This is a genomic window from Treponema bryantii NK4A124, from assembly GCF_000421345.1.
GTDB lineage: Bacteria > Spirochaetota > Spirochaetia > Treponematales > Treponemataceae > Treponema_D > Treponema_D bryantii_B.
This window is the reverse complement of record NZ_ATWV01000011.1, coordinates 1-57,671: the sequence shown is the minus strand read 5'-3', so window position 1 is coordinate 57,671 and position 57,671 is coordinate 1. Positions and strand designations below refer to the sequence as shown.

At 41.2% G+C, this 57,671-nt stretch carries 47 protein-coding genes, 1 tRNA gene and 1 rRNA gene (1 of these 49 running past the window's edge); 39 read left to right on the top strand and 10 right to left on the bottom strand.

Translation table 11 applies throughout. The annotated features are described in order from the left end of the window. The 24 genes from G626_RS0111490 to G626_RS0111375 all read left to right on the top strand — a co-directional run. Window positions 1–637, top strand: partial view of a tetratricopeptide repeat protein gene (locus G626_RS0111490; RefSeq protein ID WP_022932934.1) — the 3' portion only. The gene continues 269 nt to the left of window position 1, outside the view; the window shows 637 of its 906 coding nt (coding positions 270–906); its start codon lies off the left edge, out of view; it ends in the stop codon at window positions 635–637. Between the two features lie 99 nt (window positions 638–736). Continuing rightward, window positions 737–1,573 carry a YARHG domain-containing protein gene (locus tag G626_RS17640; RefSeq protein ID WP_022932933.1) on the top strand — a complete coding sequence of 279 codons (837 nt, stop codon included), beginning with the start codon at window positions 737–739 and terminating at the stop codon, window positions 1,571–1,573. A 97-nt stretch (window positions 1,574–1,670) separates the two neighbouring features. Next, complete coding sequence (locus tag G626_RS0111480; protein ID WP_022932932.1) at window positions 1,671–2,852, top strand: NADase-type glycan-binding domain-containing protein; 1,182 nt, start codon at window positions 1,671–1,673, stop codon at window positions 2,850–2,852. 109 nt (window positions 2,853–2,961) lie between these two features. Continuing rightward, window positions 2,962–3,864 carry a YARHG domain-containing protein gene (locus tag G626_RS0111475; RefSeq protein WP_022932931.1) on the top strand — a complete coding sequence of 301 codons (903 nt, stop codon included), beginning with the start codon at window positions 2,962–2,964 and terminating at the stop codon, window positions 3,862–3,864. Continuing rightward, window positions 3,851–4,315 carry a M23 family metallopeptidase gene (locus G626_RS0111470; RefSeq protein WP_022932930.1) on the top strand — a complete coding sequence of 155 codons (465 nt, stop codon included), beginning with the start codon at window positions 3,851–3,853 and terminating at the stop codon, window positions 4,313–4,315. The genes G626_RS0111475 and G626_RS0111470 overlap by 14 nt, the downstream gene beginning before the upstream one ends. Window positions 4,316–4,332: 17 nt before the next feature. Continuing rightward, window positions 4,333–5,124 carry a hypothetical protein gene (locus tag G626_RS0111465; RefSeq protein ID WP_022932929.1) on the top strand — a complete coding sequence of 264 codons (792 nt, stop codon included), beginning with the start codon at window positions 4,333–4,335 and terminating at the stop codon, window positions 5,122–5,124. Between the two features lie 239 nt (window positions 5,125–5,363). Then, window positions 5,364–6,287, top strand: a complete 924-nt coding sequence (locus G626_RS0111460) for an ABC transporter ATP-binding protein (protein WP_022932928.1) — start codon at window positions 5,364–5,366, stop codon at window positions 6,285–6,287. Beyond that, window positions 6,287–7,042 carry an ABC-2 transporter permease gene (locus G626_RS0111455; protein WP_022932927.1) on the top strand — a complete coding sequence of 252 codons (756 nt, stop codon included), beginning with the start codon at window positions 6,287–6,289 and terminating at the stop codon, window positions 7,040–7,042. The genes G626_RS0111460 and G626_RS0111455 overlap by 1 nt, the downstream gene beginning before the upstream one ends. Before the next feature lie 12 nt (window positions 7,043–7,054). Continuing rightward, window positions 7,055–9,142, top strand: a complete 2,088-nt coding sequence (locus G626_RS0111450) for a GldG family protein (protein ID WP_022932926.1) — start codon at window positions 7,055–7,057, stop codon at window positions 9,140–9,142. Between the two features lie 18 nt (window positions 9,143–9,160). Beyond that, window positions 9,161–10,093: a DUF4340 domain-containing protein gene (locus G626_RS0111445; RefSeq protein ID WP_022932925.1), complete on the top strand. Its 933-nt coding sequence runs from the start codon at window positions 9,161–9,163 to the stop codon at window positions 10,091–10,093. Next, window positions 10,090–10,746 (top strand): aminoacyl-tRNA hydrolase, encoded by a 657-nt coding sequence (gene pth / locus G626_RS0111440; protein ID WP_022932924.1) that lies wholly within the window; start codon window positions 10,090–10,092, stop codon window positions 10,744–10,746. The genes G626_RS0111445 and pth overlap by 4 nt, the downstream gene beginning before the upstream one ends. 278 nt (window positions 10,747–11,024) lie before the next feature. Next, window positions 11,025–11,876, top strand: a complete 852-nt coding sequence (locus tag G626_RS0111435) for an ABC transporter ATP-binding protein (protein ID WP_022932923.1) — start codon at window positions 11,025–11,027, stop codon at window positions 11,874–11,876. A 103-nt stretch (window positions 11,877–11,979) separates the two neighbouring features. Continuing rightward, complete coding sequence (locus tag G626_RS0111430; protein WP_022932922.1) at window positions 11,980–13,506, top strand: ABC transporter permease; 1,527 nt, start codon at window positions 11,980–11,982, stop codon at window positions 13,504–13,506. Window positions 13,507–13,518: 12 nt separating this feature from the next. Next, window positions 13,519–14,874 carry an ABC transporter permease gene (locus G626_RS0111425; RefSeq protein WP_022932921.1) on the top strand — a complete coding sequence of 452 codons (1,356 nt, stop codon included), beginning with the start codon at window positions 13,519–13,521 and terminating at the stop codon, window positions 14,872–14,874. 102 nt (window positions 14,875–14,976) lie between these two features. Continuing rightward, window positions 14,977–15,753 (top strand): outer membrane lipoprotein-sorting protein, encoded by a 777-nt coding sequence (locus tag G626_RS0111420; RefSeq protein ID WP_022932920.1) that lies wholly within the window; start codon window positions 14,977–14,979, stop codon window positions 15,751–15,753. 1 nt (window position 15,754) lies between these two features. Next, on the top strand, window positions 15,755–17,131 hold the full coding sequence (locus G626_RS0111415; protein WP_022932919.1) for a hypothetical protein: 1,377 nt from the start codon (window positions 15,755–15,757) through the stop codon (window positions 17,129–17,131). A 183-nt stretch (window positions 17,132–17,314) separates the two neighbouring features. Beyond that, entirely contained in the window at window positions 17,315–18,019 is a 705-nt protein-coding gene (locus tag G626_RS0111410; RefSeq protein WP_022932918.1) for a late competence development ComFB family protein, read from the top strand. A gap of 154 nt (window positions 18,020–18,173) precedes the next feature. After that, a complete protein-coding gene (locus tag G626_RS0111405; RefSeq protein WP_022932917.1) occupies window positions 18,174–19,655 on the top strand; it encodes an alpha-N-arabinofuranosidase in 1,482 nt (493 codons plus the stop codon). Window positions 19,656–19,712: 57 nt separating this feature from the next. Next, window positions 19,713–19,976, top strand: a complete 264-nt coding sequence (locus G626_RS16475) for a DUF6171 family protein (protein WP_196800488.1) — start codon at window positions 19,713–19,715, stop codon at window positions 19,974–19,976. 107 nt (window positions 19,977–20,083) lie between these two features. Further along, a complete protein-coding gene (locus tag G626_RS0111395; protein ID WP_022932915.1) occupies window positions 20,084–21,388 on the top strand; it encodes a glycoside hydrolase family 27 protein in 1,305 nt (434 codons plus the stop codon). Between the two features lie 168 nt (window positions 21,389–21,556). Next, entirely contained in the window at window positions 21,557–22,177 is a 621-nt protein-coding gene (locus tag G626_RS0111390; RefSeq protein ID WP_022932914.1) for an ATP-dependent Clp protease proteolytic subunit, read from the top strand. Window positions 22,178–22,228: 51 nt separating this feature from the next. Further along, complete coding sequence (locus G626_RS17635; RefSeq protein WP_022932913.1) at window positions 22,229–23,083, top strand: GNAT family N-acetyltransferase; 855 nt, start codon at window positions 22,229–22,231, stop codon at window positions 23,081–23,083. Window positions 23,084–23,087: 4 nt separating this feature from the next. Further along, window positions 23,088–23,894, top strand: coding sequence for a DbpA RNA binding domain-containing protein (locus G626_RS17630; protein WP_022932912.1), 807 nt, complete (start codon window positions 23,088–23,090; stop codon window positions 23,892–23,894). A 113-nt stretch (window positions 23,895–24,007) separates the two neighbouring features. Beyond that, window positions 24,008–24,661: an MBL fold metallo-hydrolase gene (locus G626_RS0111375; RefSeq protein ID WP_022932911.1), complete on the top strand. Its 654-nt coding sequence runs from the start codon at window positions 24,008–24,010 to the stop codon at window positions 24,659–24,661. 31 nt (window positions 24,662–24,692) lie between these two features. On the opposite strand, the gene G626_RS16460 is transcribed toward G626_RS0111375, so the two are convergent. Continuing rightward, on the bottom strand, window positions 24,693–25,349 hold the full coding sequence (locus G626_RS16460; protein ID WP_022932910.1) for a YfcE family phosphodiesterase: 657 nt from the start codon (window positions 25,347–25,349) through the stop codon (window positions 24,693–24,695). A 96-nt stretch (window positions 25,350–25,445) separates the two neighbouring features. Next, a complete protein-coding gene (locus tag G626_RS0111365) occupies window positions 25,446–26,216 on the bottom strand; it encodes a hypothetical protein (protein ID WP_022932909.1) in 771 nt (256 codons plus the stop codon). Between the two features lie 123 nt (window positions 26,217–26,339). On the opposite strand from G626_RS0111365, the gene G626_RS0111360 reads away from it, so the two are divergent. The 10 genes from G626_RS0111360 (at window position 26,340) to G626_RS0111315 (ending at window position 43,196) form a co-directional block, all read left to right on the top strand. Further along, window positions 26,340–27,986, top strand: coding sequence for a Na/Pi cotransporter family protein (locus G626_RS0111360; protein WP_022932908.1), 1,647 nt, complete (start codon window positions 26,340–26,342; stop codon window positions 27,984–27,986). Window positions 27,987–28,116: 130 nt separating this feature from the next. Further along, window positions 28,117–29,595, top strand: a complete 1,479-nt coding sequence (gene ilvC, locus G626_RS0111355) for a ketol-acid reductoisomerase (RefSeq protein WP_022932907.1) — start codon at window positions 28,117–28,119, stop codon at window positions 29,593–29,595. A gap of 264 nt (window positions 29,596–29,859) precedes the next feature. Then, the gene (locus G626_RS0111350; protein ID WP_022932906.1) at window positions 29,860–30,867 is read left to right on the top strand and encodes a LacI family DNA-binding transcriptional regulator; all 1,008 of its coding nucleotides are present in this window, start codon (window positions 29,860–29,862) and stop codon (window positions 30,865–30,867) included. Window positions 30,868–31,016: 149 nt separating this feature from the next. Beyond that, window positions 31,017–33,488, top strand: coding sequence for a CotH kinase family protein (locus tag G626_RS0111345; protein ID WP_022932905.1), 2,472 nt, complete (start codon window positions 31,017–31,019; stop codon window positions 33,486–33,488). A gap of 127 nt (window positions 33,489–33,615) precedes the next feature. Then, on the top strand, window positions 33,616–36,093 hold the full coding sequence (locus G626_RS0111340; protein WP_022932904.1) for a GH36-type glycosyl hydrolase domain-containing protein: 2,478 nt from the start codon (window positions 33,616–33,618) through the stop codon (window positions 36,091–36,093). Between the two features lie 120 nt (window positions 36,094–36,213). Continuing rightward, a complete protein-coding gene (locus tag G626_RS0111335; RefSeq protein ID WP_022932903.1) occupies window positions 36,214–37,764 on the top strand; it encodes a pallilysin-related adhesin in 1,551 nt (516 codons plus the stop codon). A gap of 23 nt (window positions 37,765–37,787) precedes the next feature. Then, on the top strand, window positions 37,788–39,611 hold the full coding sequence (locus G626_RS0111330; RefSeq protein ID WP_022932902.1) for an alanine--tRNA ligase: 1,824 nt from the start codon (window positions 37,788–37,790) through the stop codon (window positions 39,609–39,611). A 176-nt stretch (window positions 39,612–39,787) separates the two neighbouring features. Further along, the gene (locus tag G626_RS0111325) at window positions 39,788–40,873 is read left to right on the top strand and encodes an MOSP complex formation periplasmic protein, TDE1658 family (protein ID WP_022932901.1); all 1,086 of its coding nucleotides are present in this window, start codon (window positions 39,788–39,790) and stop codon (window positions 40,871–40,873) included. Beyond that, window positions 40,874–41,359, top strand: coding sequence for a transcription antitermination factor NusB (gene nusB / locus G626_RS0111320; RefSeq protein ID WP_022932900.1), 486 nt, complete (start codon window positions 40,874–40,876; stop codon window positions 41,357–41,359). Further along, a complete protein-coding gene (locus tag G626_RS0111315; RefSeq protein WP_022932899.1) occupies window positions 41,340–43,196 on the top strand; it encodes a tetratricopeptide repeat protein in 1,857 nt (618 codons plus the stop codon). The genes nusB and G626_RS0111315 overlap by 20 nt, the downstream gene beginning before the upstream one ends. Here G626_RS0111315 and G626_RS0111310 read toward each other — a convergent pair. The 4 genes from G626_RS0111310 to G626_RS0111295 all read right to left on the bottom strand — a co-directional run bounded on the left by G626_RS0111310 (window position 43,186) and on the right by G626_RS0111295 (window position 47,215). Beyond that, window positions 43,186–43,458, bottom strand: a complete 273-nt coding sequence (locus G626_RS0111310) for a co-chaperone GroES (protein WP_022932898.1) — start codon at window positions 43,456–43,458, stop codon at window positions 43,186–43,188. The two genes, G626_RS0111315 and G626_RS0111310, sit on opposite strands and share 11 nt — an antisense overlap. Before the next feature lie 35 nt (window positions 43,459–43,493). Then, window positions 43,494–45,566 carry a TRAP transporter permease gene (locus G626_RS0111305; RefSeq protein WP_022932897.1) on the bottom strand — a complete coding sequence of 691 codons (2,073 nt, stop codon included), beginning with the start codon at window positions 45,564–45,566 and terminating at the stop codon, window positions 43,494–43,496. Between the two features lie 98 nt (window positions 45,567–45,664). Beyond that, a complete protein-coding gene (locus tag G626_RS0111300) occupies window positions 45,665–46,198 on the bottom strand; it encodes a DUF1850 domain-containing protein (RefSeq protein WP_022932896.1) in 534 nt (177 codons plus the stop codon). A gap of 54 nt (window positions 46,199–46,252) precedes the next feature. Then, window positions 46,253–47,215, bottom strand: coding sequence for a TAXI family TRAP transporter solute-binding subunit (locus G626_RS0111295; protein WP_022932895.1), 963 nt, complete (start codon window positions 47,213–47,215; stop codon window positions 46,253–46,255). A gap of 85 nt (window positions 47,216–47,300) precedes the next feature. On the opposite strand from G626_RS0111295, the gene leuA reads away from it, so the two are divergent. Both leuA and G626_RS17625 read left to right on the top strand, forming a co-directional pair. Next, on the top strand, window positions 47,301–49,007 hold the full coding sequence (gene leuA, locus G626_RS0111290; protein WP_022932894.1) for a 2-isopropylmalate synthase: 1,707 nt from the start codon (window positions 47,301–47,303) through the stop codon (window positions 49,005–49,007). Window positions 49,008–49,080: 73 nt separating this feature from the next. Then, window positions 49,081–51,183, top strand: a complete 2,103-nt coding sequence (locus G626_RS17625; protein ID WP_022932893.1) for a methyl-accepting chemotaxis protein — start codon at window positions 49,081–49,083, stop codon at window positions 51,181–51,183. Window positions 51,184–51,271: 88 nt separating this feature from the next. On the opposite strand, the gene murD is transcribed toward G626_RS17625, so the two are convergent. Together murD and G626_RS0111275 are read right to left on the bottom strand one after the other, a co-directional pair. Further along, window positions 51,272–52,705 (bottom strand): UDP-N-acetylmuramoyl-L-alanine--D-glutamate ligase, encoded by a 1,434-nt coding sequence (murD, locus tag G626_RS0111280; protein ID WP_022932892.1) that lies wholly within the window; start codon window positions 52,703–52,705, stop codon window positions 51,272–51,274. A gap of 151 nt (window positions 52,706–52,856) precedes the next feature. Continuing rightward, window positions 52,857–52,942: transfer RNA gene (locus G626_RS0111275), tRNA-Leu, on the bottom strand. Between the two features lie 68 nt (window positions 52,943–53,010). Between G626_RS0111275 and G626_RS0111270 the strand changes: the two genes are divergently transcribed. Then, window positions 53,011–53,493 (top strand): COG2426 family protein, encoded by a 483-nt coding sequence (locus G626_RS0111270; RefSeq protein ID WP_027727142.1) that lies wholly within the window; start codon window positions 53,011–53,013, stop codon window positions 53,491–53,493. Window positions 53,494–53,509: 16 nt separating this feature from the next. Continuing rightward, on the top strand, window positions 53,510–54,412 hold the full coding sequence (locus tag G626_RS0111265) for an AEC family transporter (protein ID WP_196800487.1): 903 nt from the start codon (window positions 53,510–53,512) through the stop codon (window positions 54,410–54,412). A gap of 106 nt (window positions 54,413–54,518) precedes the next feature. Here the strand turns inward: G626_RS0111265 and murA are convergent, their stop codons facing one another. Both murA and pepT read right to left on the bottom strand, forming a co-directional pair. After that, window positions 54,519–55,802, bottom strand: a complete 1,284-nt coding sequence (murA, locus tag G626_RS0111260) for a UDP-N-acetylglucosamine 1-carboxyvinyltransferase (protein WP_022932889.1) — start codon at window positions 55,800–55,802, stop codon at window positions 54,519–54,521. Beyond that, window positions 55,802–57,031, bottom strand: a complete 1,230-nt coding sequence (gene pepT / locus G626_RS0111255; protein ID WP_022932888.1) for a tripeptide aminopeptidase PepT — start codon at window positions 57,029–57,031, stop codon at window positions 55,802–55,804. Before pepT ends, murA begins: the two co-directional genes overlap by 1 nt. A gap of 328 nt (window positions 57,032–57,359) precedes the next feature. Between pepT and G626_RS0111250 the strand changes: the two genes are divergently transcribed. After that, a 16S ribosomal RNA gene (locus G626_RS0111250) occupies window positions 57,360–57,671 on the top strand; the annotation flags it as partial.

Below are 57,671 nucleotides of genomic sequence, written 5' to 3'. Positions count from 1 at the left end.
ACAGAATGAAAACGGTGATAAAATATATATTTATTCTATAATCGAATATGATGATAATTTATGTTTAAAAGCATTTGAATATATAGATAAAGGCCTTTCCTACAATCCAAAACGACTCGATATGTATTTTGGAAAGGCTCATCTTTATTTTTTACGAGAAGAATTTCAAAAACAAGCTGATGTTATAAAAAATGTTCTAACGCTAAATAAGAAATATAAAGATTCATGGCTTTGGTCAAATAATGAACCTATAAAATCTGCAAATGTTGGATTCACTCAATCTATACATGAATATATACTAAAATGGTACAACACAAAAAATCCTTCTACATTTCCATTAATGAAGGAAATCTCATTATTATATGCTGAACAATATCCTGTTGATGTAATTGCATATAATGATGTAGGTATTTCGGCATTGCTTACAAACGATTTAGAAACAGCAAAAAAATATTTCCAAAAAGGATATGAACTAGATCCATCTGACATGTTAATCCTAGGAAATCTTGCTCATATTTGCTTTAATCTTGGAGAAATAGAAGCTTCATATAATTACTATAAAACAATGGCTACATCTGAAGATACAGATATAAGCGAGTATGCAAAAAATAAATTAGCAACCTACTTTAATGAATAAAACATCACATAACAAAGGTTCGTAGCCGACAGCGGTTCAAGCCGTGTGCGATACAACCAGTTGTTATGTGGTCAGCCCGCTGGGCTGCTTGGAGGAAAAATGAAAAAAGTTATTTTATTATTTATAATTTCTTTTTTTTGTGTTTTATCTTTTTCACAAGATACTTCAATCAGTAAATATTCAAAGGAAATTGACTGTGAATTGCCTGAAACATATAACGTATCACATTATTTGCAATCTGCAGCAGATAAAATTGATTTAGAAAAATATAAAACAATTATTCGAAATGGTGATATTTCTGCTATTGAAAAACCGTATCTAAATGATCTTCAATTAGGAGTATTATCAAAAACTGAGCTTAAATTGTTTAGGAATTTATTCTATGCAAAGAAAGGATATATTTTCTCAGATGATGAACTTACAAAATACTATAAACAGTTTGATTGGTACAAACCAACTACTAAAAATGTTATTTTTACTGATTTAGAACAATCTGCTATTAATAGAATTAAAAGATTTGAATCTGAATCAACTATAAAATATGATTATGTAGATAGAGATGTCTTATGGGAAGAATGGTATGGAGGAGCTGACCAAAGAGGTCCTTTGCTAAAATTAAATAAGGATAAAACTTTTGTATATAAACCGGCTGAAACTATAAATAGAATACAATATATAAAGGGAAAATGGACTATCTCGAATAATAAAATTGTTTTATCTGTTGAGTCAGAAAATGTCCTTTTTGGAGGCTATGTAGCTGATCATCCTAATACCCCATATATTGACAAAGGTACTCCTGTAGTAATTATATTTGAAAAACCAATAAAAATTACATTACCATTAAATGAAAGTGAAGCCTATGAAAAATATAATTTTACATGGAGTGAGAAATGGATAATGATCGGATCGGCCGATTGTTATATTTCAGAAGAATAAATCGCCTAACAAAGGTTCGTAGTCGACACGAGGTCAAGCCGCGTGCGGTACAACCAGTTGTTACGTGGACAGCCCACTGGGCTGCTAAGGAGAAAAAATGAAAAAAGTATTTAGTCTTTGTATAACTTTATTGCTTTTTTTAGGAACTGTTTATTCTCAAGAAATCAAACTTGCTGCTATTTCATGTCAGAATATGTTATTTGATCAGAATGATTCCTTAAGATATTCAGTGTTAAATACCATTGATAATAATTCTAGTAATGTATACGCAATTGAAAATGTCAAAATAATTAAAGGTAAAGTTTTTATTGGTTTTTATCTGGAAGAATCTGTAAAAATCGACAGTATTGTTCTGGAACATGGATACTTTGATTCCAAATACTTTGATGCAAATAACAGATTAAAAACAATTCAAGTAATCAAAAAACTTGATGGTAAAAGTGTAAGTGAAGAAAATTTTACTTTACAAGATAAGATGGAATCTCAAAAACTTACATTAAAATCAGATGCTGAATGTAATGTAATAGAAATCATTCTGCTTGATATATACAAGGGAAACAAATGGGATGATACCGTTGTCAGCGAAATATCATTTTACAATAAAGGCAAAAAACTTTCCGTAGGTTTTGTTCAGGACAGTAATTCACTATATAAAGAATATTATCACAGTTTCAGATATATACCTTCTACTCATTTCGTTAATGCCTTTCCAATTATTGAAGAACAATTTCAATATGGAAAAGCCGGAAGTGAAACATATTACTATTATGAAGATGTTTATCTTAAAAGATATGTAGCAGGCATTCATGAAGATATGGATGAAACGTATTCTCTTGTCTATCATTATAAAGACAGAAAATCAAAGGGCCCTTATGAATTATTGGAATATGATCAGACTGGAAAACTAAAACGGCAGACAACATTTGATTATGATTCAAATGGAAAACTCATAAAAGAACAAAGAGAATATTATATAAAAACATATAATTATGACAAAGATGGAAATCTAATTAAAATAGTTCAAGAGGCTACAAATAAAACTTGGGCTAAAGATCAAGTTATCGAATATACATACAAAAATAATTTAATTGCTTCTGAAAAAATTACAAAGAACAATAATCTTGATCAGATATACCAATATGTTTATGAAAAGAATAAATTAGTTCAAAAGATTTGTATTTGTGACAAATCTAACAAAATTCCTACAAATTATTATTATTCGTATGACAAGGATGGTAGACTGATTGATGAATATACCATGTATTCATTTAAATGGTAACTTAAATAAAAATCGCCTAACAAAGGTTCGTAGCCGACAGCGGGTCAAGCCCGCTGCGGTACAACCAGTTATGTGGACGCCCGCACTGGGGCGCTTTTGAAGGAGAAAAATGAATAATATTAAAAAAGTATGTTTTATCTGTTTTTTATTTCCTTTTTTTAATTTATTTGCAGTCGCAGATGAATTTGAATTAAAGAATGTCAAAGATGAATATATCGGTACATACATTCCTGTTGACTTAGAGTTACGACTTTATCAATCAAAAAAATTCTATGAATCACTACGGGCTTCAAGAAAATACGGAACAACACAACCTCATGATGTTTTATATTTACAGAAAAACATATGTTATAGTGATGCCGGATTTCATGATGGCTATGCTATACAAAATAAGGATTTTATAAATTATAAATTTATTACAGGAAATGGTGGCATTTTTTGTATCGATAATCAAGGTTATCTTTATCGAAAAATAAGTAATAACGAATATGGTTATTCAGATTATGTTGAATATGTAATGAAAATTCTACTTTCAAATTTTTTGAAATCATCAGAAATTCAAATTGATGGGAGCAATCTACAAATTAATGATAAAGAGTATAAAGTAAATTTGGATGGAATTTTTCTTGATACATCCAATGCAGCAATATGGTTATTCAGCGATATGCATTATGTTTTAGAAAAGAATGGAATTGATGGTGAATTATATACAAGTAAAAAATATGAACATAAAGAAGGAAGAACTAAAGATGTATTGATTGCCAAATTTCCTGAACTGTTTAAGATTAATGCTGATGAGATACCAGATTATTCAGAAATTCCAAAAAATCAATTACGTCTCTTTAGAAATTTAATTTATGCCCGTAACGGATATACCTTCAAGAGTAAAGATTTGCAAGAATATTTCAGTTCGTGTTCGTGGTATAAGAAGGATCCAAATTTTAATGAATCCGCGATGCGTAAGGATGAAAAAGACTTCATTGCATTAATGCAAAAATATGAAGCAAAATAATCTTATAACAAAGGTTCGTAGCCGACAGCGAGTCAAGCCAGCTACGGTACAACCAGTTGTTAGGTTGACAGGCTCATTGGCCTGCTTATTGTTAATAAGTAAAGTCTTCCAACATTTAAAAAAAATAAAATCGAAGGGAGATCCAATTTATGCAACTGCAGACGGTTATGTTCTAAGAAGTGGAATAACGGAAAATTCCGGAAGTACGAAAGTTGAAATAACTTTGCCATATACAAACGATACAGCTGTATATCAACATACTGATTTTATTGTAAAAGAAGGTGAAGCAGTTAAACGAGGGCAAATAATTGGATATATGAGTGATAATGGTACAAATGGACAAGTACACTTACATTATGAAATAAGAAAAAATGGTGAATATGCAGGTTATGGTGGAAGTGGGGAATTGGAAAATCCACGAAAACATATGCCGTCAACATATCATGATTAATATAAGGAGTAAGTTCTATGAAACTAAAGATAATGTCAATAATTTGGTTAACTATCATTCTTGTTTCTTGTAATAAAACAAGTATCTCTAAAACTGAGGCTGATAAGATAGAATTAAAGTCTAATATTGAGAACAATAACATATCCGAAGAAAAAAAAGAGATTGAGGAAGTAGTTAAAGAAGATTTTATTTTAGATACAGAACGAAATTTTATTATTGAGGGGTGGCATCCATTAAAGCAAACAGAAGCCGTTGATAAATTAAAAAAAACATTAAATGAATTAAGTAATAATAGTGTAGATGAAAATCTGTACAATGATGATTTTACTATTGAGTTTGCATTGGTTGATAATAGAAATCGCACTTTTACGTTATATCATGACATACGAAAGATAGATAATTATCCAATAGATGATTATGAAATATATAGATATTGGGGATTAGATTCTGTCTGGTGTTTTAAGGAAGAAAAAAACTTTTCAATCTTATGGAATAATAATAATGGCGCTATATTGATTATAGAAACAGATGATTCTAATTACTCAACAATAAGAGGAATTAGAGTTGGTGATTCTGTTGAAGATGTTATGATTGCTTATGGAAAAGATTCAAGTATTTCAGAATACAATTATGAAACAAAAGAATTTGAACATACTTCTGATCATGAAGCTCCTTGTATCTTTTTACTAAAATCAAATGAATGTATTTCAATTAATTGTGGAAATACAATTGACGAAGAAATGATGACAATTTCATTTTTATTAAATAACGGTGTAGTGAATAAGATAGTAATTAGAGCGGGAAATTAATTTGAAAAGAAAAGAAAATGTGATGATAGTACTGTAAAGTTTGTTTATGGCGAACAGGATAACGAGGCTTTTTTCGCCTGACCCGAACATTTTATATATGCATTATTAGATTTGTATCAGATAAAAAGGTATAAAAATAATAAAAGATAGGCATTTTAGATAATTTTATTAATATTTCCCTTTTTATTGTTTTTTTAGTATATTTTAATGTATATCACAAAAATTTGGAGGCTCCCAAAATGATAGAAGTTTCCCACGTTTCCCGTAACTTCGGGGATTTCCGTGCGGTAAATGATGTCAGCTTTTCAATTCCTACAGGTCAGATTGTAGGACTTCTTGGCCCAAACGGCGCTGGCAAAACCACAACAATGCGTATGATAACAGGCTTTCTTGCCCCAAGCTCGGGTAAGATTACTATTGATGGAATTGATGTCAATGAAAAGCCTGTTGAAGCTAAAAAGAAAATCGGCTATATGCCCGAATCTGCTCCACTTTATGGAGAAATGATTGTAGAAGATTACCTTGTCTACATAGCAAAAATGTACGGACAGAATCCGAAAGAAAAGGTGCCTGCCCTTTGTGCAGAATGCGGACTTAAAGAAGTAATGAGCAAAAATATTTCAGAGCTCTCACGCGGTAACCGCCAGCGTGTAGCACTTGCCCATGCCCTTATGAACGATCCTGAAATCCTTATTCTCGATGAACCAACTTCCGGCCTTGACCCTAATCAGGTAGAAGACGTTCGTGCAATTATCCGTGAAATTGGTAAAACACGTACCGTAATTGTTTCAACTCATATTCTTAGCGAGGTAGAAACAATCTGCAGCCGCGCAATCATTATCAGCGGTGGTAAGCTTGTTGCAGACTCTTCTATTGAAGAGCTCAAAAACAGTATTGGAACTTCATCTACTGTTTATGTTTCTGTCGGCGGTGACGGTGCAAAAGCAGCAGAGCTTGCAAAGTCTGTTACAGGCGTTTCTGCAGTTTCAACAAATGCGCTTGAAGATGGTCTTGCTGAACTGGTAGTTTCCGTAAACGGCGATGCAGAAATCAGACCTTCTCTTATCAAAAAACTTGTTGAAGGCGGATTTGATATTTACTCAGCTGCCCTCAGCCAGAACTCACTTGAAAATGTATTCCATACTTTGACGGAGGCTAAATAATGAATGACGCTAAATCATCTAAATGCCAGAATCCTGCAATCATCATTATGAAGCGTGAGCTTAGTGCTTACTTTACTTCTCCGATTGCCTATTTCGTTTCGGCCCTTTTCCTGATTGTTTCGGGAATCTTTTTCTATTTCGGCTTTGCCTATCTTTACGGCGGCTTTTTCCTTATGGACAGAGCAGAGCTCAGAGCCTACTTTTCTGCCCTGCCTTTGATTCTTTCGGCCTTTATTCCGGCCCTTACAATGAGACTTTTTGCAGAAGAAAAGCGTGCGGGTTCAATCGAAACTCTTATGACTCTTCCTGTTACAGAAGTTGATGTTGTTACAGGCAAGTATCTTTCTTCATTTATCAGCACACTGGTAATGCTGGCGCCGACTCTGCTCTTTATTCTTCCTGCAGAGATTTACGGTTCTCCGGATTATGGTCCTATTATCGGCGGCTTTGTTGGAGCAATCTTCCTCAGCGCAAGCTTTACTGCAATCGGCATTTTTACATCGGCAATCACAAAAAATCAGATTGTTGCCTTCTTTGCCGGAATTGCAATTTGTCTTGCCCTCACTCTGGTAGACTTCCTTCTGGTATTTTTGCCGTCAGGACTTTCTGCCGTCCTCGGATTCCTTTCTGCGAAAACACATTTTACTTCAATTTCGCGCGGAATTATTGATACAAGGGATTTTATTTATTTCATTTCCCTTACAGCGCTCTTCTTTGCCGGCACAGTTCGTGTGCAGCAGAAGGCAAAAAACTAAGGGGGAGGAAAGATGAAAAAGTTATTACAGTGGCTTAAAAGCCCAAAATCAGATTTTGTTTTATTTGTAATTTTTCTTGTGCTTTTGAACATTGTGGGACACAGAGCCTTTGTTCGCTTTGATCTTACAGCTCCAAAATCTTATTCGCTTTCAAAGGCAAGTAAGACTGTAGTAAAGAATCTGGACACGCCACTTTCTGTTCGTGTATTCTTCAGCGACGGACTTCCTTCTACATATGCAAATGTTTATCAGTATGTAAAAGATATTCTTGTTGAATACAAGGGTGCGGCAAACAAAAACTTTTCTGTTTCATATATGGATATGTCTAAGCCTGAGAACGAGGAGCTTGCCCGCGATCTTGGCATTCAGCAGGTACAGATTCAGGAAATTAAAAATAACGAAGTTGGTCTTAAGCAGGCTTACATGGGAGTAGCAATTGCTTACGGTGACAACATCGAAATCATGAATCCGGTTCAGACTTCAGATGGTTTTGAATTTAATCTTACATCAAAAATCTCAAAAATGATTTCCATGGCAGACAGTCTTGCCGGTCTTGGAAAGAACGAAAAAATCTCCCTTACCCTTTACCTCAGCGAAGATCTTAAAAATCTTGGAATAAGCGGGGCAGAGGAAGCAGAAGGAATTATCCGTTCTGCTTATAACGTAATCAACCGCCAGAATCTTGACCGCATAGACTACAAGGTTGTAAGCCCTTCTACAGAAGAAGCAGATGCACTTTCTGCAAAATACGGTATTCAGAATATTTCCTATACAGAGCGCGGAGTTCAGAAAAAGGCTGCGGTTGGACTTATCCTCGAGCACGGCGAAAAGTTTTATGCCCTGCCTCTTGCAGTTCAGCGTTCTTTCTTTGGTTATGCACTCAGCGGACTTGATGATGTTGAAACAACTTTGAACGAAGGCCTTCACAGCCTCTTCTCAAATACAAAAAAAATCGGCTATATCACAGGTCATGGAGAGGTAGACCACACTGCAGAAGATCAGGCTGCAAATTTTGAAAAGCTGATTTCTGCTTCTTATGAGCTCAAGGATATTGATTTGAACTCAGAAGATATTCCTGCCGGAATGAACTCTATTATCATAAATGGACCAAAGCAGGACTTTACAGAAGAAGAACTTTACAAAATCGACCAGTTCCTTTTGCGCGGCGGCGACCTTATGATTTTCATTGATGGTACAGTTGATGATGGTAAAAATCAGATGTACGGACTTGGAAACTATGTTGCAAATAATAACAACCTTGACCGCCTTCTTGCAAAATACGGAATTGAGCACAGCAAGAATATGATTATGGATAAGAACTGTATTACTGATATGAATGCACAGTACGGCGAGCTTCATTACTGGTGGGTTCCAACCCTTCACAAAAAGCAGCTTGCTAAGAAAAACATAATCACAAATAATCTGGGCTATGTTTATATGCTGCAGTCTTCTTCTCTGGACCCTGCAGATGCCCTTGAAAACAAAAATCTTAAGGTAACAGAGCTTGCTAAATCTTCGGAAGAGGCCTGGGCGATGGAAGATGGAATTACACTTCATCCTCTTTATCTTGAAGCCCCTGAAGATGCTTCAAGCCTCAAGCAGTTTGACCTTGCCCTTCTTCTCGAAGGTAAGTTTGATTCTGCCTTTGACGAAGTTCCGGAAGGAATTAACAGAGCTGCAGAAAATGCTGAAAAATCTGAAAATGCAGAAGGTCCGGAGTCTGCTTCGCTTGTAACTTCAAACTTTGTTAAATCCAGCGTACTGCCTGGCAAGCTTTTTGTTGCAGGTTCTTCAATGATTACTACAAGACAGGTAATTGATGAAAACGGAAACAGCCCTGTAGCAATCTTCCTGATGAATGTTCTTGATTATATGAACGGTAACGAAGACCTGTGTACAATGCGTACAAAGAGCCTTTCTGTAAACAATCTTACAATCAAGTCAAAAACAGGCGCAAACTTCTGGAAGCTTTTCAACTCCTTTGGTATTGCGATTTTTGTTGTAATTGCCGGTTTGATTATCTGGAGATTAAGAAGCCTCCGCCGTCATGCAATCAACAAAAAGTATAATCCGGATGATACCAGAACAATTACAAAATAGGCGGGAGGAAAAAAGATTATGAAGACAAGAAAATTAGTTTTAATAATTGCCGATGTGCTTCTGCTTGCTGTCTGCATTATTCAGCTTGCACTTGGTGCTCGCGACACAACAAAGTATTTTACTCTTAAAGATAAACCGGACTCTCTTGAAATTGTAACTCCAGGCGAAACAATCAGCCTGGTAAAAGAGGGTGACGACTGGGTAATTGGTCAGAAGAAATATCCGGCAAGCCTTTCGGTTGTTGATTCTTATATTGATGCAATTTCAAATATCCGTGCCCTTGATAAAGTTGGCAGCACATCCAGCGATGCAGTTGCAGACCGCTACGAGCTTGTTGATGGAAAGAAAACTGTTGTTACAGCAAAGCTTGGCGACAAGGTTTTGAGAACACTTGTAATTGGTAAGACCGCAGTTTCTTCTTCTCAGTGCTATGCTACTGTAGACGGCGGAAAAGATATTTATCTTATTTCCGGCGGAATCAACGATACTTTTGATACCAGTGTTTCTGCAGCCCGTACAACAATTGTTTTGAATCTTGAATCATCTGATATTACAAACGTTTCTGTAACAGACTGGCTGGAAAATAAAACCTGGTCTGTTTCAAGAATGGGCAGCGGTGATGACCTTGCCTGGAACGTAAGCGGCGATGGTGCCGGAGAAGGTTATGAGCTTGATTCCGGTAAGGCTGCAAACTGGCTTAATTCTTTTGCTTCACTTTCTACCCGCGACTGGTATGGAGAAGATGAAGTTCTTGAAGGACCAAAAGCAATTTCTGCAAAAATCACCTGTGCTTATAAAGATATAACTGTAGATTTCTATGCTCTTCCTAAAAAGAATGAACAGGATCTTCAGCAGTATTACGGAGTTTGCAGTGAAACACCTTACCGCTTTAAGGTTACCGAAAGCACAGCAAAGCAGTATCTTAAAACTCTGGAAGAGCTTGCAAAATGATTAAACTCGTAGCCTTTTTAGGAAATTACGGCAAGGAATACGAAAAGACCCGCCACAATGTAAGCTGGTATTTCGAAGATTCCCTGCCATTTGCAAACCAACTCTCATGGCAAAGCAAGTTCAAGGGGGAGATAGCTTCGCTGACTCCCCAGGAACTTTCCCAGTGGGCCTGCGACACAAAAATCTGCTCAAAAAAAGACGGCTCTCCGGTCCTTGTGCCGGAGGAGGCCCCTGCCCACATATTCTTCCTCAAGCCAATGACTTACATGAACCTGAGCGGCGACTCCATCATAGAGGTCGCAAACTTTTACAAGATTCAGCCTTCCGAGATTATGGTTGTTCACGACGAGCTGGAACTTGCTCCGGGCTTTGTAAGCCTCAAATGGAGCGGCGGCCTGGGCGGCCACAACGGCCTTCGTTCCACAAAAGCAGTCCTCGGCACCCCTGACTTCTGGCGCCTGCGCTTTGGCATAGGCCGCCCCGACAACGACAAAATCTCCGTAGCCGACTACGTCCTGAGCCGCTTCACAGCCGAACAGCAGGAACTAATGCAAAACGTCTTCAGCCAGACAAACCTCCTTTTAGTTAAAATACTCCTTTCTAAAAACCCGTCAGATTTGATACAGACTTGGGGTAAGAAGAAGCTTATTTAAAATTGCCACACGGATTCGATTTTGCTAACGCAAAATCTTTTTATTGGTTTTTGATTATTTAAGTGTCAATATTTAATTCTTTAAGTGTTTAAATTATATTCAGCCGAGAGGCGAAAAAACAGGACCAAAACATCATCCCGTTTTGGGCTGGGTTTTATCGCCGGAAGGCGAATATAATTTAATATGGTAAGGTGTTGGAAAATATTGACACTATAAATGTATTTCTGTATTATGCACTTAATACAATAATACGTAAAATACAATAAAAGGAGTTTATAATGGCCGTAGTTAGCTTAAAAGACGTGCACAAGTTCTATCCGCTTGGTAAAGAAAGGATAGAAGCCGTTCGTGGAGTTTCCTTTGATATAGAAAAGGGAGAGTTTGCCGCAGTTTCAGGACCATCTGGATCAGGAAAATCAACAATCTTAAATATGATTGGTCTTATTGATCTTCCATCAAGCGGTTCAATAGTAATTGGAGATACAGACGTTTACGATGGTGTAGATCTCGCAGACGCAGAAACAGTAAATACCCGCTGGTCATCAGCCGGCCCGGACAAAAAAGACGGTAAACGCAAAAAGGTTCGCCTTGCAATTCCTTCAAAGCTGGACCGCAGAATTACAGCCCTCCGCCGTTCACACCTTGGTTTTATTTTCCAGACCTTCAACCTTATTCCGGTTTTGAACGTTTATGAAAATATCGAATTTCCTCTTCTTCTTGAATCAAAAGATAAAAACTCAAAGAGCCCTGTAGATGATTTTACAAAGGCCCAGAAGGAAGAGTGGATTAACTTCCTTATCGAAAAAGTAGGTCTTACAGACTGGAAGACTCACAAGGCAAATGAGCTTTCTGGTGGTCAGCGCCAGCGTGTTGCAATTGCCCGCGCTCTTGTAACAAAGGCTCCTGTAATTCTTGCTGATGAACCTACAGCCAACCTGGACTCTAAAAACTCAGAGCAGATTCTTAAACTTATGAAGTCTCTCAATAAAGATCCTGAACTTCAGACAACCTTTATCTTCTCAACACATGACTCTCGAATTGTAGACATGTGTAATCACGTAGTTCACATTCTCGACGGACAGGTTACCAACGACGAGCACAAAGAGGGTTCAGACGTTTACAAGATCTAGCAAATGTGTCATTCCCGTGCTTGACACGGGAATCTAGACATCACTGTTAAGCCTAGATTGTCGGGTCAAGCCCGACAATAACAAGCTACTTAGGAGTTTATTAATGAAAGACATAATCAAACTAGCCCTGCGCAACCTCAAGGAACACAAGTCTAAAACTCTCATTATTTCCATGTTCGTGCTTTTCGGAGTGGCAATAGTAATAATGGGAAACTCCTTCCTTGAATCGGTAAACCGCGGACTCGAAAAAGACTTCAGGGCAAATGTAACCGGCGACCTTGCAATTTCGGTTATCCCTGAAAAAGGTACAACAATAGATGTTTTCGGTGTAAACAGCACAAATATCACCGGTGAGATTCCACAGATTCCGGCTCTTACAGATCTGGAAAAAATTGAAAAGATTCTTGCAGAAACAGACGGAATTAAAAAGCAGTCAAAACTTATTTCTGCCCAGGTAATTCTTTCTAAAGATGCAGAGATTGATCTTTCTGTTATGCAGGATGACGACAAAGACCTTGGCATTATGGACCTTCCTATTTCCATGCTTTTTGCCGGTGAAACAGGAAGCTTCTGGGAACTCTTTCCAGATTTGAAAATGATAGAAGGACATTATCCGACACCGGGTACAAACGAAATTATCGTAGATACCCGCGTTATAGAAGGCTTTGTAAAAACCTGGGATAAGACTCTTGAAGTAGGTGATGAAGTTCTTATGGCAAGCATGGGCGGAGTTATCCGCGAAGCAAAGGTTGTAGGAATCTTTAAGCCTGCCAACGAATATTCTGCAATGTTCCAGAGCGTATATTGCGAGCCTGGTCTTGCCCGTTCTTTTGCAGAACTCACTTACGCAAACTCCTTCAGTCAGGAACTGCCTGATTCTGTAGACCTTTCAATTTCTGAACTGACAGAAGACGACTTCTTTGGCGGCGATGATGATATGTTTGGTGATATCGAAGATGATACAAGCATTCTCGGAAGTACAGCTGATTTCGACAGTATCCTTGGTGATACATCACTCCGCGACGAGCTTAATAAAACTGATGACGGAGCCTGGCAGTTTGTTCTTGCAAAGTTGGATAATCCTCACGCAGACAAAAAACTCGTTGCAGCCCTCAATAAACGATTTAAGGAAGAAGGCGTAAACGCTCTTGCAATGGACTGGAAAAAGGCCGCTTATTCTTATTCAGGAACAGTTGAAGGAATCGGCTTTATCTTCAACCTTCTTATCATAATTCTTGCGATTGTAGTATTCATCATCATCATGAATACAATGGTAGTTTCTGTAATTGAGCGAACAAGCGAAATTGGAACAATGCGTGCAATCGGTGCAGAAAAGAAATTCGTAAAGAAGCTTTTCTATTCAGAGGCAGTAATCCTTACCAGTCTTTCTGCTCTTGCAGGAATCGTCTTTGCCTTTATCTGCATGTTGATTTTCAATTCCTTCAACATCGCAATCACAAACTCAATTGCAAAAATGATTCTCGGCGGCGGTCTGCTTCACTTCAGCCCGACACCAAAAATCATAATTACTACAATTATTGTGGCACTTTTAGGCTCTGTTATCTCTAACCGATACCCTGTAAAGTCAGCACTCAGAATTACGCCAATTAAGGCTCTCAGCAAGGAATAGGGGAGGCGAAAAATGAAAACAGTATCATTAGCACTTAGAAACCTTACACGAAATAAAAGACGTAATGCCATCCTTGCAGTTGCAATTGCTTTCGGCTTCTTTGTAGTTACAGCAATCGATGGGCTTACAACCGGTATGGTTGGAAATCTCGAAAATCAGATTACCCAGCTGGTCGGCGGTAACGTAATTGTACAGGGACTTGAATGGCTTAATCCTGACAGCCCTGGCGGAAAGGTAAAGCTTGTAAACATCGTACGCGACAGAGATTACGTTAAAAACATCGTAGACGAACTTGATGTTAAATATGATTATTATTCCTGCTTTACAATATCCAGCGGAACAGTAATCTTCAACGGAAAAAAATCAGCTATTCAGCTTTATGGCCGTGACTTAAACGAAAAGCTTTTGCGTGAGTCCTTCCAGTTTACAAGCGGTGGAATAGATGAAAATATTCCTAACGGTTTGATTATCAGTGACAAGATTGCGGAGTCTTTGAACCTTCAGGTCGGCGATGAAATCATCTATTCAACTTACACAGTTTACGGACAGAACACCTTTGCCGACATGACAATTACCGGAATCATAAAGTCAAACAGCTTTATGAATTCTATGCAGGCTTATGCAGACATTGAAGATGTAAACACAATCATCGAAATGCCGGAAGGCGGATACTCAATGTTCTCAGTTTATCTGCGTGATAAAAATCAGCAGACAAAGGCTGCAAATATGATAGAATCAAGAATCCGTCAGGACAGCGAAAAGAATCCTGAGATAAATGTAACAAGCCGTGCTCTTGCAATGAAGACTCATCCGACAAATATTGGAAAGGGAATCGAAAAGCAGGTAGATCCTAAAAAGCCGGAAAACGAGTGGAAGGGTGTAAAATACGGAGTTGAAACTTTGTATGATGAAATCCCTCAGATTAAAACCGTGTTGAACATAGTTCATATCATTACAACAGTTATTCTTATTGTAATTCTTTTGATTGTAATGGTAGGCGTGTCTAACACATACCGCATGGTTTTGTATGAACGTATCCGCGAGATTGGAACAATGCGTGCCCTTGGAATGACTGGTAAAGATACCCGCAAGGTATTTACAAATGAAGCCGTAATTCTTTGTGTAATAGGCGCACTTGCCGGCTTGATTTTTGCTGCAATCGTAATGATGTTTGTTCATCTTATTCCGATTGATAACGAAGCGCTTTCCTTCTTCCTTAAGAAGGGCCACTTCACCTTTAAGATGTCTGTATTCTCAATTATAATTCAGTATATAATTCTGATTGTACTTACATCATGGGCAGTAAGAGGAAGTGCAAAGCAGGCAGCCCGTATGAGCCCTGCCGAAGCGCTCAGAACCGTAAAATAAGCCTGAAAGGCGGTGATTGAGTAGACCGAAGGTCGTATCGAAATCACATATAAACCGTCATCCCGAACTTGTTTCGGGATCTATAAAAAAGGAGTTCTAAAAATGAAAAAAATACTTACAATTCTGGCAGCAGCAGCCCTTTTGACCGCTGCCGCCGCCGCACAGGTTTCTGCCGACGTTGCAGAAAAGTGCTTTAAGATTATGGATGAAAGCCGCGAGGTTCAGGCCTATCACGGAGACTATTCAGCAACAATTTCTCTTGTTGTAGAAAAGCCTGGCAAGCCAAAAGAAAATCTTCAGTATAAGATTTTTGAGCGTACTGACGGAAAACTTATGACAATCGTTCAGCTTTTTCCGGAAGCAGATAAAGGAAAAGGATATCTTCGTAATGATGATAATATCTGGTCTTATGATCCTATCAGCCGTAAGTTTACCCATACTTCAATTAAAGAAGCTCTTGGTGATTCAGATGTAAAGCTTGACGATATCGAACAGAATGATAAATACTGGCGAGATAACTATGACGTATTTTCTTACGAGGAAGGAACTCTTGGAAAATATCCTGTAGACATTATTGTCCTCACTGCAAAAACAAAAGAGCCTTCTTATGCAAAAACAAAGTTCTATCTTCGCAAGGATATTCCTCTTGTTCTTAAGCAGGAAGATTTTTCTGGTTCAGACCGCCTTATGCGTACAACTCTTGTTCCAAAGTGGTCAAAGGTTGTAGTTCGCGGAAAGACAGGTTATGTAGCAACTCAGGCAATTTTGCGCGACGAGCTCAACAAGGGCGAGCAGACTCAGCAGGTAATTTCAGATCTTACCTTCGACTCTCTGCCGGATAAGATTTTCACAAAAGCATATCTGGAAGGTTTGAACTAGTATGAAAAAAACACTTATATTAATATCAACTATATTTCTAACTTTCAGCCTCTTTGCCCAGTCCGACGAGGACCTCTTTGGCGGCGACGATGACTTTTTCAACGACGACAGCATTGTTGAAGTTCCGGACGTATCTGCAAAAAACGACCTAAGTAAGGGAGTAATTTTTGACACAGGTTCAATCAAGGTTGGCGGCAGTCTTACTGCAGGCCTTACAACAAATACAGTTTTGTATTCACCTGAAGAAAACAGCTTTGGCGAAAATCTCAAAAACACAAAGCTTACTCCGGACCTCAGCGCCCTGCTTAGTGTAGATGCCCGCCCTGCAGAGACTCTCCGTATTTATACAAAGTTCGGACTGGCTTATCCCTTTGTAAATAAAGCTTACTCGGTTACTTATCAGACAGGTGCTGGTCAAATGCCATCCTTTAATACAACGACAACCCTTACCGACTGGTTCAAGCTTAAGGAACTTTTTACAGACTTTTCAATCAAAGATACTGCTTTCTTCCGTTTTGGTATTCATACCGTTACCTGGGGGGCAGGTTATTTCTTCAGTCCTGTATCAGATATGATTAACACAAGCTCAATTGATCCTGAAAATCCGGAGAAGCAGGTTGATGGTGCTTTGAATCTCCGCACTCAGATTGTTTTTCCGGGCAGTCAGAACTGTCTCTGGTTTTATGTAATCCCTTCAACAGATTTTATAAATCAGACCGCAGAAACTTATGCCCGCGATACAGCCTTTGCAGGAAAAGCTGATATTCTTATAGGCAACTGGGAACTTGGTCTTGGTGGACTCTTTAAATATCAGAATGCCCCAAAGGTAATGCTTACTGCAACAGGTAGCCTTAAAAAAGTCAGCTTCTTTGGTGAACTTGTATACAGCTATGGTGCAGCAAAAGAATGGGCTGAAAATACAGACTGGGATGATAAAACAAACATCATTCAGGCAACAGCCGGTTTGAGCTACTACTGGAAGGATCCTATGATAACGCTTGCTGCTCAGTATTATTTCAATGGAAATGATAAGGATCTTGAATCTCACCTTATTGGTGGTCATAACCTTGCAGCAATGGTTAATTTTGGTAAGATTCTGGGAAACAAAGATTTTACAGCAAGTCTCTTTGCAATGGCAAACTTTGGACGTGAAGAATATGATGATACTGAAGTAGCTGCAATGAAGATGCTTGGTGCAGATGATGAAACTATCTCTGCAATTTCCGGTACTTCCCTTACAACTACAGCGATGGTTTATTATTCGCCTATAAATGATTTGAAGTTCGGAATGGGACCAGTTCTCACCTTCAAAACTTTTGACGAAAAACCAACAGTTTCAATGAAACTCACCGCAACCCTGGGCGGCGGCAAGTTCTAAAAAGAATATATATACCACACGGATTCGATTTTGCTAACGCAAAATCCATTATAAAATTTAAAAGAAATGACGTTAGTCATTTCCAATCCGTGTGGTATAAATTTAATAATTTGTTTGTTTTATTCCCAAAATTGCCTTATAATTTAAAAATATCAAAATGTTTATAAAATTAGGAGAACCACTATGAATGTACATAACTTAATGGAAGATGTAGTAATTAAGGCAGTAAACACACTTTATGACAGAGTAAAGGGCGAAAATGTTGCCTGGCTCACCTGCGACTGTGAAAACTGCCGGCTTGATACAGTAAGTTATGTACTCAACCGTATTCCTCCTAAATACGTTGTTTCCGGACGTGGAGTAACACACAATGCCGAATATCTTGCAAGCGCACAGCTGCAGGCAGACATTGATTCCCTTTCTCTTGAAGGAATGCGTACAGTAAGCTCTACAAAACGACCATTCCATACAGAAAACCGTGCAGATTGTGAAATTCAGTCAGATGGAGCACAGTCAAAACCTGCATTCAATTTCTTTACATTTACTGGTGTTGTTCTCGACGGAAATACCTTTGAGCCGGTTACATCAGCTAAAATCACTTTAAAGATTGACGGAAAACTTGCAGAAATGGTAGATAAAACCTGGTCTAACCCATACACCCTGGTTCCTAGTACAAAGGGCGTTTATTCATTCTGGGTAAAATCTATTCCTGCAAACGAAAGCGGCGAACGTGCATATTTCAACTTCAGTATTGAAATTGAAGCAGAAGGTTATTCTGAATCGGTATATCATTTTGAAGTTCCAATCATGAGTGAAGATAAAATCCGCGATACCCTGGATTCAACCTATACTTTGAAAATTAAGGATCTCGTTATATTTAAGAAATAGTGTCATGCTGAACTTGTTTCGGAATGACAATTATTTTAGAGAATCATTCAATAAAAATATCCTCTAATACAACAAAATTGAATTGCGTTTTTAGCAATTGCATAGTACAATTTAGTAAAACGTTTAACCAAAAAAATACAGGAAAGGACTTTATATGGACTCAATTATTGTTAATGCAGACCTCGACGGCAGCAAAATCAGCCGCGACATTTATGGTCATTTCAGCGAGCATCTTGGCCGCTGTATCTATGGTGGATTCTGGGTTGGAAAAGATTCAGATATTCCTAACATCAACGGCTACCGCAAGGATGTTGTAGAAGCTTTTAAAGAGCTTGAGATCCCTAACCTGCGCTGGCCGGGCGGATGCTTTGCAGATGAATATCACTGGCGTGATGGAATTGGCCCATACGAAACCCGCAAACGCATGATTAATACTCACTGGGGTGGAGTAGTTGAAGATAACAGCTTTGGTACAAACGAATTCTTCGGCCTTTGTGAACTCCTTGGCTGTAAGCCTTATGTAAACGGAAACGTAGGCTCAGGTTCAGTTCAGGAAATGTCTGAATGGGTTGAATATATTACCTTTGGCGGCGAATCTCCAATGAGTAAACTCCGAGAAGCAAATGGCCACAAAAAGCCATGGAAGCTTCCTCTTTTCTGTGTTGGTAACGAAAACTGGGGCTGCGGCGGAAACATGAAGCCTGAATATTACGCAGACCTTTACCGCCGCTATCAGACATACGTTCGCCAGTACGGTAAGGATAAGATTTTCAAGATTGCCTGTGGTCCTAACGCTGCTGATTTCAACTGGACAGAAGTTCTTATGCGAGAGGCAGCTCCTCTTATGGACGGTCTTTCACTCCATTATTACACAGTTGAACCGGACTGGAACGGACGTAAGCCAGCCTGCGATTTTACAGAAAAAGACTGGTACCTCACAATGAGCAAGGCCGGCTTTATGGAAACTCTCGTACGCCGCCACGACGAAATCATGACAAAGTACGATCCTGATAAGCGTGTAGCTCTCGTAGTTGATGAGTGGGGAACCTGGTTCGCTGTAGAAAAGGGAACAAACCCTGGCTTCCTCTATCAGCAGTCTACAATCCGCGACGCTCTTGTTGCCGGAATCACTTTGAACATCTTCAACAATCACAGTGACCGTGTACGCGTTGCAAATATTGCTCAGGCTGTAAACGTACTTCAGTCTCCTGTTCTTACAGAAGGCCCTAAGATGATTAAGACACCAACCTGGTACGTATTCCACATGTACAAGCCACACATGGACGCAACAATGCTTACAAGCCGTGTAGCTTCAAATCAGATTGGTCCAAAGGATGCCCGCGTAGATTCAGTTACAGCATCTGCTTCTCACAAGAAGAATGTATACACTGTAACTCTTACAAACGCAGAACTTACTGGAAAGAAAGAAATTAATATTACACTTGCAGGTCTTAAAGGTAAAATTAAAGATGCAAAGGCTACAATCCTTACTTCTAAAGATATGCACCTTTGCAATACTTTTGCTAAGCCAAACGAGCTCAAGGAAAAAGCTCTCGAAGTTAAACTTTCTGGCGCAAATGAAATGTTCATTACTGTACCTGCAATGAGCGTTGTAACAGTTTCAATTCAGGCATAACTTTTCAAATGGATTGCTTCGTCATTGCGAGGAGCGAAGCGACGTGGCAATCCATACGTGAATGATTATATGACTCCTTGTCCTGTTTGCGAAAATAAATCTCATCTCTCCTCAATGGATATGACTCCTGAACTTGTGGCCGAAATGGCTGCCCAGGAGCCTGTTTCTGACTATGCGGGAGACAAGCTTGTTGCAAAAAGACTGGAGGTTTGCAAGGCATGCCCCAAACTGATTGGCGGTATGACCTGTCAGGACTGCGGTTGCTTTGTGCAATTCCGTGTGCGCCACAAAACCGCAGCCTGTATTAATGGAAAATGGTAATGCGGTGGTTTCGATACGGCTTCTGACGAAGCCTACTCAACCACCGGTAAAGTACGGTGGTTGAGTAGCCCGAAGGGCGTATCGAAACCACCGCAAAGGAGAACTCTATGAATAAAAATGAAGTAGCACCACAGCCCCCAATGGGCTGGAACAGCTACGACTACTACAACACAATGGTAAACGAAGAGCAGGTTCGCGCAAATGCCGAGTATATGGCAGCTAACCTCAAGCAGTATGGCTGGGAATATGTAGTAATTGATATTCAGTGGTCAGATCCGGATGCAGGTCTTCGTAACGGTGAAAATATCCAATACATTCCCTTCAGCCGTTTTTGCATAGACGAGTTTTCCCGCCAGATTCCGGCTCCTAACCGTTTTCCTTCCAGCGAAGGCGGCAAAGGCTTTAAGCCTCTCGCAGATTATATTCATTCGCTGGGGCTCAAGTTTGGAATTCACATTATGCGTGGTATTCCGCGTTTTGCCTGCCACGACCACCTGCCAATTAAAACTCACGACGGCAGCCCTGTGACTGCAGACCTGGTTGCAAATCCCTATTCAGTAAGCCGCTGGAATGCAGATATGTATGGAGTGGATGCTAACCGCCCTTATGCCCAGGATTATTATGATTCAATTTTCGAGCTTTATGCCCAGTGGGGAGTAGATTATGTAAAGGTAGATGATATCTGCAACACAAATATGTACCCTCATAATCCATATTCTGCAGAAAAAGAAATTGAAATGATGGCTAAAGCAATTGAAAACAGCGGGCGCGGTATGGTGCTATCTTTGAGCCCGGGGCCTGCTGTAATTGAAAAAGCCCATCACTACGAGACCTTTGCAAATATGTGGCGCATTACAGATGATTTCTGGGATGACTGGAAGCTTTTGAAAGCCATGTTCGAGCGCTGCGAGGTCTGGCAGAAGCACACTGGAGACGGTAACTGGCCTGACTGCGATATGCTGCCAATGAACCGCTTAGGCTGGGGCTGGGCTGCACCAGGCACACCGGAAAAAAAGCGGGGCTGGAAGTGCAAGTTTACAAAAGAAGAAACCCGCACAATGATTACCCTCTGGTGCATTTTCCGTGCTCCTTTGATGATTGGAACCGACCTGCCTCAGCTGGATAAGTTCAATCTGGGCCTGCTTACAAACGAAGAAATTATTGCCATGGACAAGTGTCCTAACCAGGCAGAGCAGCTGAGCAAGACTAGCCGTGAAGATGTAGTTGTATGGCGTAATATAACTGATGATGGACACGCCTACTATGCCTACTTCAACCTGAGCGAAGAACCTCAGACCGTAAAAATGAACTCAGAAAACGGCAAAATCCGCGACATATGGGCAAAAAAAGACCTGAAGGAGTCTATAACATTTATTCTGGCTCCGCACGCATGTAAGGCATTTAAGGTGTAGAGACATTAATGTCATCCTCGGCGAATAAGTAGTGTCATCTTCGGGCTTGACCCGAAGATCTAGAATTTGCCGATATATCTAGATTCCCCGGTCAAGCCGGGGAATGACACTGCTACAAATCATAAATATCAATTGAAAATCTGCAATTTCTCTAGTATATTATAAAGTATGAATTATAAATCAATTTACTCTAGCCCTCGCTTTGACGACGAGGAAGATGAAAAAAAGCAGAAAATGCCGGATCCTTTTTCGGACAGATTCCTTAAAACAAGACAGATTGTCCTTACCGGCGAAGTAAACAAAGAACTTGCAGATGCAATTGCAAAACAGCTTCTTATTCTTGATGCAGAAGACTCAAAATCTCCAATTTACATGTATATTGACTCTCCTGGTGGCGATGTAGATGCAGGTTTTGCTATTTATGATGTAATCCGCTTTGTAAAAGCTCCTGTTTATCTTATTGGAATGGGCCTTATAGCTTCAGCTGCAACCCTTATTCTTATTGCAGTTCCAAAAGAGCGTAGAATTGGACTTCCAAACAGCCGCTATCTTATCCATCAGCCTCTTGGTCAGATGCGTGGTGTTGCAACTGATATTGAAATTTATGCAAAGGATATGGAAAAAATCCGTGCAAAGTTGAATAAACTCATTGCAGAAGCTACAGGTACACCGCTTGAGCAGGTTACAAAGGATACAGACCGCGACTACTGGCTCGATGCAGATGAAGCTGTAAAATACGGCCTTATCAGCAAGATTGTTTCAAAACGCGAGGAGCTTCCTGCTAAATAATTTATGCAATTCCAACTGACCGATTCGCTTATAGACGACATAATCTCCGCCATGGAAAATCAGGATGTAGAATACGCCGTCGACGCCGAAGAAGGTCAGTTAGTTATTTCTGATTCAGACGGACATATACCGGATGATGAAAGATATTATATTTTACCTGAATGGGGGCCTTCAGACGGTTTTGAGTTGCGCGAAGATTTTGTGAATAATCTTCACTCGCCGTTAGCCCGCGAAGAATTGCAGAGTGCAATGCATTCAGGAAGGGGGGTATTTAAGAATTTTAGAAATGTTTTAAAAAGTTACCCGGAAGTTGATAAACGATGGCATATATATAAGCACAGATTTATGTCGGCACGTATCAACGAATGGTATAATTCCCTGCGAGAAATATGGGGATTGGAAAAATTAGATCAGTTGCCGGAATCTGATGAATCTTTAGTGCATGATGATTTTTCATTTAAGGAATATGATTCAGCTGCTGACAGGAAAACAATCCTTTTAAATATTACTGCGGGTGCGTGCGAAGATGAAAGCCTGCCGCCAGAAGTGAATGAAGCGTTTTACGGATTATGGAAAGCCAGTTTTGAAGGAGCTTCCGAAAAAAAACAAACCGGTTATATTTGCTTCAGTCTTTCAGATGAGTTTGCAGGTTGTATTACAACATCGCCGCTTTTACAGAATCAGGAAAAGATTAATGTAATTACAAGTCTTTTTGTTCCTGAACAGTTCCGTGGACTTGGAATAGGTACAGAACTTATTGAAATGTGTATAACCAGCCTTCAGAACTGTGGAAAAAAATGGGTTTTAGTCCCGAATCTTTTTGCACCGGATATTTTACAGCCGTTATTAACACGTACAGGCTTTAGAAAAATTTATTCCGGTTATCTTTTATCTTTAGGAGAATAAAAAAATGGCTTTTAATCGTGATTTTGAGCTTAACGAAGCTCAGCTTGAGGATTTTCTCAAAAATGCAACAGACAAAGTAAGAACATCAGAAAATGTAGATTTGCTTTCTGATTTGAACAAATTGTTTAAGAAAAATGTACCGCTTACAGTTCGTAAGTATGTAATTGCATATCTGCTTAAAGAAGCATTAAAACACTATCATCCATTTAATAACCGCCGTGATCGTTTTGAAAGAAACGAGCGCTTTGACCGCAACGAAAGAAATAATCGTAATAATAACCGTCAGGAAAGAAACTTCCGCCAGGAACGTACAGAACGCGCAGAGCGTACAGAAGCTCCTGTAGAAACAGCTGAAACTGAAGCAACAGAAGAAGAGCGCCCACGCCACCCACGCGTAGAAATCCCTGAAGATCAGGCTACATCAATTTTTATCAGTATTGGTAAAAACCGCCGTGTTTACCCACGCGACCTCGTAGGTATTCTTATTGCAATCGCAGGCATTGACCGCGAGCGTATCGGTGATATTAAGGTTCTTGCAAATTACTCTTTTGTACAGCTTTATACAGAAGATGCTCAGACTGCAATCGACAAACTCAACGGCTACGACTACCGCGGACGCAAGCTCGCAGTAAGCTACAGCCGCCAGAAGTCAGATGCAGATGCTGAAGGCGCTGCTGCCGAATCAGAAGCTGCTGATGCAGAAAGCCAGACAGAATATTCTGCTGTAGATGCAGAAATGGCCGCAGAAGATGCTGCCGCTTATGCCGCTGCAGAAAAAGCTGCTGCCGACAAAGAGCCTTTCGGAGTTTAAGTGTCATTCCCACGTGACATTTTGTGTCATTCCCGTGCTTGACACGGGAATCTAGATTGTCGGGTCAAGCCCGACAATGACAATCTTTGCCACGAGGATGACAATGTATATAAATGAAAATTCATGTAATCCATACCGGCCCATTAAGGGTAAACAGTCTTATCGTTCCAATCGAAAAAAATAAATGCTTCGTTGTTGATCCTGCTGCCTGTAAAATTACAGGCGATGAAAATCTTATTCTTGATTATCTAAAAGCCCACAAATTAGAGTGCGAGGGTATAGTCCTCACTCATTCACACTTTGATCACATTACAGGAATTGCACCTCTTAAGGCAGCCTTTCCGTCTGCAAAAATTGCCCTGCATGAATCAGAACTTTCAGAACTCAATGGAAGCGGTGCTCCTGGTCCCATGAACAATTCTGTACTGCGCTTTTTCGGAGCTCCGGAACTCGTGGATGTGGTTGGCGCCCAGCCTGCGGCAGACACACTGCTTCGCGATGGCATGACAGTTTTCGGCTGGAAGGTTTTGCATACACCTGGCCACACACCGGGCTCAATCTGCCTTTATAAGGCCGATGCTGCAGACGATGGGCGCGGTATTTTAATTTCCGGAGATACACTTTTTGATTACGGTGGTTACGGCCGCACAGATATGTATGGCGGTGATGAGCTTGAAATACAGAAGAGCCTTGCCCGTCTGCAGCGAGAAATCCCGGCCGGCACCTTAGTCTACCCCGGCCACGACAACTTCGGCTTTATGATGTAGCTGCACCGTCATGCTGAACTTGTTTCAGCATCTAATACGGATTCCAGATTTTATACTCAGTAGCGCCATCTGCGCCCATTTCCATTTTAATAAAAGCAATATCAACAAAGGACTTTTCAACCGTCGCAATCGCAAAGCCTGGAGCCTGGCCTCCGCGAGGTCTTGAACAGCTTCCCGGGTTTACAATCTTAAAGTTCTTGAAATTATCTTCGCGGGCAACGTGGGTATGGCCATAAAAAGCAGTTGTACATTCGCTTACCTGCATTTCAAGTCCCAGTGTTTCTACTCCCCAGTCCACACCCTGATTATGGCCATGAGTAATAAGAATGCCGCGGCCGTTCACTTTCAATTCAATCATAGAGGAAAAGTAAAGAGTTCCCTTGTCCAGAGGGTAAGAGGCCGGGTCACAGTTTCCGTGTACGGCGGCAATCACCGGCGGTACACAGTCTCCAAGCTTCTTATCGGCCTTAGCTGCATACAAAAGCTGGGCAATGTCACTCACACCGTCGCCGCAAAAAATCAAAGCGTCACATTCAGAGCCAAAGCGGCGCACAATACCTTCTACAATGCCGTAGCGTCCATGCGAATCAGAGAGTACAAGCAGGCGGGCATGGTCTTTATTTTCCAGGGCCGCAATAGCCTCCCGCGAGCCGATTATATTCTGTTGATGTTGTGAAATCTCTATCATCGAGGTCCTTATACAAGTGGTTTCGATACACGTGCTTCGCACGCACTCAACCACCGGTGGTTGAGTAGACGCGGAGCGTCGTATCGAAACCACATTCTAGTTTAGTACAAAATGATTTATAGACTGTAGCCCGCTTTCCGGGTCAGTATAGTGGTGGAACTGAAAGCCTGCCAGCATCTGTTCCATGTGCTTCTGCAAATCTTTAGATCGGCTTGGAGCCCCGTCCAGCAGCTGAATATACTTAATTGTTTCTATTATAATTTCTGCCGCATTAGGGTGAATCTGCCCGTCACTTTCTTCCGGCGCAATTTCACCCGCAAGTCCTGCAGTCTGCCCCTTGTCTACAACAATGTCGCAGGTAGACTCAATTCCAAGAACATCGTCCTGAGGAAAAAGAGCAACAACAGGATAGGGCACATTCTGTTCCCACTTATCCTGATTTTTTGCAAGGGCAGTGTGGGTATTTTCCGGAGCACCCAGCAGTACAATGCCCGCAAGGTCTAAATCCTCTTCCTGAAGAATTGCCGCAAAGTCCGTTGCGTATCCGCGTATTCCGTGCTTAAAATCATCCGGATAAATCAGAGGAAAAATCAGTCCTTCATCTTCTGCAAGGCCAAAATTTTCGCGAAGCTGGGCCAGCAGAGGCTCTTTTACATCCGGGTTATTAAAATCATATCCAAAAAGCACGCAGACTCTCTTATTTGTAATATGCCACTTTTGAGGCGCTGTCTGCATTGCTGCTTCTTCTGCCTGTTTAAGGGTAAGGTCTATACTGTTTGCATCATATTCTTTTTGATTTTTTTTGCAGCCGGAAAAGGTGAAAAAAAGAATTGTTATAGATATTAATATGATAAATTTTTTGTTCATTATTATTCCTTCGTCATTGCGAGGAGCGCAGCGACGTGGCAATCCATGCCTAGACGATTCCCGCATAGTTTACCTCATTTTATTTTTCTTGAAAAGAAGGGGCCTTTTCGGTAGAATTAGGCTATGAATGTCATACAGCCCGTTTTAGAACTGATTGGTAGCCTGGGCCTCCTCCTTTACGGAATGAAGCTCATGTCCGACGGTATTCAGAAGAGCTCCGGTGAAAAGCTTCAGAGAGCTCTTTCGGTTCTTACAGGAAACCGATTCGCTTCCCTTATGACCGGACTTGTTGTTACGATGATTATTCAGTCATCGGGTGCAACTACTGTAATGGTTGTTACCTTCGTCAACTCCGGACTTATGACCCTTGCACAATCTGTAGGTGTTATTTTTGGTGCAAACATTGGTACCACAATCACTGCCTGGATTGTCGCCATCTTTGGATTCAATTTTAAGATATCTGCTTTTGCCATTCCGGTTTTCGGAATCGGTTATTTCAGTGCTTTAATCAGAAAAGGAAGATACAGAAACTGGGCCGAAGCTCTTATGGGTTTTGGTATGCTCTTCCTTGGTTTGAGCGGACTTTCTGCAGTATTCACACCGGAGCAGCTTGGCTGGCTCTTTAAGATTCAGGGAGACGGCCCGCTTGCAATTCTGGCCGGCTTTGTAATTGGTATTCTGATTACAGCCCTCTTGCATTCCAGCTCTGCTTTTTCTGCAATCGTAATTACAATGGCCTATAATGGCCTTATCAACTGGGAAATGGCAGCAGCAATGACCCTTGGTTCTAACGTAGGTTCTACTATAGATGCAGTGCTTGCTTCCATTGGAACAAATGCAGATGCCCGCCGTTCAGCCCTTATCCACGTAATGTTCAACGTCTTTGGTACTGTGCTGGCTCTTATCTTCTTCCATCCATTCCTGAATTTAGTGATGATGCTTACACCTGGCGGACAGCATTCAAACATCGCAATCCGTATTTCAATGCTGCATACAGTATTCAAAACCCTTTCTACTTTGATTTTGCTGCCAATGCAGAATCCGCTTGTTCTTCTTTCTAAGAAAATCATTAAGGATGATCCTGAAAAAACTTCAAACGTTTACAAGCTGGAATTTACAGGCCTTCTTACAAAGGACGCTGTTGCAACCCACATCATTCAGGCAGAAAAAGCAATTGCCGATATGACCGACGTTGTAACAGACATGTTCGATAAAATCCAGATTGGTGTTACAAAACGTAATAATGCATTTATTGAAAAGTATGGCGAAGCAAGCGAGCTCGCAGAAGACTACGCAGACCAGATGCACGAGCAGATTACTCACTATCTTATCAAGTGCGAATCACTTCAGGTTACAGAAAAGCAGCTTAATCATATTTCTAACATGATTCAGATTGTTGATGAGCTTGAAAACATGAGCGATTCCTGCTACGGCACAATCATGCTGATTAAGCGCTCAATCGAAAAGAAGATGAAGTTCCAGACTGAAGATATGGAGCGCCTGCTTCCATATATTGAACTGGCCCGCCAGTTCCTTCAGTTTATCCGCATAAATATCAATAAGCAGCTGACTGCCGAAAAACTCGAGCTGGCCCGCGAACTCGAAGACGGAATCGACGCCTTCCGCAAGGACCTTAAGAAGGTTGCCCGCAAGCGCCTCGAAGGTGGTGCCGACGTTAAGTCTGAGCTTCTCTACATTGATATTGTCCGCACAATCGAACACATCGGCGACAACTGTTTCAACATTTCCGAAATTCTGGTAAACGGATAAGCGGTGGTTGAGTATTTCGCAAAGCGAAATGTATCGAAACCACCGTCATTTAACCGTCAGTTTACCCTTTACGCAATCTGCTATTTTAATTATACTAAAAATATTAACAATAGATAAAAGAGGCTTCAAAATGGGAAACAACTATTTTAACTCAATTCCATGGAGAGAGGCACGTCTTCAGCTCGGTCACTGCCGCTCTATGGCTAAGGAAGAATTTGCTGACGGAGTAAACGCTCTTAAAGGTAAGAAAATCGTAATCGTAGGTTGCGGTGCTCAGGGATTAAACCAGGGCTTGTGTCTTCGCGATTCTGGATTGGACGTCAGCTACGCACTCCGCGATGCTGCTATTGCAGAAAAACGTCAGTCTTGGAAAAACGCTACAGAAAACGGATTTAAAGTGGGTAACTACGATGAAATGATTCCAACTGCAGACCTCGTAGGAAACCTTACCCCGGATAAGCAGCACACAAAAGTAATCAACGACATAATGGGAAAAATGAAGAAGGGTTCTGCTCTCTGGTACAGCCATGGATTCAATATGATTGAAGAGGGAATGCAGATTCGCCCTGATATCACTGTTGTAATGTGTGCTCCTAAGGGACCAGGTACAGAAGTATGGCATGAATTCCAGCGCGGATTTGGTGTACCGGATCTTATCGCCGTTCACCCTGTAAACGACCCTGAAGGAAAGGGCTGGGCATATGCTAAGGCCCTTGCAGTAGGTATGGGCGGAAGCAAAGCCGGTGTACTCGAGTCTAGCTTTGTTGCAGAAGTTAAATCTGACCTTATGGGTGAGCAGACAATTCTCTGCGGTATGCTCCAGGCCGGTACAATCGTTTGCTACGACAAGATGATTGAAGAAGGTATTTCACCAGAATATGCAACTAAATTCCTTATGCACGGCTGGAACGTTGTAAGCGAAGCCCTCAAATGGGGTGGAATTACAAACATGATGGATCGCCTTTCTAACCCTGCAAAAATCAAGGCAAACGCAATTTCTAAAGAAATCAAAAAGCTCCTTGCTCCACTCTATCAGAAGCACATGGATGATATTATCAGCGGAAAGTTCTCCAGCACAATGATGCAGGACTGGGCTGCCGGTGACAAGGACCTTCTTGCATGGCGTGAAGATACTGGAAAGCTTCCGTTCGAAAAGAATGCTGAATCAAGCGAAGAAATCACAGAACAGGAATACTTTGATAAGGGTATTCTTCTTGTTGCTATGGTTAAGGCTGGCTGTGAGCTCGCATTCGAAACTATGGTTGATGCCGGAATTAAGCCTGAATCAGCTTACTACGAATCACTCCACGAAGTTCCTCTTATTGCAAACCTAATTGACCGCAAACGTCTTTACGAAATGAACCGCGTAATTTCTGATACTGCTGAGTACGGATGTTACCTCTTCAGCCGCGTTGCAGCTCCAATGATGGCAAAAGACCTTATGCCAAAGCTTCACACAGACGTTATTGGTAAGGGACTTGATGTAAAGGACAACGAAGTAAACAACGCAGAGCTCGTAGCAGTTAATGCAGAAATCCGCAACCACCCTATCGAGGTTGTAGGACGCAAACTCCGCGAGTATATGACTGCAATGAAACCTCTTCTGTAGAGCAACATATTTATCGGTGGTTTCGATACGATGCTTTCGCATCACTCAACCACCGATAAGTACAAGGACGGTGGTTGGAGTAGTACGGTGCTAAAGCACCTGTCGTATCGAAACCACCGTTTTTTATTGAGGGTTTATTACAAACCCTCAAAACGGCGAAGTCAAGGCTTTAAGCGTTAGCGTGCCTTGACTCGACGTATTTTAAACACAATTTGTTACGAAAACGTTTGCGTAAAACCGCTAAGTGGGTGTACAATATATGGCATGGTAACGCTAAAAGATATTGCCAGGGAATGTAAGGTCTCCTTTTCTACTGTCAGCAAGGCCTTAAAGGGTAGCCCTGAAATCAGTTTTGAAACAACAGAGTTTATACAGAAAAAAGCGCACGAAATGGGCTATCATCCGAATATTGCAGCCCGCAGTCTGCGCACAAACCGCACTTATGATATTGGTGTAATCTTTGAAGATAAAACCGGCGCGGGTTTTCAGCACCAGTACTTTGCCACAATTATCAGCGGTATTCAAAAGGTAGCCTTCAGCAAGGGCTACGAAATGACCTTCGTAAGCGGCGATTCAACTAAAAACTACGATTATTATTCGCATGCTCTTGCCCGTAATTATGATGGTCTTGCAATTCTTTCTGCAGATTTTAATTCTTCCGGAATCCAGGAGCTTGTAAAAAGCGAAATACCAACTGTTACTCTGGACTGCTTTTACGATATGGAACATTCTGCAGTTATGAGTGATTATACTGCCGGAATCAATGAGCTTCTGGAATATGTAATATCTATGGGTCACAAAAAGATTGCTATGATTCACGGAGAACAAACCTGGGTAACAGAACAGCGTATGGAAGCCTTTAAAAAGGTTTGTGCAGACCATGGAATAAAACTTCCTCCAGAATATTTTGCAGAAGGTCTTTATCATGACCCGGTTACAAGTTCTGCTGCAACAGAGGTTTTTCTTTCATTGCCGGAACCTCCTACCTGTATTTTTTATCCGGATGATTATGCGGCCCTTGGTGGAATCCGCGAATTAAACAGCCGCGGACTTACTCCCGGAAAAGACATAAGTGTAGTAGGTTACGACGGTATTGCCCTTACTTCTATGATGATTCCACCGCTTACAACCTATGAGCAGAACGGTGAAGTAATTGGCCGCACCATGGCCGAGTCTTTGCTTGCAAAAATAGAAAACCCACAATCCTATACCCCAAAAAAGGAAATGGTCAGCGGCCGGCTGATAAAAGGCGGCACGGTCGTTCATCTTTAGCTCCGGTGGTTGAGTAGCTCCGAAGGAGCGTATCGAAACCACAATTTTTTATTCTCTATCCTCAAATTAAGAGTTTCATGTTTAGTTGACAAAGCGGTCGGGGGGGGGTACAATTGTATTGTATTTTTTTTAAAGTTGAGGAAATAAACATGAAAAGTATTTTAAAAATGTTTTTAGTGTCTGGCCTTATTCTTTTTGGCCTGTCTGCATTCACCGCCTGCTCAAGCGATGTAGATGATACAGAACCTGAGGTTCCGGTTTCGGAAGCAAGCGATACTCCGGCTGACTCAGGTTCTGAAAGTGTATCGCAAGTTTTTGGTGAAGAAGCACTTGATTTTACTCAGACAACTATTACTGCTTCGCCTTATACTTACCCTGAAAGCGTAGATCATTCTGTACATCCTGAAGTTGAGTTTACTTCGCCAACTTATATTGTGTCGGAAGCGACAGTTTCGGAATCGGCTGGAGCTTCTGTTATGTCAAGAGATAATATTATAACTGTTACTCCATGTCCAGATGGTCTTCATATTGTGGTTGATTGTAATGCCACAGAAGAATCAAAAGCCTGGGTGCATAATTCATTAAAGATTAAAAATGTAACCGATAATCATGAAGCAATAGAAGTTGGGGTAGGCGTGTTAAATGCTGAAAAGAAAGCAGAACTTACATTTGTATTTACTGAAAGGAATAAAATCTACAAAGTATGGCTTACTCATATGGATGTAAACTGGAATAATTATGGTACAACCGAGGCTAATGCGGTTCAGGCTACCGCCAGGGGTGGTTTGGGAACTGTAAATGCAAAAGCAAGTGATATACGAATAGAAAAAGATTCAAATAATAAGAGAATAATTCGTATGAATAATCTGACTATGACAGCGCCTGAGATTCCTGATTCTCTTAATGTTTATGTTCGTGCAGAAAATGGAACTCGCTGGGCAAACCCTTGTGATAAATGCGAACCTGACTGTTCTTTTGTGTTGGCGAATAATACTAATTTTATTAGGACTTATACTGATTCAAATAATGAGTTAAATACTTTCTTAGCAGGAAAACAGAATTTATTTATCATTCTTTCGTATAAGTTTTCTGATGCTGCTGGTAAAGAATATAAACAGGATATTTATGCAAGCTATGACAAATGGATTTCTGATAGTAAGGAATTTCTTACCATTCCAACTCATGAATTCCCTCTCATCACAATTACATCAACAAATAATGGTGGAACAAATTATTTTGTAACCGAACCAGTTGCCCATCATGTAAAAGATGCGCAGCGTAGCTGGAACGATTTAAGCAATGTTAATACACCAGACCCATGGTACGAAAACTGTTCAATCAGTGTTGACAATGGGGCTTCTATGGCCGGTCAGGTAAAGGTCCGTGGAAACTGGACAACAAACTATGATAAAAAATCTTTAAGAATCAAGTTTGATAGTAAACAGAATCTTTGTGGACTTAATGGCGGAAAAACTTTTAAGAACTGGGTTTTGCTTGCTGTATGGAAGGATGCTTCTTTCTTGCGAGATGCTGTAGCACTTAAGATGTTTAAGGCAATGTTCCCTAACTATTATGCAAGTGACTGCCAGCTTGTAGAAGTTGAAGTAAACGGTGAATATATGGGCGTTTATCTTCTTGCGGAACAGCAGGAAGTAAAATCTGACAGAATTAATATTACTCAAACTGATGATTCTGCGGGAACAGATATTGGTTATCTTATTGAATTTGACAAGTATTATACTTCTGAAGTTGAAAATGAACGCTTTGAAATAAATTATGGCGGAAATATAAAAGATTATTATGGAAGAGTTCTTCAGGATGTACAGAAGGGCTATACCATCAAAAGTGATATTAATACTGCCGAACAGAAGACTTTCATTATGAAATATATGAACCGTCTCTGGAGAATCTGTTACGATGCAGCTTACAATAAAAAGTATTTTAAATTTACAGATAATTTTACACTTGAAGAATACACACCGGCAGGTGCAAATGATGATGAAAAATGTAAGAACTGTATTTCAGAAGTAATTGATATTACTTCTCTTGCAAATATGTATATCTATAATGAACTTGTCTGCGATCCAGATATTTATCTTACAAGCTTCTTTATGACTGCAGATTTTGGAGCAGGTAAAGACCGTAAACTTCGTTTCCAGGCACCATGGGATTTTGACTCTACAATGGGTAATAAAAGATTCTGTACAGATGATACATCTTCAGGAATTTATGTAGGTAAAAATGATATGTTTGCAGGTGCCTGCCAGACAGACGTAAACTGTGAGCACGAAAAAATTCATGCAAATCCTTGGATGGTTATCTTTATTAAGCAGGGCTGGTTCCAGCAGCTTGTTAGGGAGCAGTGGGCAGGTATTAATAGAACTTCTGTTTTGAACACATTAACATCATATATTGATGGTAACTCAACTGATGAATATTCAGCTGTTTATAACTATACACGTGCTAAATGGGGTACTCCAGCCCAAAATGATGAATTGTGTACAGCAAGTAAAACTGCCGCTGCATCTTCTCAGGCAGAGTCTGCAGAATACCTCAAAAACTGGCTCACAGCCCGTTTTTCTGCTGTGAATTCTATAATTACTGGCCTAAGTACAAACTAGATTCAGAATTCATTTGCATAAAAAGCATACATACTGTATACTCGAAGTTACTACAACGTTTTCGCTATTTTAAGGTAAATGTATTATATGCAAAAACGTTTATATCACTCTTACACAGGAGACGCACATGAAGTTCGGACACTTTGATGATGCAAAACGTGAGTATGTAATTGATACTCCACGTACACCTTACCCTTGGATTAACTATCTTGGAACTCAGGGCTTTTTCTCGTTAATTTCAAACACAGCTGGTGGATACAGCTTCTATAAGGATGCCCGCCTTCGCCGTATTACACGTTACCGCTACAACAACGTACCTATTGATATGGGCGGACGTTATTTCTACATCAACGACAACGGTACAATCTGGAACCCTGGCTGGTCTCCTGTAAAGACTGAACTTGATTCTTATGAATGCCGCCACGGTATGGGCTATACTGTAATCACTGGTAAAAAGAACGGCCTTAAAGCTGAAGTTACTTTCTTTGTTCCTCAGGATTATGATGGAGAAGTTCAGCAGGTAGTTTTGACTAACGAAAGTGGTTCAGACAAAACTTTCAAATTCTGGTCATTTGCAGAATGGTGTCTCTGGGATGCTCAGGATGACTGCACAAACTTCCAGAGAAACTTTTCTACCGGTCGTGTAGAAATCAAAGGCTCTACAATCTACCATAAGACAGAATACCGCGACCGCCGCAATCATTTTGCTTTCTATACAGTAAATGACACAATCGACGGCTACGATACAGACCGCGACACTTTCATTGGTCTTTATAACGGCTTCAACAATCCTCAGCAGGTTCTCGACGGAAAGTGCGGAAACTCTCTCGCAGATGGCTGGTCTCCAATTGCTTCTCACTACAAGGAAATTACCCTCAAGGCTGGCGAATCAAAAACTCTCGTATTCATCCTTGGTTATGTAGAAATGCCAGTGGACAAAAAGTTCGAGGCAGACGGCAAGACAATCAACAAAGAAAAAGCACTTGCCATGATGGAAAAATACAATACACCGGAAAAGTTTGCCGCAGGTATGGCTGAGCTCCGCGCTTACTGGGATAAGCTCCTCGGCATCCTCAACGTAAATACTCCGGAAGACAAAGTAAACCGCATGGTAAACATCTGGAACCAGTATCAGTGTATGGTTACCTTCAACCTTTCACGTTCTGCATCTTACTTCGAGAGCGGAATTGGACGAGGTATGGGCTTCCGCGATTCTAACCAGGATATTCTCGGTTTCGTACATCAGATTCCAGACCGTGCCCGCGAGCGCCTTATCGACATTGCTTCTACTCAGCTTCCGGACGGCGGCTGTTATCATCAGTATCAGCCGCTTACAAAGAAGGGTAATGCAGACATCGGTGGAGACTTCTCTGATGACCCACTCTGGATGATTCTTTCTGTATCAGCTTATATCAAGGAAACAGGCGACTGGTCAATTCTCGACGCAAAGGTTCCTTACGATAATGATGAGTCAAAAGCAAAATCAATGCTCGACCACCTTACAGTAAGCTTCTACCACATTGTAAATAATCTTGGTCCACACGGACTTCCACTTGCAATGCGTGCAGACTGGAACGACTGTATCAACCTTTCATGCTTCTCTGACACACCGGGCGAAAGCTTCCAGACTTATACAAACCCTAAGTTCAAGGCAGAAGGCGGCTACTCAAAGGTTGCAGAATCTGTATTCGTTGCGGCCCTCTTTACTTATGTTGGACCAAACTTTGTTGGCATCCTAAATCATCTTGGAATGAAGGACGAGGCCGCAAAGGCTCAGGCAGAAATTGACAAGATGAAGAAAGCCATGATGGATTCTGCATGGGACGGAAACTGGTTTATGCGTGCTTATGATGCCTACGGCAAGAAGATGGGGTCTCACGAATGCGAAGAAGGACAGATCTTTATTGAGCCACAGGGCTTTGCAATCATGTCTGATATTGATAAGGACGCAACAAAGAAGACCCTTGCCGCAATCGATGAGAGACTTAATACAAAGCACGGACTCGTTCTCAACAATCCTGCCTTCAGCAAGTACTATGTTGAATATGGTGAAATCTCAACATATCCGGGCGGATACAAAGAGAACGCTGGTATCTTCACTCATAACAATGCATGGATTATCTGTGCAGCAGCTTATGCAGGAGAAGGTAACCAGGCATTTAAATATTACTCAGAAATCGCACCTGCATTTACAGAAGAAACTTCTGATATCCACAAGACAGAGCCATATGTATATGGCCAGATGATTGGTGGTAAAGATGCAGGTTCGGATATTGGACAAACAGGTAAAAACTTTGGTCAGGGAAAGAACTCATGGCTTACAGGTACCGCTGCATGGAACATGGTTGCAATCAGCCAGTACATTCTCGGTATTCAGCCAGACTTTGACGGTCTCAAGGTTGATCCTTCAATTCCATCAAGCTGGGACGGATTTACAGCTACCCGACTCTTCCGCGGTGCAAAGTACAACATCACAATCAAAAACCCGAGCCACGTTTGCAAGGGCGTAAAGAGCATGATAGTTGACGGTGCTGCAGTAGAAGGCTGTGTAGTTCCATACGTTGAAGGAAAGAAGGAAGTAAACGTAGAGATTACCCTCGGCTAAATTGCCACGGCGCCTGCCGGCGCCTCGCAATGACGAACAAAACAACCTGACCTCGGCTAACCCCGGGGTCTTTTTTTTATCCCTTGAGAAAATCTACATTTCCTAATATATTTATAAAATATGAAGTCAAAAACAGTACCGGTTTTATTTGTGCTTGCAGCCGCTTTAATTGCGGGCGTATTCTTTATTTCAAAAAAAGTACTTGTAAAGGAAGATAAATCTTCTACCAGAGCAAGAATTGTAACGCCGAAATCTGCAGGAACGGCCAGCTCAGAAACCGAAAGTACTGCTTCTTCAATAGAGTCAGAAAAATACGAAACCTTTGTCCCTCTTTATTCAGGTGAAACTTTAATTTCAACTCTTACAATTGATATTAATAACGACGGTTATGATGATGAAGTAATTATTGTTCGTAAGGCCAACTCTCAGAATCTTTGGGTGGTTGCAGCTCTCATAGATTCTGAATCGGGACTTTATGAACGTCTTACTCCTATAGAAACTCAGTTTACCCGTACCAGAACCTTCTCTTATATGGGAATGGATGTAACCGGTGAACATAAAAATGCCCTTGTTTATCAGGGTGTTGCTGATGACGGAAATTATGTAATGGAAATTTACCTGTGTGTAGAAGAACATGGCCGCAGCGAGCTTCGTAATATCGGAGACTTTTCATGTGACGGAACAGTTTTCATTCAGCAGACAGAGCGTTCAGAATCTTATGCTCTTGCAATGTCAAAGGGAGAAAGTTTTTCTGTCTGGGTTTATAAATCGGATGTGCAGAAAGAAGGCGAAACAAGTGCTCAAAATCAGATTCAACAGGAATATAAATGGAATCCGGCAAGTCAGAAATATGAGCTTGCCCATGAAATTAATGTAACGGCTGGCCGTCTTGCAGCAACAGAACTTTCCCGCATTCAGGATGGAACAGTAGAAACCTTTGCCGCCTTCCTTGACGGCCTCTGGTACAAAACATCAAATACAGATGGAAACATCCGTTATATGTATTTTAATTATCCTGAAAACGAAATTATTCAGCTTTACAAAGATACTCAGGAAGTTTATGAATGGGAAGACAGTAAACTGCGCCATAACGGTATTTATCTTACTGCGGTAAATGCTGATATTATGAACCTTCACCGTCGTTTTGATATTGCCCTTGTAAATACAGATGAAATCAAGATTACCCTTCGTGATGATATCAACCTGATAATCAGTGAAAATACACAGTGGGACGGCAATTACAAAAAGATGTCTTTGCAGAATACTTTTGGAGAATCCTCTGTGGCAGGCGATAAGAACCTCTATTCAAAAGAACTTAAAAAGGGAGATGTCTGGAAAACTGCGGATGCAGCCCTTGCCCTGAGTTTTGGAGATTTTACATATTCTCTCTTAAACGGAGGCCTTACTGAAAACGGAGTTTATTCTGTTGATAAAATCGGAAGCTTTAATGTAATACAGTTCCGTTCAGATTCAGAAAACTCTATTCTGGCCGAAGCTTACTCAATGGAATTTGGAACAAAAGTAATCACCGAAACAGTAAAAAGAAAAACTGTGGAAAGAGTTGTAACAGATTATAACAACATCACATTCACTCCGGTAAAAATAACCTCTACAGACTGTTTCGCCGTTGAAGGTAAATCCTATGTTTTAACACGTGATGACACAATATAGAAAAATCGTTATAATACAAGTTTATGAACGCAAATGAACTCCGCTCAAAATATATTGAGTTTTTTAAAAGTAAAAATCATGTTGAAATTTCGGGTCAGTCATTAATTCCTGAAAACGACCCGTCTGTTTTGTTTACAATGGCGGGTATGCACCCTCTCGTTCCTTATCTTCTTGGTGAAAAGCACCCGGCCGGAACCCGTCTTACAGACTATCAGAAGTGTATCCGTACAGGCGATATTGAAGAAGTTGGTGACCCATCTCACCTTACATGTTTCGAAATGCTTGGAAACTGGTCTCTCGGCGATTACTTCAAAAAAGAATCAATCGCATATTCTTATGAATTCCTTACAAGCAAGGATTGGCTTGCCCTTGATCCTAAAAAGATTTCTGTAACTGTATTTGCAGGTGACGAAAATGCTCCTCGCGACGAAGAAGCTGCAGGCTACTGGAAAGAAAACGGTATGCCAGAGGATAAGATTGCTTACCTCCCAGCCAGCGATAACTGGTGGGCAGCAGGTCCAACAGGTCCTTGTGGTCCTGATACAGAAATTTTCTACTGGGTAGGCGAGGGGCTTCCACCAGTAGGCAGCAACAAAGGCACAGACAGCGCTAACTGGATGGAAATCTGGAATAACGTATTCATGCAGTACAACCGCGTTGACGAAAAGACTCTTCTTCCACTGGAAAAGAAGAACGTTGATACAGGTATGGGACTTGAACGTACAAACTGTATCCTTCAGGGAAAAACATCAGTTTACCTTACAGAAGTTTTCCAGCCAATCATTAAGACAATTGAGCAGCTTTCGGGCTATAAATATGGTACAGACGAAGAAAAAGATAAGTCAGTCCGCATTATTGCAGACCACACACGTTCTTCTGTATTCATTTTGGGTGACCAGAGAGGTGTTACTCCTGACCGCGTAGGTGCAGGTTACGTTCTCCGCCGCCTTATCCGTCGTGCAGTTCGCCACGGAATGAAGCTTGGAATCGAAAAGGACTTTATGTCTGAGGTTGCAGCAACTGTAATCGAAAACTTCAAGGGACCATACCCAGAGCTCGAAGCTAACCGCGAAAAGGTTTACAAGGAGCTTACTGCAGAGGAAGCAAAGTTCCGCCAGACTCTCAAGAAGGGTGAGGCTGAATTCCAGAAGCTTCTTCCAAATCTTATGAAGAATCCTAAAAAGATTATCAGCGGTAAGGTTGCTTATAATCTTTACGAAACATATGGATACCCTCTTGAGCTTACTCAGGAGCTTGGTGCTGAAAACGGCTTTACAGTAGACGTTGAAGGCTTTAAGGAAGCTGAACGCAAGCATCAGGAAGCTTCAAAGACAGTAGACGCAGGTGCCGCTAAGGGTGGTCTTGCTGAACAGTCAGAAATCACAACAAAATATCACACTGCAACACACCTTTTGCAGCAGGCTCTGGTAAACGTTCTCGGTGATCAGGTTGCTCAGAAAGGTTCAAATATCAACAACGAGCGTATGCGTTTTGACTTCACTTTCGAACGTCCTATGACTAAGGAAGAAATTCAGAAGGTTGAAGACATCGTAAACGAAAAAATCAAGGAAGACTTGCCTGTTACAATGGAAGTTATGCCACTTGATAAGGCTAAGGCAGAAGGTGCCCGCGCTCTCTTTACAAACAAGTATGGTGAGGACGTTAAGGTTTACACAATCGGCCGCGACGTTCACAACGACTGGTTCAGTAAGGAAGTTTGTGGCGGACCTCACGTTCAGCACACAGCACAGATCGGTGACTTCAAGATTCAGAAGGAACAGTCAAGCTCAGCCGGTGTACGCCGTATCCGTGCGGTAATTTCTGGTGGACTTCCATTGGATAAATAGGACCTTCCGATAACCGGTGGTTTCGATATACGCCTTACGGCGCACTCAACCACCGTCACCTTGCAGCCGGTGGTTGAGTAGACCGAAGGTCGTATCGAAACCACATGTAACCAAGTACTATCTTCTTGGTTAACATATATGGACAAAACTGAAACTAAATAATAAAGGATTATAAAATGAAAAAGATTTTTGCAGTTCTTTCAATCTTAATGTTTACGACATTTGCAGTTTTTGCGCAGGCAGATTTACAGCCTCTTGCAATCGTAAAACTTAATAAGAATGAATCTATCACTCTTAAGCAGCTTAAAATCCGCTGTAGTGCCTATGAAAAACAGATAGGTCGTTCTCTCACAGTAGAAGAAAGAAAACAGGTTCTCGATACAATGATTGAAGAAAACCTTATGGTTCAGTCTGCAGTAAAAGCAGGACTTAGCGTACCAGATTCTTCTGTAGATCAGTACTTTACTCAGTCTATGAGCCAGTCTCTCGGTGTAAATGTAACAGAAAAAGAACTGGATGAACTTCTTAAAAAACAGCAGGGTAAATCACTTGATGAAGTTCTTCTCGAACAGACAGGAATGAACAGAGCTGATTATAAAAAGCACCTTAAAAATGTACTTTTGATGCAGCAGTATGTAATTCAGAAAAATCAGGCAGAAATTCAGAAGGTTGCTGCAACAGATGAAGAAATCAGAATGGCTTATGAAAGCAATAAATCTTCATTTGTATGGAACGACATGGTTAAGATTCTTCTTGTAATTGTAAAGAAGGGATCTGATGCAGATGCTGCAAGATTAAAGTGTAATGACATTTTGAATAAATATAATGATAAAAAGCTTACTGCAGAGCAGGTAGTTGTTCAGTCTCAGGCTGAAAATTCAGGTTATCAGGCAGGACAGATGGTTCTGCCAAAGAACGAAGCAGCTGCAACTGGTATCGGTATGTCTCTCCAGAACTTTATATATGTATTTACTCAGGGCGAAGGCTTTACTTCTGATCTTTCAGAAACAGCAGAAGATTTCAGATTCATAAGTGTTCTTAAGAAATATGATGCAAAAATGCTGGGAATTGGTGATCTGGTTCAGCCTGAAACAACTGTAACAGTATATGATTATATTCGTGCAAATCTTACTCAGCAGAAACAGCAGATTTACATGAATAACGCAGCTTCTACACTTGCAAAAGAGCTTCATACAGCAGAAAATGTAGATATGAAGAAAACTGGTGATGCCTTGAATAAGCTGCTGGATTGGGGGAACTAAGTGTCCAGAAGAAATGGTAGAGTAATTGCTTTTCAGGCCCTGTATTCATGGGATGTAACAAAGGCTTCTTTAGATGATCTTCTGACTTTTGAATGGCTTCAGAAAGATACTGAAGTAGGAAGTGCCGATCAGGTGGCAGCGCAGAATGAACAGAATGAGCAGTTGTTTGCTCTTTCTGAAACTTCAAAAGAAGAGCGCACTTTTGCAAGTCTGATAATTGCAGGAACAATCAGTCATATTGATGAAATAGATAAACTTATTGAAAATCATCTTTCTGCTTCCTGGAGTATGGAGCGTATTAGCCGTGTTGCACTTGCAATTTTGCGTACCAGCGTTTATGAGCTTTTGTTCCAGAACGGTGCTGATGCAAAGGTTGTTATTGACGAGGCAGTTAATATAGCTAAAGACTTTGATACCGATGATTCCTATAAGTTTATTAATGCCGTGCTTGATAAAATAGGAAAAGATGAAGCTAAGAGAGCTTAAAAGTTTTTTTGCGACATTCCTTTTATTTTCTTTGATTTTGTTCTGCTTTTCAGCCTGCCGCTTGAGGGCAGAACAAAACTCGTTAACAAGCCAGTTTGATGTAATTGATGCCCTCGTAATGCAAAATCAGATGCAGTCGGCCTTAAAGGAACTTAAGAAGGTCGAAAAGCGTGCTTATGATTCCTGGTCTTATATTGGAATTTATAAAAGATATATAACTCTTGGCGAGTCTGAGCGGGCTGAAAAGCTGATTAAAAAAGCATTAAAGAAAAACAGCAGCAATGTTGAACTTCTGGCAATTTACACTCAGTTCTTGCTAAGAGCCAATCGTCTTAGCGAAGCAGGTAAGTGGGCCGCTAAACTCCGTGGTACCAAATATGCTTCATTTTATTCTGAATATATTTTGAGGGATTCTGCAGAAAAAGCAGCCGCTTCTGAAAATGCCTTTGCTTTTTATACTGACGAAAGTTATTATCAGATTTTCCTGGATGCTTATGCAGCTTCTAAAAATCCTGTATGGCTGAGAAACTGTGCGGTCTTTAATCTCATAAATGGTAATTATGACCTTGCGGCAGCTCTTTATCCGGCAGCCTTTCTGGATGCAGATGATGCCTTTTTCTGGGCAACTGTATGCTACGATGCAGGTCAGTTTTATGATTCAATTGAAGCTGTTGAAAGTTCCCGTCATCTTATGACTGGTTATCAGAATACTGTAAGCTTTAAGACTTCTGCCATTCAGCTTGCGGCTCTTGAGTCAGATTCTTATATGGCAGTTTCAGAAATGGAAGCGGCAGAAAATGCCCGCCGTGGAATTGTTTTAAATCTTGATGAGCTTAAGGTTCGTAAAAGCGACGAAGAATTGCTTTCAAATATAGTTCTAAACAGTGCTAAGTGGGCAGAAAATCAGGGGCTTGATGAACAGAATGCAGACCTGCTTTTTTATGCTGTAAACCGCTGGCCGGACAATGTACCTGCTTTAATTTTATATGCCGACTTTGCCTACCGTTCAAATCTTGAAAGAGAAGAAGATGCAGAAATTGCAGCTTTGCGTAAGGCCGGCATTTCAACTCTGGAAATGGAACGTTATGACAACCGCCGTAAAATTCCTATGAGTGATGCACTTTACAGAATTGATGAAGCTTTGCGACGTACAAATGCTCCTTATCTTCATATTGCAAAACTGGATTTAAAATATAAAACAGATACTTCTATATCTGAAAAAGATAAAAACCGCGACCTCTGGAATATGCTGGAAAACAGTTTTGACGAAGATGGTGAATATAAGGGCCTCCTTGTTCAGTATGCCCTTAATTTCCTTTTGAATACAAAGCAGTACGAAGATGCCTGGAAACTCTTTTACAGCTATGTAACAAGCATAAGTGATTATGATGCTAAGAGAGAGTTCTGGGAACAGTTTATTGAAAAAGCCCGTGTATACAATCTCCCATTTGTAGAGTTTGGAGCCTGGTTTGCTGCAGACCAGAAGCTGGCAGACGAAGCATTAAGGCTTCATGAATACTGTGTATATGAAAGTTCCGGATTACGTGAAGAAGGCTTTATTTCTCAAAGGGCTTCAACCGCTGTCTGCCTAAATCTTGGTAATATTTATGTGTCTCTTGGAAAAAAGGCCAGGGCTTTAGATTTATATGGAAGAGCTGCAGGACGCGAAAGCAGCAATGCAAAGCGTTCCGAAATATTTTACAGAATTGCCTGTATTTATGCCGGCGACGGAGACATAAAAAATGCCCTCCGTTCTGCAGAATACGCATCTTCTTTGTATCCTGACAACGCAAGGGCATCTATCTTAAAAGATAAATTAAGACTGACTATTCAATAACAGCAATGATGTCACTCATGCGGAGAATGAGGTGATCTTCACCGTCAATCTTTACCTGAGTTCCGGCATATTTGTCGTACATAATTCTGTCGCCTTTCTTTACTGTGATTTTGTTTTCATCAGTTCCAGGTCCAACTTCAACAACTACTGCTGTCTGAGTTTTTTCCTGAGCAGCTTCTGGAATAATGAGTCCGCTTGCTGTCTTTGTTTCTGCCTTGTCGTTCTTAACAAGAACACGGTCTGCTAAAGGTTTAATTTTCATAATTCTTTTTACCTCTTATATATAAAATAATAATATTATTGTTTCTTCGTCAATAAAATTCGTTTTACTACAATCTGATAAGCAATCAGAACTGCCATCATGCTCAGGCCAATGATGTCGCTGCGTGTTTCCGGAATTACACAAAGAAGACCTGCAGTAGCAAAGAGAACTCTTTCAATTACATCGAATGTAATTATAAGACCTTTGGACTTGTTGCTTCCATGAAGAATACCTGTAAAATTAAAACCATAACCTTCCAGGGCAACGCTTATACCAAACATACCAATTAAGGCAGTCGCGATAATAAAGAGAATACGACCAATGGAAGCATCAATCATAAGCATCTGCGAGTTGTAAACAAACATATATGGAATGATAAAGGCTCCGATCGCAAGCTTTGTTGCATTAAAGGCTGTTTTCATCGGCCTTGCTTTTGCTATGGCGGCGCCGGCAATGGCTGCAAGGGCAACTGGAGGTGTTACATCGGCAATAATACCAAAGTAGAAGGCAAACATATGAGCAGCAAGAGGCTGTACGCCAAGCTGAATAATTGCACCTGCGGTAATTGTAGAAGTAATCAGATAGTTTGCAGTTGTAGGTGCACCCATACCAAGAATGATTGAAGCGAGCATTGTAAATACCAGGGTAAGGAAGAGTTTTCCGCCTGCCAGTGAAACAAGGCCTGCACCAAGCTTAAGGCCAAGTCCTGTAAGGGTTACTACACCGATAATAATTCCGGCCATACCACAGGCAATTGCTACACTGATTATATTGCGGGCTGCGGCACACATTACATCAATAAGGTCTCGTGAACCAAAGGTTGGCTTACGGCCTTTTGCAAGGTCTACGATAGAAACTGCAATTCCAATCAGAAGGCAGGAAACGATTCCCATAAGGGCTGCAAATACTGCTGTTTTACCTGCGCAAAGGAAGTAAATAATTACAATCAGAGGCAGAATCATATAACCCTTGCTGAGGAAAAGAGGAAGGAAGCGTGGCAGCTGTTCGCGGGGAAGTCCCTTAAGACCAAGCTTTTTTGCTTCCAGGTGAACTGTAATAAAGATTCCTGTAAAATAAAGCAGAGCCGGAATTACAGCTGCCTTCACGATTGTAATGTAAGGCATGCCAAGGCTTTCTGCCATAAGGAAGGCTGCTGCACCCATAATTGGAGGCATAAGCTGTCCTCCGGTTGAGGCAGAAGCTTCTACGGCACCAGCAAACTCAGCCTTATAACCAAGCTTTTTCATCATAGGAATTGTGAAGCTTCCTGAGCCTACTGTGTTTGAAACTGATGAGCCGGAAACTGTTCCCAGCAGTGCAGAAGAAAGAACTGCAACCTTGGCAGGTCCTCCGCTTGCACCACCGGCAATTGCGTTACATACATCAATAAAGAACTGTCCGATTCCTGTTTTTTCAAGCAGGGCGCCGAAAAGAATAAAGAGGAAGATAAAGGTTGAACAGGCTCCTATTGGAGTTCCCATAATTCCTTCTGTGTTGTAGAAAAGGTGGCATACTACGCGCTGAAGTGAATAGCCTCTGTGATGTAAAAAGCCCGGCAGGTATTTGCCGACAAAGGCGTAGATTACAAAAACTGAAGCAATAGTCATGATAGGAAGGCCTACAATACGGCGGCAGCTTTCAAAAAGAATCAGAATTCCTATGATTCCTATTACAACATCGAGTGTGGTATTATTTCCCGAGCGGCGAACCAGATTCTGGAAGTTGATTACGATATACATCCAGCAGCCGGCACCGGCAAGGCCCAGTAAAACGTCGTAGAAAGGAAGTGTGTTACGGGGCATCTTTTTTGTTGCAGGGAAGAGGAGGAAAGCCAGGAATTGAACAAAAGCAAGGTGTGTAGCACGCAGTATCTGAGCAGTAACTGTTCCTGAAAGTGTTGCGTATAACTGGAAAAGAACAAAAATAATAGAAATAATTACTGTTATGTATTGTCTCCAGCATTTATGTTCACGATAAGCCTGTTCTCTGTCCAGGTCTTTCATGAGATTTTTCATTTCATCTTCGTTGGAAGTTGGTAAAATGTTGTCAATAGCGCTGTTCTTGATTTCAGTAGATTCCAGCATTTCGTCTGTTGGGTCTTTGTCCATGAGGAGCCTCCTTTTTTATATTGTCATTGCTAAGCAGTCCTGCATTTCATTACAAGGCGAACCTGTACGTCATTGCGAGGCGAAGCCGAAGCAATCTATTATATCCTGTTTGATAAATAATTTACCAAAGAAACTTTTTTATATTCAAAAATGATACTTGTCTGTGGTTCAAAAAAATCTGTAAGAAAGAATTCTTTCTGACCAACTTCTACAGCCTCGTCAAAGGTAATTGAATGCTCAGCAATTAAGCCTACTGCCATAACGAGACGAGGCACAACACGGTTGATTCCGCTTATTTCATAATTTTTGTCTTTTACTGCAAATACAGCACCTGGTATTTCATCAGGTTCCGGTATACCAGCCCCATAAGATACAAATGATGTTTTATATAATTCAAGTTTATCGTCATCAGTAGGTTTATAAAAATCGTGTACACGGCCCTTGTTTACAGAATGTGTATAAGAAATTACAAAGCCTTTTTTATAACCGTCGATTGAATAAAAACGAAGGGGCTGCATTTTTCTACTGCTTACAGAAAGCACGGTAATAAAAGGCGAAAAAAGGGCTATTAAAATAATAAGAAGAATAAAAGATGTAATTAATAAAGCAAGTAATGTTTTCTTTTTAGTCATAAATAATAATGGCGGCCGGCCTTTTGTAATAAAAGTACCGCCCGCCTCAAGATTTTAGTTTACGCTCAAACCGATTTCGTTGTAGTACTTTTTAGCACCTGGGTGGAATGGTACTGAAACACCTGTGATTGCAGATGCAGCAGTTACTTCCTTACCCTTTGCGTGTCCGCGTGCAAGTTCATCGAGGTTTTCGAACAAAGCCTTAGTCATTTCATAAACTGTTTCTTCGTCGAGCTTAGAGCTTACAGCGAGAGTAGCCTTAATTGCGAGAGCAGGTGTGTCTGTATCTGTTCCCTTATAAGTACCACCAGGGATTGTTGTATATGTATAGAATCCGTATTTGTCGCAGATTACATCAGCAGCATCCTTGTCGATTGGAATCAAAACAAGACCAGCTGTGAATGCAAGCTCCTGGAGAGCTGAGTTTGGAACACCGGCTGTAATGAAACATCCGTCCAGAGTACCATTCTGAATACCTTCTGCAGATTCCTTGAAAGAAAGGTTGCTCTTTTTGATGTCGTCAAAAGTAAGGCCATAACCTTCGAGAATCTGTTTAGCGTTGAATTCAACTCCAGATCCTGCATCACCTACAGAAATGCGCTTTCCCTTGAAGTCTGCTACAGATTTAATTCCGCTCTTTTCTGAAACGGCAATCTGTACAACTTCAGGATACATAGTTCCGATTGTCATGATGTTTGAAAGCTTTTCGCCTGCAAACATATCTGTTCCGTGATAAGCATAGTCCATAACGTCGTTCTGAACAGTTCCGAACTCTGCCTCACCTTTATTAATAAGTCTGAGGTTTTCTGCAGAAGCACCAGTTGCCTGAGCTGTAACGTTCATATTAGCAATCTTTGTGTTCCAGATGTTAGCAATTGCGCCGCCAAACGGATAGTAAGTACCGCTTGTACCACCAGTTGCAAGAATGTAATCTTTTTTAGCGTCTGATTTTGTACATCCGCTGAAAATGAGGGCTGCTGCGAGCAGTGCCAATGAAGCCTTAAATACTTTCTTCATATCTTTCTCCTGTAATTAAGATGTATAATTTTACTATATAATAGCAGTTGAATTCAATAATGTTTATGCGGTAAATTGGAGATATATGAATCCAAATGGAAAGTACAAGGCTTTTGTGCCGGTTCCCTTAAAAGACAGAAAATGGCCCTCAAACACAATTACTAAGGCACCTTTATGGTGTTCTGTTGATTTGCGCGATGGAAATCAGGCTCTTGTAAATCCTATGGGAATAGAGCAGAAGCTTGAATTCTTTAAGCTTCTGGTAAAAATTGGATTCAAGGAAATAGAAGTCGGTTTTCCCGCCGCTTCAGATACAGAATTTGACTTTGTACGCCGCCTTATAGACGAAAAACTGATTCCAGAAGATGTATGGATTCAGGTTTTGTGTCAGGCCCGCGAGCCTTTGATTGCCCGTACCTTTGAGGCAATTGATGGTGCTGAGAATGTAATTTTTCATATTTACAATGCAACTTCACCGGCTCAGAGAAAGTATAATTTTGGAAAAACAAAGGAAGAACTTATTGAGCTTGCCGTAAGCGGAGTAAAATGCGTAAAAAAATATATAGCCGCTGTAAGCAAAGAAGCAGAGGCAGCCGGTCGTAAGCCTGCAAATTACCGCTTTGAATATTCTCCGGAAAACTTTACCCAGACAGAAGCTGACTATGCCATGGAAATCTGTCAGGCAGTTATGAAGGCCTGGGGTGCAACTCCAGAGAATAAAATAATTTTGAATCTTCCGGCAACCGTTGAATGTAATCTTCCAAATCAGTTTGCAGATCAGATAGAATATTTTTGCCGCAACTTTAAGGGCCGCGAAAACTGTATAATTTCTCTTCATAATCATAATGACCGTGGCGAAAGTATTGCCCAGTGCGAGCTTGGTCTTTTGGCCGGTGCAGAGCGTGTAGAAGGCTGCCTTTTTGGAAATGGTGAACGTACCGGAAACCTTGATATCGTTACTGTTGCCCTGAATATGTACACCCAGGGAATAGATCCAGAATTGGATTTTTCTAATCTTGAAGAAATTTCAGAAGAATTCAGCCGATTAACAGCAATGCCAATACATCCACGATCTCCTTATGCCGGAGAACTGGTATTTACAGCCTTCAGCGGCTCACATCAGGATGCAATCCGCAAGGCTATGAATGCCCGTTCAGAAAAATCAGCTTCGCTTTTGTGGGATGTTCCATATATTGCCATTGACCCGCACGATATAGGCCGCGAATACAACGGAATCATCAGAATTAACAGCCAGAGCGGAAAGGGCGGGGCAGCTTATATTCTGGAAACTATGTTTGGAATTGCGGCTCCAAAAGCAATGCATCCGGTTATTGGTGCTGTTATTAAGGCTCGGGCAGACAAACTTCAGCGTGAACTCAGCCCGTCCGAGGTTTACGATATTTTTGCCGAAAGCTGGCTTTATACAAAGTCTCCTCTTAACGTTATTGATATTACAGAACGCCACGTGGAAGGCGAGCGCGGAACAGATCTGCCTGAGCAGGTAGCAGGAATGGCAACTGTAGAGTGGGATGGAAAGCGTTATGCAATTGCTGCATCCGGAAACGGACCTCTCGATGCCTTTGTAAGTGCCATGAAGCAGACTCCGGCTCCGGCCTTTAACATCACAAGCTTCCATGAACACTCTGTTGGCTCAGGTTCAGACACTCAGGCTATGGCTTATGTTCAGATTACAAAAGAAAACGGCGAACAGGTCTGGGGTGTAGGAAAGAGTTCCAACGTAGGTCGTGCCGGTATTGCGGCAGTGGTTTCTGCCTTGAACTTCAGAAAATAATTGCTTTTCTGGCATAATATGCGATAATTAAATAATATAATTAGTGTTATTTATTACATTTAGGAGTTTATTTATGGCAAAAGCACTGGACCGGTTTGATCCAAATCCGAAAAAAAATGTTTCTCTAAAAACAAAGCTTATTGCAATGATTGTTGGCGCCAGTATGATTGGTGTATTTGTTTCTGGTTCAGTAGCATTTGCAGTCTTTAACCGGGGTATGCATACTCAGAGTGTCGAAGAACTTGAAAATACTACAGGTGGTGTAAAATGGATTCTCGAGGACTGGCTTGATACTCTTAGTGGTTATGGCGATATGCTGGCTTCTACAGATCATATTAAAGGTTATCTTGACGGTTCCTATACAGATGATCCAAATGCTTATCTGAAAGAAAAGGGGCAGATTTGTGGAGTAGACCTTCTTGCAATTACCGATACAACAGGAAGGATTTATGCCGGCTGGGAAATTAATCCTGGTGAGCATCCAAATTTGCCTATTGTCAGACAGGCAATCGATGGTCGTAAAACATATGCCTATTCTAAACTTGGAACCATGAATTATGGTCTGATTTTTGCTACTCCGGTTATTAAGAATGGAAAAACTTTGGGTTGTCTTATTATTGCTTATGATATCGCAACAATGGGGTCAGATGGTTATGTAAGTATCGTTCATGATTATCATACTGTTGAATGTACCGTATTTGATGGAAAAGTTCGTGCAGCGACAACGCTTGGCGTTCATTTGCTAAATACTGAGCTTGATAATGAAGCAATTGTTCAGCAGGTTCTTTATGATGGTGAAGAATATGTAGGAAAGAATACAATTGCCGGAATTGAGTATTATACAGTTTATACACCGCTCAAAAATGATGATGGCACAGTTGCCGGTATGGTTTTTGTTGCAAAGGCTATGAAGGTAATTGATAAGGTTCGAAATCAGACAATTTCTATGATAGTTCCGGTTTCTGTAATACTTTTCCTTATTCTTTCAACAATCGGTTATTTCTTTGTCCGCTGGATTATGAAGCGTATTAATAACGTTACTGTCTTCCTTAAAGATCTTTCAAGCGGTGAGGCAGATTTGACCAAGCGTTGTAATCTTTATGTCCGCGATGAAATTGGTGCTCTCATAATCAACTTTGATAATTTTATGGATAAGCTGCAGGAGATTGTAAAAACTCTTAAAGAGTCAAAGGCAGACCTTGGTGTTAGCGGTGATAACCTTGAAGCAGGAACACAGGATACTGCAAGTTCAATTACAGAAATCATTGCAAATATCGACTCTATTCATACTCAGATTAATAATCAGGGACGAAGTGTTGAAGAGACAAATAATTCCGTTCAGCATATTTCCAGCGCAATTACAGACCTCGATTCTTTGATTGAAGATCAGTCATCAAGCGTAACTCAGGCTTCTGCTGCTGTAGAAGAGATGATTGGAAACATTAATTCTGTAAATAAATCTGTAGAAAAAATGTCGGCTTCCTTTAAGGCTCTTGAGGATAATGCAGAAATCGGATTCTCAAAGCAGGAAGATGTTAATGAAAAGGTTCGTCAGATTGAGGGCCAGTCGGAAATGCTGCAGGAAGCAAATACCGCCATTTCTGATATTGCAGAACAGACAAACCTGCTCGCTATGAATGCGGCAATTGAGGCGGCACATGCCGGAGAAGCCGGAAAGGGCTTTGCTGTAGTTGCTGATGAAATCCGTAAGCTTTCAGAAACTTCTTCTGAACAGTCAAAGAAGATTGGTGAGCAGCTTGGAAAGATTATGGCTTCTATTACTGATGTAGTAGGTTCTTCTAATGAGGCAAGTACTGCTCTTACAGAGGTATCTAGTCGTATTAAAGAAACTGATGAACTTGTAATTCAGATTCAGGCTGCCATGGAAGAACAGAATGAAGGTTCTAAGCAGATTATGGAAGCCCTCCGTCATTTGAACTCTTCTACAAGTGAAGTTAGAAACTCTTCAAAAGAGATGAATGATAGAAATGCTCAGATTGTACGAGATATGACAAGTCTTTCTGAATCAACCGGAATGATGAACACCAGTATGGAGGAAATGGCAGTGGGTGCACGCAAGATTAATGAAACCGGCGTTACCCTCAATGAGATTTCTGATCAGGTAAAGGATGCCATCAGCCGAATTGGTTCTCAGGTAGATCTGTTTAAGGTTTAATAAATGGATTGCTTCGTCGCAATCCTGAAGATGTCAAACGGTGGTTGAGTGCCCGCAAAGGCGGGTTTATCGAAACCACCGTTTTTTTTTATTCGAATATCTTTTTTACTGCGGCCATGTACTTGTTGCCGCGGTCAAATTCGTTACTAAACATACCAAAGCTTGTAGCGCCAGGGGAGAAGACAAAAACTTCTTCTTTCTCCGGTGGTTGAGTGCCGCGAAGCGGTGTATCGAAACCACTTTTGAACTCTTGCAGCAGAGCGTCCAGCCCGTCAAAAGGTCCGTGATATTTTACACCTGCCTTGTCCAGTTCTGCCACCAGTTTATCTGTTGCGCTTCCTGCTAGCAGGTAAATGTCTTTTACAGGATATTTGACACCTGCTGCTTCTGGCTCTGTCAGGGTTTTAATAAGTGGAGTGAGTTCGAGTCCTTTTTCTGTACCACCTGTCATAAGAATCACAGGCTTTCCAAAGGCCTGGCTTGCGGCTGCGGCGGCTTCTGGAACAGTTGCACAGGAATCATTGTAGAACTTAATTGTGGTGCCGGCTGTATTTTTCCAGCTGTGGAAATACTGAAGGCGGTGGTCAATTCCCGGCCACTTCTGCAAAATCTCTTTAATACGGTTATCAGGTACTCCCATCAGATGCATTACGAGGGCTGCGTTCTGGGCATTTATTTTCATATGCTCGCCCGGAACTAAAAGCTCTCCAAGATCAAGCTTCCAGCCGGCTTTACTTCCATATCGCAAAACTGTTGCCTTTGACTCAGCAGCAAAAGAGTCTCCCCAGTCATCAGAATCAAAAATAGAATAGTCGCCCTTGGTCTGGTCTGCGTAAATCAGACGCTTGTCTGCAACATAAGATTCCATGTTGCCGTACCAGTTCTGATGGTCTGGTACAATTTTTGTAATAAGAGAAATGTGAGGACGGAGGACACCACGGCCACGAAGGTCTGCAAGCTGCCAGGAAGAAAATTCTATTACAACAGGTGTGTCACCGTTTACCTGGTCAAAGAAGGTGAGTGGGCTCACGGTGATGTTGCCGCCCAGGAAGGTTGTGTAGCCTGCCTGAGACAAACCGTAGTAAATGGCACTTACCGTAGAAGATTTTCCCTTGCTGCCGGTTACGGCAATTATCGGGCAGTTTGTAAAACGCAGGAAAATGCTGAGGTCGCTTTCTATGGCGCGGGCTGCAGCCAGATATTTGTTACCTTCGAACTTTACGCCCGGATTTTTGATTACACAGTCTGCACTTTCAAAATCTTCTATTCTGTGTTCGCCCAAACGGTAGGTGAGGCGGCTATGGTCGAGGCTGGTGTCGGAGTTGAGTTTTTCCACAGTTGCGGACAGCTGCTCTTTTGTCTTCATATCAGTTACGGTAACATAAGCGCCCTTGTTCAGGAAAAATCTAACAGCCGCTTCTCCGCCGCCATTAAGACCAAGTCCCATTATGGTAACTTTTTTATCTTTAATATCTTCAACTGATTTGAATGCGCAGTGGCGCGGATAAACGTGTGGTGTCATATTCACTCCTGAAAACCCGGTGGTTGAGTGTTGCAAAGCAACGTATCGAAACCACCATATGAGCCGAAATCTGCGGTGGTTTCGATACGGCACTCTGTGCCTACTCAACCACCGTAAAAAAAGAGGCCTCCCGAAAACTCAGGAGGCCTGTTGCCGGGAACCGGGGTCGAACCGGCACGCTGATTGCTCAGCACAGGATTTTAAGTCCTGGGCGTCTACCAGTTCCGCCATCCCGGCAAGTGATTTTTATAATATAGGAAAAAATGGATATTTTCAAGACGGGTGGATTTTATTATACTTTAACTATGTTAAAAAAATATTTCTGGATTTTTTTTATTTCCATGGTACCGCTTATTGAGCTTCGCGGTGCAATCCCGGTTTCGCAGGCCATGCAGCTGCCAGTTATTCCTTCATTTATTGTATGTATCATTGCTAATATGCTTCCGGTTCCATTTATTTATCTCTTTGCGCGTAAGGTTCTTGAATGGGGCCAGGATAAAAAAATCATCGGTAAAATCTTCTCCTTCTGTCTTGTAAGGGGCAGAGCCGCTGGTGAAAAAATGCAGGCTAAAGCCGGCAGGGGAATCTTTATTGCTCTTCTGCTCTTTGTTGGAATTCCTTTGCCGGGAACAGGCGCCTGGACAGGAACTCTGGCAGCTAGTCTTCTTGAATTAAAATTCCGTGATACTGTAATTGCGGTTACGCTTGGAGTTTTACTTGCCGGCCTTATTATGATGGCGGGCAGTCTTGGTTTGTTTACAGCACTCTTTGCAGCATTAGGAAAGTAATATGTATATTTTAGTAATGAAACAGCTGATCACAATGTTTCTGATTGCGCTGGCCGGTTTTCTTTTTGCAAAAATCTTTAAGGTAGAAGAATCTCAGCAGAAGTTTGTCAGTAAGCTTCTTTTGTATTTGATTAATCCCTTCATGGTTGTTAAGTCCTTTAATCTGGAGTTTAATGCTGACAAACTTGCCCAGCTTGGCTTTGTTTTTGTGGTTGCAATTGTCATTCATGCAGTAATGATTTTAATCGGTTTCTTTTCTAGTAAGGAGCAGGTAGACCGTCTTGCAGTCTGCTTTACAAACTGCGGCTTTATCGGCATTCCGCTGATTCGCGGTGTTTTTGGAGATGAAGGTGTTTTCTATCTGATGGGCTATCTTGTAGTTTTCAATGTTACAATCTGGACCTACGGCTACTACATTATGAGCGGTTCCATCAACCTTAAAAAAATCATTACAAACCCGAATATCATAGCGGTTATAATCGGTATTGCAATTTTCTGCAGCCCATGGACTCTGCCGGAATTTATTGCCCGTCCTGTCACAATGATTGGCGACCTTAACACTGCCGTAAGTATGCTTCTGATTGGTATTCTTCTTGCAAACTTTAAGCCCGCAGACGGAAAACTCTATGCCCTTAAAATTGCAAAGGTGAGTCTTTTCCGCCATGTAATTTGTGCTGTCGTAAATATTGGAATTCTCTTTGTTGTATGGAAGCTTTTCCCGAATGTGCCGGACTGCCGTATTCTGCTCTTTGTAGTTTTGATTTGTTCAATGTGTCCTGCGGCAACAACAATCCCGGGCTTTGCGGTTCTCTTTAATCATGATGAAACTTACGCCAGTCTCATAATCTCATTTACCAGCGTTTTGTGCATGCTTTTCCTGCCAAGTTTTGTTGCGCTTGCAGAGTTGATTATTAAGTAAAAAAAACGGTGCTTGAGTACTCGCGAAGCGAGTGTATCGAAAGCACCGTTTTGCTTTTGCAGTGGTTTCGATACGATGCTTCGCATCACTCAACCACCGAAATTGTCTATTCTATTTCAACCTTTTTGATTTTAGCACCAAGTTTTTGCAATTGTCCTACAAGGTCTTCGTAACCGCGTTCAATCTGATATACGTTACTGATTCTGCTTTCGCCGTGAGCACACATTGCGGCAATAACCATAGCCATACCCGCACGAATATCAGGTGAAACAAGATGGTCTCCGTGCAGCATGCTTGGTCCGCATACAACTGCACGGTGAGGGTCACAGAGGGTAATTTTTGCGCCCATAGAAATCAGCTTGTCTACAAAGAACATTCGACTTTCGAACATCTTTTCAAAAATCAAAACAGTTCCGTTAACCTGAGTTGCGGTTACGGTCATTATTGATGTAAGGTCGGCAGGGAATCCAGGCCATGGCATATCGTCAATTTTTGGAATTGCATTTCCAAGGTCGTCGTTTACCTTAAGCTCCTGAGTGTTAGGAACAGTTAACTCGTCGCCGTTTATGCTCCAGCTGATTCCAAGCTTTGCAAAAGAATATTTAAGAGGACGCATTTCTTCTGCACGTACACCCTTGATTGTAATCTTTCCTTTTGTTGCAGCTGCCATACCGATGTATGAGCCGATTTCAATATAATCAGGTCCGATTGTAAACTCACAGCCGTGAAGTTTTTTTACACCTGTAATGTGAAGAATATTACTTCCAATTCCTGTGATTTTAGCACCCATTGCAACCAGCATCTTACAGATGTCCTGAACATGAGGTTCGCTTGCACAGTTCTGAAGAATTGTTTCGCCTTCAGAAAGGGCAGCCGCCATAACGGCATTCTCAGTTGCTGTTACGGAAGCTTCATCAAGAAAGATATCAGCACCGACAAGCTTGGTTGCAGAAAATTCAAAACGACCGTTTACATGGATATTTGCGCCCATAGCTTTAAGGGCAAGGAAGTGAGTATCTACACGGCGGCGACCGATGACGTCACCACCTGGAGGAGTCATCTGACATTTGCCCTTGCTTGCAAGAAGTGGCCCCGCAAAAACGATGGAACCGCGAACCTTTTTAGTAAGGTCGCTTGGAAGCTCTGTAGTTTTTATTTGATCACACTGGATTTTCCAGTTATGTTTGCTGATTTTTTCAACCTTTGCGCCAAGAGATTTCAGGATTTCAAGCATTACGTTTGTGTCCTGAATCTCAGGAATATTGTGAAGAATAACCGGCTCGTCTGTCATAAGAGTTGCCGCAATACAAGGCAAGGCTGCGTTTTTGTTTCCGCTTGCTGTAACTGTCCCCTGAATAGGATATCCACCCTCAATTACATATTCGTGCATTATTTCACCTTTTGAGTTAGTAAGTTAATTAATACATCGGCAGCTTTTGCACACTGGTTTAGAGAAAGCCATTCATTTCGTGAATGAAAGTCATGGGCTCCGGAAAAGATATTTGGAGTTGGGATTCCAAGTTCTGTGAGGCGTGACCCGTCTGTGCCGCCACGGATAGGCTGCTTGCGAACCCTAACGCCGCTGTCTTTATAGGCTTGTTCCAGTCTCTGCATGATTTCCGGATGCTGGTCCAGCTTTTCTTTCATATTAAGATATTGCTGCTTAAAACTGAGTTCGTAAGAGCCGCCAAATTTTCCGGTGATGCGGTCTGCGGTGTTTTTTATGATTTCTTTGTCTTTTTCAATTTCTTCTATATTGAAGGAGCGGAGCAGCATATCAACTGAAGCAGATTCTATGCTTCCGGTGATTTCCATAGGAGCAATAAAGCCTTCGTAATTTTCTGTAGTTTCAGGAGCCATGTCGCGTGGTAATCCTGCGGCAAAAGCGCCTGCAAGTGTAACTGCATTTACCATTCCGCCGGCTTTTGCGCTGCCGGTGTGACAGGCCTTTCCGGTAAACTTAATGGTGCAGGCCCAGGCATTAAAGCATTCCGCTTCAAGTTCTCCTTCGTCGCCGCCGTCTGCTGTCACTGCAAAATCAGCTTTAAGAATATTCAGTGGAACTTTATCCATGCCGTGGCCTGTTTCTTCATCCGGGCTGAACATTACTTCAATAGGTCCGTGCTTAAGATTTTCATCTTCATAATGATTCATAAGATATTCAACAGCTGCCATAATTGCAGAAACGCCGGCCTTGTCATCTGCCCCAAGCAGGGTAGTTCCGTCAGATTTTACGATAGTATCAGCCTGGCCTGTTGGAGATTCAGCATCTGAGAGAATTGAAATAACGGGCTTTACGTTTTCGCCGGTAACTTCGTCTACTGTGTCCATGTGAGCCATGAGGAGGATTGTAGGGTACTTTTTCCGTTCCTCCGGATCAACAATGTTAGAATCAATCTTGGCAACAACATAGCAGTAGTCTGTAAGATAAACGTTGCGGGTTCCAAGGTTGCGTAGTTCCTTTACCAGTACCTTAGCAAGGTCCCACTGACGCTCAGTTGAAGGAAATACACCTTCATCTGCAGCCTTTCCGTCACTTTCCGACCAGATTTTTACATAGCGGCAAAAGCGGTCCAGCAATTTATTTTCTTCATCTTTATTTCCATATATGTAATTCATGAGGGCATTATATAAAAAAGTTTAAAAAAAATCAAAAAAAGCATAAAAATCACGTGTCAGCTATTGACGAAAAGTTTAGAAAGAAGTATATTCATTTTCACCGTCGCAACACAGCGGCGCTGCTCTTTGACAGATCAGGGAAGGAAATAACTGACTAAATAATTTTTTAGTGTTTTTACCATAAAAACACAACCCGCGAAACAGACACGCAAGGTGTCATTCCGAACTTGTTTCGGAATCTAAGTTTCGATTGAAAATCAATTCAGCAAATATTCAGCTGGTTTTGAACAATTTATGTGAAATCATTAGCCTTCGGGCTATTGAAATAATCATGGAGAGTTTGATCCTGGCTCAGAACGAACGCTGGCGGCGCGTCTTAAGCATGCAAGTCGAGCGGTAAGATTGGTGCTTGCACTAATCCTAGAGCGGCGGACTGGTGAGTAACGCGTGGGTGACGTACCTCTGTGACGGGGACAGCTCCTAGAAATAGGAGATAATACCGGATACGCTGCATGTTGTCAGAGGACATGCAGGAAAGGATCTTTTGATTCGCACAGAGAGCGGCCCGCGTACTATTAGCTAGTTGGTGGGGTAACGGCCCACCAAGGCGACGATAGTTACCCGGCCTAAGAGGGTGATC

Excerpts from the sequence above, each read along its gene's own strand:
- G626_RS17640 (WP_022932933.1), top strand. The coding sequence starts at position 737 with ATGAAAAAAGTTATTTTATTATTTATAATTTCTTTTTTTTGTGTTTTA.
- G626_RS0111340 (WP_022932904.1), top strand. The coding sequence starts at position 33,616 with ATGAAGTTCGGACACTTTGATGATGCAAAACGTGAGTATGTAATTGAT.
- G626_RS0111375 (WP_022932911.1), top strand. The coding sequence starts at position 24,008 with ATGAAAATTCATGTAATCCATACCGGCCCATTAAGGGTAAACAGTCTT.
- G626_RS0111325 (WP_022932901.1), top strand. The coding sequence starts at position 39,788 with ATGAAAAAGATTTTTGCAGTTCTTTCAATCTTAATGTTTACGACATTT.
- pepT (WP_022932888.1), bottom strand. The coding sequence starts at position 57,031 with ATGAATTACATATATGGAAATAAAGATGAAGAAAATAAATTGCTGGAC.
- G626_RS0111430 (WP_022932922.1), top strand. The coding sequence starts at position 11,980 with ATGAAAGACATAATCAAACTAGCCCTGCGCAACCTCAAGGAACACAAG.
- G626_RS0111425 (WP_022932921.1), top strand. The coding sequence starts at position 13,519 with ATGAAAACAGTATCATTAGCACTTAGAAACCTTACACGAAATAAAAGA.
- G626_RS0111265 (WP_196800487.1), top strand. The coding sequence starts at position 53,510 with ATGAAACAGCTGATCACAATGTTTCTGATTGCGCTGGCCGGTTTTCTT.
- G626_RS0111455 (WP_022932927.1), top strand. The coding sequence starts at position 6,287 with ATGAATGACGCTAAATCATCTAAATGCCAGAATCCTGCAATCATCATT.
- pth (WP_022932924.1), top strand. The coding sequence starts at position 10,090 with ATGATTAAACTCGTAGCCTTTTTAGGAAATTACGGCAAGGAATACGAA.
- G626_RS16460 (WP_022932910.1), bottom strand. The coding sequence starts at position 25,349 with ATGATAGAGATTTCACAACATCAACAGAATATAATCGGCTCGCGGGAG.
- G626_RS17630 (WP_022932912.1), top strand. The coding sequence starts at position 23,088 with ATGGCTTTTAATCGTGATTTTGAGCTTAACGAAGCTCAGCTTGAGGAT.
- G626_RS0111460 (WP_022932928.1), top strand. The coding sequence starts at position 5,364 with ATGATAGAAGTTTCCCACGTTTCCCGTAACTTCGGGGATTTCCGTGCG.
- ilvC (WP_022932907.1), top strand. The coding sequence starts at position 28,117 with ATGGGAAACAACTATTTTAACTCAATTCCATGGAGAGAGGCACGTCTT.
- G626_RS0111415 (WP_022932919.1), top strand. The coding sequence starts at position 15,755 with ATGAAAAAAACACTTATATTAATATCAACTATATTTCTAACTTTCAGC.
- G626_RS0111270 (WP_027727142.1), top strand. The coding sequence starts at position 53,011 with ATGTTAAAAAAATATTTCTGGATTTTTTTTATTTCCATGGTACCGCTT.
- G626_RS0111360 (WP_022932908.1), top strand. The coding sequence starts at position 26,340 with ATGAATGTCATACAGCCCGTTTTAGAACTGATTGGTAGCCTGGGCCTC.
- G626_RS0111315 (WP_022932899.1), top strand. The coding sequence starts at position 41,340 with ATGAAGCTAAGAGAGCTTAAAAGTTTTTTTGCGACATTCCTTTTATTT.
- G626_RS0111480 (WP_022932932.1), top strand. The coding sequence starts at position 1,671 with ATGAAAAAAGTATTTAGTCTTTGTATAACTTTATTGCTTTTTTTAGGA.
- G626_RS0111350 (WP_022932906.1), top strand. The coding sequence starts at position 29,860 with ATGGTAACGCTAAAAGATATTGCCAGGGAATGTAAGGTCTCCTTTTCT.
- G626_RS0111470 (WP_022932930.1), top strand. The coding sequence starts at position 3,851 with ATGAAGCAAAATAATCTTATAACAAAGGTTCGTAGCCGACAGCGAGTC.
- G626_RS0111300 (WP_022932896.1), bottom strand. The coding sequence starts at position 46,198 with ATGACTAAAAAGAAAACATTACTTGCTTTATTAATTACATCTTTTATT.
- G626_RS0111410 (WP_022932918.1), top strand. The coding sequence starts at position 17,315 with ATGAATGTACATAACTTAATGGAAGATGTAGTAATTAAGGCAGTAAAC.
- G626_RS0111305 (WP_022932897.1), bottom strand. The coding sequence starts at position 45,566 with ATGGACAAAGACCCAACAGACGAAATGCTGGAATCTACTGAAATCAAG.
- G626_RS0111365 (WP_022932909.1), bottom strand. The coding sequence starts at position 26,216 with ATGAACAAAAAATTTATCATATTAATATCTATAACAATTCTTTTTTTC.
- G626_RS0111395 (WP_022932915.1), top strand. The coding sequence starts at position 20,084 with ATGAATAAAAATGAAGTAGCACCACAGCCCCCAATGGGCTGGAACAGC.
- G626_RS0111310 (WP_022932898.1), bottom strand. The coding sequence starts at position 43,458 with ATGAAAATTAAACCTTTAGCAGACCGTGTTCTTGTTAAGAACGACAAG.
- G626_RS0111450 (WP_022932926.1), top strand. The coding sequence starts at position 7,055 with ATGAAAAAGTTATTACAGTGGCTTAAAAGCCCAAAATCAGATTTTGTT.
- G626_RS0111345 (WP_022932905.1), top strand. The coding sequence starts at position 31,017 with ATGAAAAGTATTTTAAAAATGTTTTTAGTGTCTGGCCTTATTCTTTTT.
- murD (WP_022932892.1), bottom strand. The coding sequence starts at position 52,705 with ATGACACCACACGTTTATCCGCGCCACTGCGCATTCAAATCAGTTGAA.
- G626_RS0111405 (WP_022932917.1), top strand. The coding sequence starts at position 18,174 with ATGGACTCAATTATTGTTAATGCAGACCTCGACGGCAGCAAAATCAGC.
- murA (WP_022932889.1), bottom strand. The coding sequence starts at position 55,802 with ATGCACGAATATGTAATTGAGGGTGGATATCCTATTCAGGGGACAGTT.
- G626_RS17635 (WP_022932913.1), top strand. The coding sequence starts at position 22,229 with ATGGAAAATCAGGATGTAGAATACGCCGTCGACGCCGAAGAAGGTCAG.
- G626_RS0111420 (WP_022932920.1), top strand. The coding sequence starts at position 14,977 with ATGAAAAAAATACTTACAATTCTGGCAGCAGCAGCCCTTTTGACCGCT.
- G626_RS0111435 (WP_022932923.1), top strand. The coding sequence starts at position 11,025 with ATGGCCGTAGTTAGCTTAAAAGACGTGCACAAGTTCTATCCGCTTGGT.
- G626_RS0111390 (WP_022932914.1), top strand. The coding sequence starts at position 21,557 with ATGAATTATAAATCAATTTACTCTAGCCCTCGCTTTGACGACGAGGAA.
- G626_RS0111445 (WP_022932925.1), top strand. The coding sequence starts at position 9,161 with ATGAAGACAAGAAAATTAGTTTTAATAATTGCCGATGTGCTTCTGCTT.
- G626_RS0111295 (WP_022932895.1), bottom strand. The coding sequence starts at position 47,215 with ATGAAGAAAGTATTTAAGGCTTCATTGGCACTGCTCGCAGCAGCCCTC.
- G626_RS0111330 (WP_022932902.1), top strand. The coding sequence starts at position 37,788 with ATGAACGCAAATGAACTCCGCTCAAAATATATTGAGTTTTTTAAAAGT.
- G626_RS17625 (WP_022932893.1), top strand. The coding sequence starts at position 49,081 with ATGGCAAAAGCACTGGACCGGTTTGATCCAAATCCGAAAAAAAATGTT.
- G626_RS0111465 (WP_022932929.1), top strand. The coding sequence starts at position 4,333 with ATGAAACTAAAGATAATGTCAATAATTTGGTTAACTATCATTCTTGTT.
- leuA (WP_022932894.1), top strand. The coding sequence starts at position 47,301 with ATGAATCCAAATGGAAAGTACAAGGCTTTTGTGCCGGTTCCCTTAAAA.
- G626_RS0111475 (WP_022932931.1), top strand. The coding sequence starts at position 2,962 with ATGAATAATATTAAAAAAGTATGTTTTATCTGTTTTTTATTTCCTTTT.
- G626_RS0111335 (WP_022932903.1), top strand. The coding sequence starts at position 36,214 with ATGAAGTCAAAAACAGTACCGGTTTTATTTGTGCTTGCAGCCGCTTTA.